This window comes from Paenibacillus turpanensis (assembly GCF_011421635.1).
In the GTDB taxonomy this organism is placed as follows: Bacteria; Bacillota; Bacilli; order Paenibacillales; family YIM-B00363; genus Paenibacillus_AK; species Paenibacillus_AK turpanensis.
Genome location: NZ_WTLI01000017.1, coordinates 57,672 through 115,342 on the forward strand (window position 1 = coordinate 57,672; position 57,671 = coordinate 115,342).

Sequence of the window (57,671 nt, forward strand, 5' to 3'; positions counted from 1 at the left end):
TGGGACTTATGGAATTACTCCTTAAGAAACGGTCACAAAACGAAGCCGATTTCGCTTGTATTGGATGAGGCACAAAATTTGGATCACAGCGAAAATTCGCCTTCAACAAAAATTTTAACCGAGGGAAGGAAATTTGGATGGTCAGGTTGGTTTGCGACACAGTTCTTAAAGGCTCAACTGGGTAATGATGAATTAGCTAGGTTACAGAACTCCAGTCAAAAGCTGTACTTTGCGCAACCTGAACAAGAAACGCCATATGTTGCCGGGAACTTGTCGAGTGATCAGTCAGATAAAAAGAAGATGGAACAAAAATTATCCAATCTGAAAAAGGGGCAGTGCATCTTCAACGGGCCGATCCTGAAGGAAGATGGGACACTATCCTCGCCGCTTGTAACGGTGGTTAATATTACTCCGATTAGAGAGCGGTTATAGTCAAAAAAGTGCCTCGAAGGAGGCACTTTTTTGTTGCAAGGATGACTACTGCAGCATCTTGATGCGAAAATCTTCAAGGGAGGTTTGTTCTTCCGTTACTTTCTGAAGTGCACGAAGACCAGCTTCAATATACGCTAAGACATAGTCACTCACTGTCTCTTCATCTAAGCTTTTCTGCTGCTCTTGGATAATAAGATGTTTAAATAACAAGTATTCCCGATCTTTTATGAGACCATCAGGAATTGTCCATTTTGGCTTGTCGTCTTTCGGTGGTTCAAGTTCGTAACGGCCAAGAGCGATACCTTTGGCTAAGGCTATTTTTAAAGCGACGGGGCGTTCCACTTCTGCTCTGACACATAAGGAATCTAATAATTCTTTACCGGTCCCTGACAAATTACGTTTACGGTTCGACATCGACTCACACCTTTACAAAGTTGAAGTAACCATCGCGGATGACTGTGTATTTTTTCTTCTGGTCGTAATCCAACATGTATTGTTTATAGGAATGCTGTTTCATCAGCGAGACATATTCTTCGGTGACTTCCGTATCGGTGGACAGAATTATCACTTGTTCACTCAGATTTTTGTAATAATGGTGAATCAGGTGATTCCGATGCTGGCTGTCTAACCGTCCGAGCGGCGTATCGATTATCATTGGAAGGGAAAGGTCGGATGCTTTTGTAAGCGCCCATATTAACGATGAAGCGATCATTTGCATTTCGCCTGCCGAGCGATCCTGGATACTTATTTCTTGTTGACGTTCATTATACAATCGAATTGTGTAAGTAGTAACGTCAAATTCGATGCGACCGAACTCATCTTGTTTTCGGAGAAGGGTCGTGAGCATTTTGGCGAATTCTTCTCTTATAAATTCGGTTTTTAGTTGTGTCATTTCTTGAATATATTGCTGCATGCCATTTTCGAGCTTGGTAATGTTATGTAGGCGTTGAGTCAACTTTTCACTGTCGCCCACATTGGTAGAGGTCCTGGACAGTTTTCCTAACTCCTGAGTTTTTTCTTCCTTTAGGTTTTTCAATTTAACATTTGCAGTCCTTAATTTAACATCTAGAACGCCTAACTTCTTTGTAAGTAAGTCGATTTGCTCATTCTCTCCGGCAACGTCGATGGATTCTGGTGCGTTACGCAGCTCTACTTCGGTTGCGGCGAGTTCTTGCTGACAGGCTTCAATCACGTTAATGAAATGTATGACAGTTTGACGATTAGCCTTCTGGAGCGAAACTAGATAATTATAGTCGTTGGGAGTAAGATCGTGTAAATCAGTTGGTTGCTCCCGCGGCTGCTCATTAATGTTATTTTCTCTCTTCCACAACTGTTCGCCCGCCTCCCTGAGTTGAAGTAGTTGCTCATTCGAAAGCGGAGGCGTAATCGGTTCCTGAATAAGTTGGTTGAAGAAGGTATAATATGGTGTCATTTTGGCATCAAGAATAAGCCGCCGCTGACGCTGGTCATATTCTTGCCTTAATGTGTTTTGTAACAGTTGAATCTTCTCGCTAAGAATAATTTCAATGGCTTTCCTCTGAATCATGTCGTTCAAACTAGCTATAGAAGACTGCAATTTTTGTGTAAGTTGCCCTTGTTTGTTGACGATAGTTTCTCGGGAACGGGAATTGCTGAGTAAGATGTCGTTTCGTTTCTTTTTCGCATCCTCTAATAGTGATAAGATTTGCTTCCATTCTTTAGCTAACGAATCGCGTTTCTGCTCTTGTGCAGCAATATCGGATTCGAGTTCCGCTACTTTCCTAGCATGACCTGAGACAACTGCTTGATTTTTGGCCTTGGCCAGTTCTCGGGCTACCGAGTTCTTGAGACCTTGTAAGTCCTTAATTAGGGATTTGTAAGCATCAATTCCGCTGATCTTATGAATAGCCTCCTTCATCTCTTGGCTGTTCTGACGAAGTATTATTTCCTTAATTTCTTCACCATCGAAGATAAAGAATGGAGCTGCATGATAAGGAATAATTCGATCGATATAACGATAGTACGCTGCGATATTTTCAACGTTTGCTTTTTTTCCACCCATCATTCCGGGCTTCCGAACCGTTAATTCTCGGTTTTCTTGGACAAGTACCTTGTTGTGATTAAATGTCCATTTAACAACCAAATCCCATTCCTCTCCAGCGTCTAATTCCAACGTTAAGCGGATCCAGCACTCTCTTCCCCCTTCCTCGAAGAAAGTGTTGTTTAATACGTTTGAAAATTGACGCTTATGTTCTTCCTTAGTCATACCTCGTTCGCCAAACAAAGCGTAATGGATTGCTTTGAGGATGGTCGTTTTACCGGCTCCATTCAAACCGCCGACGAGAATGATATTTTGTTTGCCTTCCTCTCGTATATCTTTTGGAATATAGAAGTTTAGGTCTTGTTGACCGTAATAGGTTTTGTAGTTCTTAAGCGAAAGTTTCTTAATGATCATTGAGAGTCACCCTTGCCCTTGCCATAGTAATCAATAAGGTCGCTGTAGTCTTTTAATCTGGCAGATTCAGCGGTATTCTCATAAGAGAACTTAGTTGCGGATTTTAATAATTCCGCAACCAGTTTCATGGGGAGGTCATGTTCTCTACAGACCTTGGAAAGTAGTTGAATTTCTTTTTCCTTCATATTTCGCATGTTGTATTGCCCTTTCTAAATTATCCACGAAGAATCGCGATGAATTGATCAATTTCTTCGATGGTATTGAACTTTGAGAGAGATATTCGAATTGATGAACGTACTTCGTCAAGACTGCATCCGATGCTTTGCAATACATGCGACGGTTTACTGCTGCTGCATGCAGAACCGCTCGAGAGTGCTACATAAGGAGAAAGTTTCTTAATTAGCAACTCGTTATGAATACCCTTAAAGCGTATATTAATGATACCCGGGAGCTTTTCTCCTGAGGGAGAATTAAACGAGACAATACTTGAGAAATGCTCTTTGATCTTGTGAGTTGCGTAAGATTCAAGTGCAAGAATCTGTCGCTGAGTGGACTCTAAGTCACGCTTTGCAATTTCCGCTGCTTTACCGAAACCTACAATTCCGGGGACGTTTAGGGTTCCGCTGCGTAAATTGAACTCTTGCCCTCCCCCATGAATCAACGGAGTCAATGGCGGGCGTATGCCCAATTCGTCTTTACGTAAAACCGCTGCCCCAATCCCTTTGGGGCCATGAATCTTATGTGAGGACAATGACAAGTATTGAACCGGTAGGTCCTTAAGATGGATCGGGACTTTTCCGACGACTTGGGTTGCATCTGTATGAAAAGGAATATTGCGCTGTTTGCAAAGATTCCCTAATGGAATAATGTCGTTTAGTGTCGCGATCTCGTTGTTGCCCCACATAAGGCTCACGAGGAACGTGTCTTTAGCGTTCCGGTCAAGCGTGGCGCTTAGCAACTCTGGTGGCACAACACCTTTGTTATCCACTTTAAGCAGGTCAACTTGAAGGCCTTTCGTTGTCAAATATGATGCAACCTCCAAGACCGAGGAGTGTTCCATGGAGCTTGTAATGAAGCGTTTCCCAGTACCCCAGTGGGTGTCAGCGACACCTTTGATGATCATGTTGTTGCTTTCCGTCGAGCCGCTTGTAAAAATAACCTCTTCCGGTTCGCACCCTAATAAATCGGCTACGCTACTCCGTGCGACTTGAACGGCTTCTTTTGCTTCTTCAGCGGCAGTGTAATACTTACTGGATGGGTTACCATAATGATGTAGGAAAGGAAGCATTGCTTCCTTAACTTCCGGGTCCAGTGGAGTCGTAGCGGCGTTATCGAAATAAATCATGCTGTACCGATCTCCGTTTTCCCTAGGAGGTTAAAGATGAGTTTCTCGTAGTTACCTGCGTACAGATACTCGTTCTCCAAGAGTTTTACACCGCGTTCAAGGTGTGCAAGGAACAAATTCGGAAAATATTCCTCATCGCTTACCTCGCGACCTTCGTATTGGGTGATGAGTGCTTTGAATACATAATCATAAGTGCCGGTAAGCGTATTACGATTAAACTCTAGACCGCCCTGATCCTTTACTTCCGTAATATTAATTTTATTTGATTCACGAAGCGAAAGCGATACCGATATTCTGCAAAGAATATTCGGAGTTAGACCGGTTGAATTTTGTAAAGTTTTTAGTCGATCGGCGGTTGCTTTAGACGTGCGTAGACGAAACTGCATAAGAATCGATACCTTCTTTAGCGCGAGAATTGGAAATACTGGTCGTGGACATGTACAGTAGAGTCTGACGTGCTGTAGTCCAGTAAGTAGTTCTTTGCTACGATCGGAAGTATGAGCTGATAATGTTCTTCATCAACTTCGGAATCCGTAGAAAGAATGATTACCTGTTCACCACACTTCGGAATGAAGTGTTGAATAATACTCTTTTTGTGCGTCTGATCTAATCGTCCCAGTAATGTATCGAAAACAAAAGGAAGTCTGCGGTTCGAGCTTTTCGCCATTGCCCACATAGTGGAAAGAAGAAGAATCTGTTTTTCCCCAGCCGATAAGCTATCTTTAAGGATTTCTTCGTTAAGAGAGTCGTACAATCGTAACTGGAAAGTTTCCGGATGAATCCATACACGGACGACAAACAATTCTTTACGAAACAGTTGGCGGAGCATTTTAACAGCTTCCATTTCTACTTCTTGAAGTTTCTTGGTCAACTGTATTTTTCGGAATTGTTTACTCACATCAACAACTCGGGATGAAATTGCAAATATATTCTCGTTTTTCTTGTTTCGAATCTGCTTCTCCTTAGCAGCGGCGAGTTTCTGAGCGACTTCCGTAATTTCCCTTTCAAGGTCCAACTGGATGATTTTTTTCTGAGCAAGGTTATGGTCAATCATCGTAATGGAACTTTGAGCGGTGGAAATATTTTGAAGAAGTTCGTGCAATTCGCTTGTCTCATCATTATCCGACAGTTTTTTCCGGATTTTTTGGCTCCGCTTGATCAGCTCCGTGTTTCGCTTAAAGTTTTCCTTTAACGATTTAGCGTCGAAATCCATAAGCTGAACAAGCATCGATTGGATCTCGGTTCGTTGTTCAAAAGACGCCCTATGAATCGGAGCGGGAAGTTGGTCAGAAAGAAACGAAACCAGTTCATCACGAAGTTGGGTAACGGCATTAGAGTCATTTAGCGAGATACTCCCTTTTTCCTGCAACTGGTTAATGATGTACTGAAATCCGTCGGGCTTAAAGAGTTCATCAACATTTTCCACAAGTTCATTTTTTATTTCGTTTTGCATTTGCTTCTGGATTTCAAGTAATTGGCTGTTTACGAGAGCAAAAGGGAGCAGCGAAGAGAGGGTTTCCCTCGTCGACTCCATCATGGTTTTGCGGTTAAGCTCCAACTCGTTAAGTTCACGTAGCAATGCTTCTCGTTGTTCCTTTAATAAACCGCCATATGTTTCGTAATTTTTAATTAACTCTTTGTGTAAGGCCTGGTTGTTCTCCAGTTCCTGCTCTAACTGGTGAATTTCACTTAAATACTTGTCTTTACGGGTTTGCAGAGATTCATGACGGGATGAAAGGTCCACTATCTCTTGCTGGTCTGTGGTCAACGTATTTTGGATGTTTTCCTGCTTTAGGTAAGACTGCAGATCAAGCTCCAGATTTTCAAAGAGGTCTAAATTAAACATGACCTTTGCGCTTTCCCTGAGGTAATCCGATAACACCTCGTCGGAGATTACTTGACTAATTTTTTCCCCATCGAAAAGACAAAGATCCATCAGTTGTGGGGGTGTATTTTCTCGTAGCTTGTTCTGAAAGTATTCGCGCTCTAAGTTCGAAAGTTCTACGCGGTTTCGGAGTACGGTGAAATCTTCCTTAAGGCTGGACTTAGTCGGGGACCAGCTTCGCAACAGCGTATAGTAGTTTTTCTGAAAATCTTCAATAATCTCTAGGTCCAAAATGATTTGAAATCGTTGTTCCTGATGTTTCTTGGCTATTTTATTCAGTTTACTGTGGATCTTATCGAAGTAGGGGACAGATTCGGATTTGTAACCATATGCGAGCGGACCGAATAGAGCGAGCTTAACGCTCTCAAGGATCGTCGTTTTACCCGCTCCGTTTTTCCCCCCGAATAGAACCACGTTTTGTTGGTTTGAATCCGTGCGTAGATCGAAATCGTAACTCCCATGATATGCGCCTATGTTAGTTAACCGAAGTCTAATGAATTTCATTGTTTGTAACCATCCACTTTTCCAAAATGAACTTTGTCCTGATTTAACACTCGATTAAAGTCTTGTAATAACCCGCGTCTCACCTTAAAGCCCAAATAGTTTTTTTCTATGCCGACCAGTTTCTTTAAGAGATCAAAATCTACGTCATGTTGATTGCATAGCAACTCCAAATCCGTAATCTGATCTTGCTCAAACATTGGGCGGTCATCATCATATTCCCAATCTAAGTCCTCACTGAATACCTTCCGATAAATGGTTGGAAGCGAGTCATCCCAATCTCCGTCTTCAAGCCAGTATTTTCGAATCATCCGAAGTTCGTCTTCTTGAATGAGCTTATAATCAGGATCATAGGGATTTTGTGTGTTCTTTTGGGTAACGAGTAATTCCTCTAAGATCATCTTCCTTGCTTCTAGAGTAAATGGCCCCAAACCTAGTTCCCGTTCCTCGCCTTCACCGATGAAATAAACGGATCCATTCATGCGGTGCTTTTCACGGTAGTCACGTTCATCCCTAATATTGGAGAGCCAGTTGCGGAATCCAAGCAAAGGTTTCATCCAGGCTTCTCCGCTTTCAATAAACCCGATTAAAGCCTTGTCTTCTTTAACGACAGTACAAGTCCAACAGCCGAACCGACTGTTGCCGCACGAACCGGCACTTTCTTTGATGTCCTTATCGACGATTAGAGGGCACTCTCCGCCAGATGAGTTTTGGTAAAGTGCGTGAAGTTCATTGTTATCCGTACCCCAGGGGGTCAAGCCTTGATTGCTTAGGAGGTAATTCCACACGTCGTCTAAGGAAAAATCTCGAATTGGAGCGTAAACGTAAGCATTTGTAAGCGTAGAGTGCCGCATAAGTGTTTTGCCGCTGATGGTATGGGATTCCATAACCTGGGCCCGTGTAGCACTCTCCGAGTCACGAACACCAAGTACCATGATAACTTCGCCAAATTGCGATACTTTATCCAAAATGAACTTGTTGGCAGGATCGATTTTCATTCGGTCCGTACACCAACGAAATTTTTGCCTTGGGGATGGATAGCCTTTCCCAATAAGGGATGACCAAAAGGTCTTGTCCGCCGTTGGTTTTACTTTGTGCGTTTCAATAGGGATTCCTGTCTCTAACGCTAGGTTTTGAATCTGAAGTAACGTTTTATTGATTGAAGAGATGATTAACGGAGTCTCCACAAGTGTATCCGAAGAAATGATAAATACTTTCTTATGGAGTTGCTCAGGTTTTAAACCACGAAGTGCTTCAAAAACGAGTTGGACAACGACAGTAGAGTCTTTTCCTCCGCTATATCCTACTACCCAAGGGCGCTCGTCAGCTAAGAACACGTCCTGAATATCTTTGATTTTATTTTCAATCATGCGGGAAGAACCTAACAATCCGTTTAACATATAAGATCACCCGTTTCTCATCTTTTCTTCAAGCAAGCGTTCATGCTCAGTCAAGGGCAAGCCAATGCTGATTTTTATCTTGTTTGCGGTAAGTTGTATGGTTTCGTTGTTTTTATTAATTCTGCCAGTAGTTCCGTAGGCTCTCCCGAGCCATACTTTGTTACTTCGATTCCAATCCACCTTTGAAAGGCGGTGCATGTATTCTCTCCAGTCCGTAGGTTGGTAAGTAAAAAGGTAGTTTCCTACGATGCCGATTGCTTCAAGAAAGACCCCATGCGTATTAATATAATTAGAGCGCAACTCGGCCGGAGAAAGCTCTTTCTTCATAACGAGCTGCCATTCTAGCATGGATTCGCATAATTCATTCCAGAAGTCTTCTAAAAACTGTTCCTCCGCTTCGGATACGAACTCTCCACGATTCTTTTTCAATAATCGGCTATTGGTTTGGAATAAATTACTCAAGGCAAACAGCTTTGGCGATAGCTTTGACAAAGACTGTTTCTCCCTATCAGTATAACGTTCTAAGAGAGGGACTTTAGACAGAATGCTCTTTGTAATATTTGCGAGTTGGTCGCGATGCTCGTAAAGGATACCTAAAGATGATGTTGTGTTGACGGCATGACGATTTAAGTCTGCAAAGAGCTGCTGGCTTTTTACTAGACCAGTGTCTTTGAAAAACACGACTGAAATAGTCTCGGTCCCCAACTCTGGTGAGATTTTTAGTGCTTCTTCAATCGCGGCCCTGCGGTGTTGTCCATCATTAATTAAGAATCTAGCTTCAAGCGAAATGGATAGCCTACCAATGTCTTTTACATGAGATTCATCCGAAAAGGGGTTAAACTCCATCTCGCCGTCAACTGAAGCCGTAAGGGAAGAAAACGCGTAATCTTTCGGGTTATTTAGTATGTAGTTGCAGATTTCTGGTACCCGTGATTTGTTAAGTGAGCGTTGTGCACGGTGCTCAGGCGGAATCTCTTCTTCATCAAACAAGAAGATCCTGGGAATTAGCTTAAGAGGACACATCGCAACGTAATATTCGTTCCCCGCTTGGATTCCCCGAATTGCGGGGAAATTGTAACTAAAGGTTTGTTCCATAACGACCCCCGATTACGTACGTAATATGTGGTTATTATATCATCTATTAATGCCGTAAGTATACCCTCAAAGGGAAGATTCTGATATAACGTTGAGGTTATATACCGCCTCGCGCTTTTCAGAAGATTGTTTGAAGAAATTACGCGTGCCTAGCGAAATGGGAACTTGCTGCGTTGACGGGATATAAGTATTTAGTTCAATCCCACACTTACGTGCGTCAGCCTTTAAAGACGAAGGGGAAACAAAAAGGTTCTCTGTCTAGGAACTAACCCCGCGCTTTAAGACGGGATTAAAACATCCTAAGCTATCTAAACAGCAAGTCATCAGAAATCAACCTTTGGTTGATACATATTGGCTGCACTATAATTGTGTTACATCAGTGAGCCGAAATAAGCAAGAACCCGATTGATCCAAAATCATTCGGGTTCTTTTGTGTTATAATTAAGTGAAAATGCCGATACTTCTAGCTATCGGGAAGGTGATACTCATGAATAAGATAAAAGATCTTCAAAAGCTTATTAAGCTTACTGGCGATCGCGCTAAGCTAGATGCTAAGGCGAACGAAACATATATTGTGTACAAGATTGAAGATGGCCAGATCAATAAGGAATATAATAATGGTCAGATTGTCCTAGTAACTCGACAGGACTCCCCTCATGCATGAATTGTCTCCGATTATGTGCATTTTGCCGAAAATAATGAAACCCAGGACTGTGTTAAGATGAAGAAAAAACTAGGCTTGGCAATATTTTATCTAGCAATCGGATGCTTGCTTTATCTTTACGGAGAAGCCATTTTAGGTTGGTTCCGAGATGCCGATAACGTTATCCTAGTCATTGTCATGGCGACGGTTATGGCGTTATTTCCCGTGATCCCTTACCCGATCGTCGGAGGAGTGATCGGAGCGGCATATGGACCTGCGCTGGGCGGGATCATGACATGGACAGGTTCGACAATCGCTTCGATCCTCATGTTTTTATTTGTTCGTTACGGGTATCAGGATTGGGGAAAGAAGGTACTGCATAAGTATAAGAATATCGAACGAACAACGGTGCTTTTTGAAAAAAATGCTTTTTTGTTCATCTTGTTTGCCCGGATGATTCCATTCATTCCGTCGATCATTGTGAATGTCTACGCTGCGTTGAGCCGCGTATCATTCGGTATGTATGCCATCCCTTCTTCGTTGGGGAAGATTCCCGCGATGCTGTTATTCGCCCTTGTAGGCGACAGCTTGTTAACCGAACCGAGGAATGTGGTCATAACGATTGCAGTATACGGTTTCTTTCTAGCATTGACGCTCTATATTTATCAGCAGTGGAGGAAGAAACACGAACAAGGTTGAAAAGTCATATGATGATGCCGTGTTAGCTTTGGTGAGCTGAGACGTTCGATTGAGCCTTTCCCACATGATTTTGGGATAAGGTTCTTTTTTTGTTATTATATCTCTATGTTAATATGTAACTATTCTATAAAAAGAAGTGATCGCTATGGTGTTTTCAGATGAACAATTGCAGCAGATCATCCAAGGTGAACTTGTTGGAGATTTCTTTCCTTACTTCGGAGGGACCAATAAACAAGTCATTTTCTACTTAAAAGAGTTAGTAGGAAGATTGGAAAGATCAAGGTTACTTACATTCGAAGCAGATTTCCGATCATATGGCAGTGGGTATGCTTCCTATGTAGATGTTTTTTGTTACAAGAAGGATGGGAGTTCTACTAAAAATGTAAACGGGACACTTTGGATAGACGGTATTTCCATATATTTATGCAAGCACGCCCCTGTTGCGATATTTGGCCCTAATGAAAAGACGAAAGGTAGCGGACATGGGAGCTATGGTATTCTGAGCGCATCTGATGTAGGTGAAATTCCATCAGGAAGCTGGGATGTAGAATTGAAATTTATTAAGGAGAAGCTGGCAGAATACAAAATTGAGTTTTTGACGAAGAGGGTCATTAAGAAACAGTTGCCCTTCGAAACTAAAATTAGAACTGTATTAAACGAGGATGGGTATAAAGTATTCGATGCGTTATTCTACTGGGAAGATTAATACGTTGGAAGCGAATTGGTAGAAACAGCAAAGAGGGGCGGAAACGCCTCTTTTTTTATACAAACATTTTGGAGTGAAGCCCCTCCATACAGGAAAAATCTATTCCTCATAGAATTACTTAGAAAAATAGAATGATGGAGTGAGTTTCATGCGATTGGCGAAAGTGAAAAAACATCTGCTCATCAGTGCCTCCTGCGCAGCTTTGTTTCTTGGCGTGCAGACCGGAACCGTTCAAGCGGCAGATTTTCAAGATTTGAAGGGGCATTGGGCGCAGCAGCTTGTTGACCGCTGGACAGAGCAGGGGGCGGCAAAGGGCTATGAAGACGCTTCTTTTCGGCCGGACGCCCCGATCAGTCGAGCGGAGTTTGTGGCGTTAACCAATCGTATGTTAGGTTTTACGGCAACACAGCCGATTGATTTCGTTGATATAAGCAAAAGCGATTGGTTTTACGAGGAGCTTCAGAAAGCGGTCGAAGCGGGATATATCCAGGGTTATGAGGATGCGACCATACGTCCCACTCAACAAATTTCTCGCGCCGAGGCAGCGGTTATTGCAGCTCGACTTATGCAGCTGTCCCCTGTGGAAAGCTCAAACGTAAATACGGCGTTTAGTGATGAGGAGATGCTGGGCTGGAGCAAAGGCTGGGTTAAGGCGGTAGTGGATCAGGGCATTATGTCCGGTTATACCGAGGATCGCGCCTTCCGGCCGCAGCAGCCGATCACCCGTGCGGAGGCGCTTGTCACCTTGGATCGGGTCGCGCAGCAGGTTTTAGATGGAGTCCCATCATTGGAAAACGTTACTTATACACAATCCGGCGTTTATGGTCCGAAGGGGAACGAACCCCAAACCATTCGCGGAAATGTAGTCGTGTCGGCGGGTCAGGTTACGCTGCAGAATATGATCATTGAAGGGGATTTAACGATTACCAAGGCCGTTGGTGAAGAGGACGTCCGGTTAAAGCATGTCACTGTGGCAGGAACGACCCGGATTCAAGGGGGCGGCGAGAACAGCATCCATATCACAGACTCGGAGCTGGGTGACATGGAGGTATCCAAGCCAAACGGCAGCGTCCGTATTGTGTCGGAAGGCTCGTCCAGCATCCAAAATGCGACGTTGGCCACCCCAGCGAAGCTGGAGGAGTTGAACGGATCGCAAGGTGAAGGCTTCCAAACGGTGAGCGTGGAGGTGCCATCCGCTAATTCTACCGCATCCGTGCTGGCGGGGGACTTCACGAGTGTAAATATCGTTACGCCGAAAGCGCAGGTGGAGTTCACCAAGGGGAATGTGGAGGAAATGAAGGTCGACGGCCGTGCAGTAGAGGCGTCCATTCATGTCGCCAGCGGAGCGCGGATCAAGCTGTTGACGCTTGACGCCAAGACTACGGTGACCGGTACAGGTCCAGTGGACAAGGTTGTGGCGACTAAGAACGCGGACGGGTCCGTCATCCAGCAGCAGGTTGTGGTGGAGCTGCCTTCCGGTGTGCAGATCCGCACGGGCGTTGCTTCGGGTTATGCATCCTCAGGCTCAGGCACCCGTTCAGACTCGGGCTCGGACGATTCCGATGATTCTGACGATGGTTCAAGTGAGGCATTACGTGAATTGGCGGCGAAAAAATACATTGTCCCCGATGTTTTTACCATTTATGAATTTACGGGTAAGGTCTCGGGTGCTGTGGAGGAAGTCACGATTACGGCCGGCTTCAAAAAGAAGCGTCTGACTGTCGAAAATGGCGTTTTTAAATGGCAGTTTGCTGAAAAGGTTGATTTCTCGTCAGCCGTTATTACTGCGTATCACGCCGATGGCAGCGTCTTGCAATCAACGGAATTAACCATCGTCAGAGCGAAATGAACCGGGATAAAGGAGCCAGTTTGATGAAAAAAAGAAATGCATGGATCAAGGTATTATTGGCAGCAAGTATGGCCTCGACTGTATTGCCTGCAGCAGCCCTTGCTGCACCTCGGGGCGGCATATATGTTGGCGGGGATGTAGATAAATTTTATAGTATAGACGCATTTCTTTCCGATCACAATTTTAATCAAGCTTTAGATGAAATGCTTGCCGCTCCCGAGTCTGCCCTATATGTGGATTCAGACGGATATGCTGCCCATATTCACGACTTATTGACGGCTGAAACGGTTAACGATGTGCTGAACTTTGCGGATGAAGCAGATTTCGACGCGATCGGTGCTTGGGACGGATTCCAATCGATTTCGGTAGATGGCGAGGAGGGGGAGAGGTATACTCCTGCTGCTGACTTGGAGCCAGCCGCGGGACCGACGGAAGTTTTGCTTGCTGAAGGCTCGGTAGGGAAGGCTGTCCATGAGGCGATCCTCAACTTGATCCAAGGGAAACGGTATCTCGTTACGGTAGACAGCCGCACCTATGGAGTAAAGTCGAACGGGATGTTTGGGGCAGAGGGATCGGCTCCCGAGCCATTGGCTGAGACGGCTATTCGCGGATTGACCAACGGAACGTTGTACATGGTGAAGGAAGACCCTTCCGCCGTGGTGCCTTCCGGGGAGCATTCCGGCTTGTCGTCCGTCGTTCCCGGTGTGCAGGGAAGCCGTGAGGTCACCTTAGCGTTGACTGTGAAAAATAAGTATGGGGAAGTCCTTACCGGCCTGAAAGCCGAGCAATTCCAAATTCGGATTAATGGAGCGGAACCGGTTTCGTTTGCTAATGAGCAATTCGGTCCGTTTGCAGAAGTAGGCAGTGGACAATATTCCGTTAAGCTGAAGGGGACAGCGGATTCGGCTGTGTACGAGCTGACGAATCTTACTGCGGCCGATGTCCTCATTCATGAAAACGAAACCGTCACGATGCCCGCTGCAGATCCCGTTCCTGCAGATGCATCGTCGGCAGTAACCGGCGTCACCTATGGAGCATCCGGCTCCAAACAGGTCGTGATTCAGTTGACCGTAAAAAATTCCAATAACGCTGCGGTAACAGGTTTACAAGGCAGCGATATCTGGGTACAAGTCAATGAGGCGGAGCCGACAAGCTTAACGGGTGGAGGGTTCAGTTCTTTCGCCCAGCTTGGGGAGGGCATGTATAGCGTAACCTTTACCGGTGATGCGGATAACGCTTTATACGAGATGACCAACTGGACCGCAAAGGGAGTCCGATTCCATGACTCGGTAACGGTCAAGCTGCCGGGACCTGCTGCACAAGTGCCGGCGCCTGTTAACTCGCGTATTCTTGAAGTTGTACAGGGTGACAGGGGAAGTAAGCAGGTGAAGGTGACGATGGAAGTGCGTGATGAGAAGGGGGCTATCATTACGGGGCTTACGGCATCGGATTTTACCGTCCAAGTGGAGCACGCGGCGCCTGTCAGCCTGAACGAAGGAGCCTTCAGCGGATTTGCGGAAATTGAACCGGGCTATTACTCGGTTACATTCACCGGGTCTGAACACGCAGCAGCTTATACGCTGTCGAATTTATCGGTTAAACATGTAGTGATCTCCGAGACTCAATCGGTGATGACCCCTTCGGCAGAAAGAGAGCTCTTTTCAGATGCGGTCTGGCAGGATGGTTATGTCTTTGCGGCAGGGTCAACCGTCACGATCCAGCCCTCATTGCTCCTACATGCCACACCGGATGAATCCGTGGTTACGGTCGATTTAGGCGGAGTCTTCAGCGCCGAGAGATTGGTCGATACGTACGACATTGTACCGTTAAATGGGGGAGAGCACGGAGCAATTCCTCTTCATGAAAGCCATATCACGAATAGCGGCCAGCAGGTGCAGCTGGTTTTGCCGAGTGCGGAAGAGAGCGTTATTACGTTCGTGTTCAACGATAAAGTTGTACCGATAACTCCCGGAACGTATACCTTCACCTTTACGGTGAATGGGGCATCCATTGAGGTGCCGGTAACCGTTGTAGGGGTCCAGTAGTCGGATAGAACGAAAGACAAGCAAGGGAATGGATTCTTGCGACGATAGGAAGCACTGATGCCTAGGAAGCTAGGCTCAGTGCTTTTTTAAAGTTTAAGAAGCGGCCAAAAGAAGCAGTTGCAGTTTACAGAGGAGTGAGAACCTATTAAAGTAAGAATAGAGGTGAGGAAAATTGTTCTTTTCCGTAAATAAAAACAATAATGCTTTACATGTTTATGAAGAAACAGATTTTAAAAGTAACAACGTTCTTGAAAGAAACCATATTGAAGATTGGGTGATCAAAAAGCCCGAGATTCTGGGTGAGGAACTCTATATTCTAACAAATGAATATGACAAATTCGATAAAACGTCTGAGCGGCTTGATGTTCTGGCACTCGATAAACAGGGGAACTTAGTTATTATAGAGCTGAAGAGGGATGATAGTGGGAAAGACGTTGAATTACAGGCGGTAAAGTATGCTGCCTATTGTTCAACTTTAACAGTAGAAGAGATTTTGACATTACACCGTGAATATTTGAAAAAAGAGAATGTTGAATTATCGATAGAGGATGTAAAAACAAAGATTGAGGATTTTCTTGGTGCCCCACTTGATAAGATTTCAGACCGGCCACGGATTATTTTAGTTTCGCGCGAATATAGGCCTGAAGTAACCGCAACCGTACTCTGGCTTAGAAAATTCGGGATAGACATTACTTGCGTAAAATTTACGGTCTATAAACTTAACGATTCGGAAATTGGTGTCTTCTCTAATATATTGATTCCTTTACCAGAGGCTGAGGAATATATTATTCGGGCTGAAAAGAAAGAGCATAATGAAAATGAGATGACAAGTCAGGATAGGCTTAAAATCGATTTTCTAAATAAATTAAAAACAGCAACGGTTTCAAAATTAAAAATCGATGATAATTTAATTAAAGTCAATCACAACTATAAATATTTACAAATTAAAACAACGCATTCAAGCATACATTTTGAATTCTGTTTTAGAGGCAGAAATTCTCTGGAGATCGGATTGCATTTTGAAAAAAGCAACGATGACTGTAATAATCAGAAGGTAAGGGAACTTAAGTCCAGATTCGAATCAGAATTAATTAATGTTTTTAATCAAGAAGTTGTTTTTGAAGAAGATTGGACTAGCAGAAAATGGGCGAGAATTTCGATCGTAAATTCTACAGGCTCCATTGATGAAAGCTTATTTAACTGGGCAATTGACAATATGAAAGCTTTTTATGAAAAACTCATAAATGAGCTATAGAGACGATAACCGGTAAATCCCGCATTTTAGCGGGATTTTCTTTGTACTGTCATAGGAGCGTATATCACATCGTATATATAAAAATGTTGCATCGAGCGTGTTTCGGATGAAAATAGTATAAATAAGGAATGAATAGTAAAGTTTAAAAAGGAGAGGAGGAGTAAGGGTGAGTAAAATTGTATTTTTTTCAATCCCCGCATATGGTCATACCAATCCGACACTTCCGGTAGTTTCAGAGTTAGTAAGCAGTGGACATCAAGTATGGTATTATTCGTTTCATGAATTTCAAGAAAAAATTGAGAGCACAGGGACTACATTTATTTCATGCGACGAGTTTTTACCTCCGATCTCGGAAGAGGAGTTAAATCGTAAGGTAGGAAAAGATTTCGCTGCTTTGATTGAAATGGTTGCAGACACTACCATTGCATTGGATGAAAAGGTGTGTACAGAGCTAAGAGCGTTCCAACCGGATTGTATTGTCTCTGATTCCTTATGTTTTTGGGGAAAACTATTTGCCAAAAAACTAGAGATCCCGTACATCTGCTCAACAACTTCTTTTGCGTTTAATAAGCATACGGCAAAGCTAATGAAAAGAAGTATAAACGAGATTTTCAAGATGATTGTTGCAATGCCGAGAATTAATAAAAAAATGGAGATGCTCCGGTCCCATGGGTATGAAGTGGAGAGCTTCATATCGATTGTTCAAAATGATAACGAAACGGATACGATTGTTTATACCTCTGAAAAATTCCAGCCCATGGCCGAAACCTTTTCGAATCGATATGCTTTTGTTGGCCCTTCCATTTGGTCGTCCTCTGAAATATTCCTCGAGGAGAAAAACGGAAAAGTCATCTACATCTCATTAGGAACTGTACTGAATCAGAATAAAGATTTTTATCAAAATTGTATCGAAGCATTTGCCGACAGCGAATATGTCGTTGTGATGTCTGTAGGTGAAAAAACAGACATTACCTTACTCGGTCAGATACCGAAAAATTTCATAGTAAAAAACAGAGTGGACCAGATGGCCGTATTAAAGCAGACAGATGCATTTATTACCCATTGTGGAATGAATAGTGTGAATGAAAGTTTGTACTATGGTGTTCCCATGGTACTATTCCCGTTACATAGTGAACAAAGGGTAGTAGCAAACCGCGTTGCTGAACTCAAAGCGGGTGTATTACTAAAACGAAGCACCCCGAAAAATTTGAAAAAAGCCGTTGCTGATGTGATAGGGGATCGAAAATATCGCGAGAATGCGCAGCAGCTCACTGAAAATTTACGAGGTGCTGGGGGCGCTGTTAGAGCAGCAAAGGTAATTTTGCAAGTGATCGGAGAAAGGTGAAAGCAAACAGCAACCTAAATCACAACCCCAATATTGCTCCGAAACTCATTCGGCGTAATGCCATACTCCTTTTTAAACGCACGATAAAACGAGCGCAAGCTGTTGAACCCCGCATCAAACGCAATTTCCGTAACCGGCTTCGTGGTCGATTGCAGCAGCATTTGCGCAAGGGCGGCCCGCCGGCCGTTAATATAATCGCGGAACGAGGTGTGGAGCTGGTCGGAAAAGATCCGCGAGATCAGAAATTTGCTGATGCCGAGCTCTTTGGAAAGCATCTCCAGGGTCAATGGCTCTAGAAAATGAAGATCCACATAGGCAAGAATCCGCTGGATGGTGTCGAGGTCTTGAGTGTAGTCGATCTTTTTCAGGGATAGGGATGGCAATAGATAACCTAGAATGACGGATGTGTAGGCTTTCAGCAGACGGTTATCCCTCTGTTCGGTGTACAGCTTGTGCAGTGTGCTAAGGCTGCTCGGGATCGGCTCGGGCAACTCGGTGGTTGGAAGCATTGGGTACTCCGGAATATATTTTGTCAGCTCCCCCGTATAATCCCCCGGAAAGGCAGCATCGAAAAACACGAGCAGGATACGGCTGTTCTCCGTCGTTTTGTAGCTGTGCGGCTGATTGGGAAAGATGACGATGAGGTCGCCTTCGGACAGGAGGTATTCCTTCTCGTTGATGGTAATCTGGATGCTGCCGCTTAGGACTATGGTGATCTCCACGGTTTTATGCAAATGAAGAGGATACGTATTATCAATGGATATAAAGCTGTGAAATGGCTGATGGCGATGCTGATATTGGATCTTCACTAGTTAGCCCCCATACCGATCATCTGGTCTCCACGTTTGCTGTGAAGTGATGCCCTTCCTTTTTCCATATTGAAACGCTTACCTCTATACTACTACACCATGGCAAAGGCACAAGATTTGGCGCAAAAAATAAATTTTTTGGCACGTGTACGAAGGTTGAAAGCGTTACAATAAGAAAGCAAGCAACTTCGTGAAGTCATTAAACAAAGTGGCAGCCGAAAGCTTTAACAGGCAGCAGCACACTTTATGATTCTGGAGGCTTGCAGCTTACTTATGGTGAGAGGAGGATGTATAACAGGAGGGCCGAGAAGGTAGTAATGGCACGGCAGGCACCATCCATGTTATACAAACAACAAATGAAGAGTAAGGGTAAACGTTTAAACAAATCGATGGCTGTTCTTCTGAGTATTTCGACAGCGCTTTCATTGGGCTGGACACTGCCGGGGGCAGCGGTTTCGGCGCAAACGGACGGGGACCAATTCACCGGCGCATCCATTGTGGCGTTTCCGGGAGCCGAAGGCGGCGGAGCGTATACCAGCGGCGGCCGCGGCGGAGACGTGTACATTGTAACGAGCCTTAAGGATTACGGCGAAAATGAAGAGCCGATTGAAGGCTCCCTTCGTTATGGGGTTACCTCAACACCGAAAGAGGGCCGGACCATTGTTTTCCACGTATCGGGCACGATTGAGCTGAAGGGTTCCTTGCGCTTTTCCGGTATTAAAAACCTAACGATTGCCGGTCAAACCGCCCCGGGCAACGGCATTACGATCGCGGGCTGGGACACGAATATTAGCGATTCGGAAAATATTATCATCCGATACCTCACCTTCCGTCCGGGAGCCAAAAATGTGTTCAACGGCAGTGACTCGATGGATGCGCTGTGGGGACGCGACAACAATTATTTTATCCTCGATCACTGTTCCTTCAGCTGGAATACGGATGAGACGCTTTCTACATACAGGGGTGAAAACGGTACGATCCAATGGTCGCTGATTTCCGAGAGCTTGACGCTTTCCGGGCATTCGAAGGGCAGACATGGCTACGGCGGGATCGCCGGCGGAGATAACACGACCTTTCATCACAATTTATACGTGAGCCATACCTCTCGTAATCCAAGACTCGGCGGGGGGTATGCCGGTGCGGCAGATGCGGAGCATGTAGCGGTGCTGCAATTTTCCAACAATGTGGTCTACAACTGGGGCTTTAATGGGGTTTACGGCGGCGGTTACACGTTTACGAATTTCATGAACAATGTGGGGATTGCCGGACCGGGTACCAGAGACAATGTGGAAAATAGGGTCATTGACGCAGGGGAATCCGGAAAGCTCGGCGGCTTCTATATTTCAGGGAATCGGATTAACGGCAAGGGAACAGGCCTGCTGGACGGTTCGTCGGAATATGTGAAAAACTCCGGCGATAGCAGCGGCGACAAAATGACCACGTATGCGACGAAGCCGTATCTTTCCGCGGACAGCACCGGCGTCAATAAAGGAATAACGAATAAAGCGTTTGACGACTATGTTCAGAACGGGGTAAAAGAGGCCAACGAGCAACTGCTGACGGACATTTTGGAGCAGGCGGGCGCAACTTATCCTCGACGTGATGCCATCGATGCCAGAATCGTGGCGGAAGTGGAGCAGGGTCTCGGCCGATATATCAACACGGAGCATGAGGTTGGCGGATATGTTTCGGAATTCGGTGTCATCGAAGAGCAGCGCGCCGCTGACTTTGACACGAATCGGAACGGGATGGCCGACACTTGGGAGAAGGAAAAGGGCATTTGGGAAGCCAAGGACGCCTATAAAACGATCACAGACAGCGGCTATACGTGGCTGGAGCAATATATCAACGGTCTCGTTGATATGGAGCACGCAGCGGAAAATCCGGAGGCAAAGCTGGCCGCGCCGGCGAACAATGCGCAGTATGCCTTGGGTGAAGCGGTGAGCGTAGAGGTTCAGGCTTCCTCCGACTTCGGGCATAATATTGCGAAGGTTGCCGTCTACAATGGCTCGAAGTACCTTGGCGACGCGGTAGCCAAAGGCAGCAAATACGTATATACCATCGAAGGTCTGGAGGATGCCTCGCACTACATTTCGGCAAGAGTTACCGACTCCGAAGGCAATGCTACGCAAACGACTGCCGCTCACATTCACATCAATTCGGATGGCGGAGCGTTGGCGAAGCAGGGCTGGACGTCGGCGGATATCGGCAAGCCGGACGTTCAAGGTACGGCAAGCATCACAGACCAGGTTCTTACGGTAAAAGGAAACGGGAAGCTTGGCATGAGCGAAGGCAGCACGGAGAAATCGAAGGAAGCCGATGCCGCCAAAGACGACTTCCACTTTGTTTATAAAGAAGTAACAGGAGATATGGAGATCACTGCGAAGCTGGAGGAGATCGGATCGGCTGACAATCACGCATTCACAGGTGTGATGGTTCGCGATGATCTCAAGGACGACAGCGCAACCGCAGCGCTGGGACTATCTTGGGTGAAAATTTCCAACGCGTACCCTTGGTCGGCTTACTTGGCAGGACGGGAAACGGCGGGCGGAGATTTCGATAAGTTGACGGAAACGCTCGACAGCGCTACGGCGGCGGAAAAGGCCGGGTTCCAGCTTCTTCCGGACATCGCGTTCAAAATGAACGGTGTCGAGCAGGGCTACTGGCTTAAGCTGGGCCGCAAGGGTGACACCTTCTACGCATACGGTTCCGCGGACGGGAAAGAGTGGACGCCAATCGGTGAAAAAACGGTAGCGATGAAGGATTCGGTGTACGTCGGTTTTGCCGTAGACAGCAATGATGTGGCGAATGATTTGGAGCAGCTGAACTACGCGAAGTTCTCGAACATTCGTGTAAAGGATCATTTTAAGCCGATCAGCGAAGAGGTTGAAATGGGGCCGCTGGTCACGGTTGACGGCCTTCAGGAGGTTGACCCGGCAAACCTGCTAGACGTTTCCCATGCAAACAACAAGATGGTTCTTACGCAATCTGCAGCCGAAGGCCGGATGACGAAGTCGACGGCAAATCTGGCTTCTAATGTAAGCTACCTTGTGTTTCCGAAGAGCAACCGGAATGCATCAATGGAAATGGACGTAACGATTACTTCGAAGACAACGAATAGCAATGACATGGGGCTTTTTGTAGGAGCGTTCCAGGTTGGAGATAGTCAGGAGCTGTTTAGTTCCCTTGGGTTTCGGAGTGGCAACAGCCAGACCTTAACTGGAATTTGGAGCAAGCTGGGCAAGGAAAATTCTGCAGCTGGAAACGGCAGCAGCGCGGCGAACAACGGCAGTAAGAATACGAAGCCATCGTATGTGCTGAACGAAACGTATCATGTTGTATTTGAGAAAAATGATGACGGATATGTTGTGCACTACAAAGGCGTGGATGAAAACGGCGAAGCCATCGATGCGACGAAGCTGTTTAAGGCGACGGAAGCAGTGCTCTCTTCCCCGGACTACTTGGATCAGGACGTGCAGCTTGGCTTTGCGCTTACGGGGGTGACCGCTGAAATCGAAAATCTTGTATTAAAAGATGAATTCGGTCGCGTGATGTACTCTCAGAAGGAGCGCGGCGGGAATGCGGCAAGCCCTGCCGATCAAGCCGCAGCGAACGGAACCAGCGGCGGTACTGCTCCAAACGCGCAGCAGCCTCAGCAAAATGAGAGCACGCAAAACCCTTCAAAGGATCAGGCCGCTCAAACAGAGCCGACCATCTATGTGGTTCAAAAAGGAGACTCCCTGAGCGCTATTGCGAAGAAGTTTTACGGGAGCGCGAATATGTACCCGGTTATTTTCGAGGCCAATAAGGAAGTAATTGCGAATCCGCATTTGATCTTCATTGGTCAAAAGCTGGTGATTCCGAACCGCTAACCATACGAGATTGCCTTACACGGACAATACGAACGATCAAGCTGGTCATTGAAAAGGCTGCAAAAAACGGTTGCTCTCCGCAACCGTTTTTTTGCTGTGTATATATCTCCACATCCCCTTGGCTTTGGTCACGTCTAATCGGGCGCAGGCTTGATCTCTAAATCAGAACTTCTTGAAAAATTTGGGTATTATCTATAGTTTGTACAGTTGTTAATGAATACGCTTTCAACCTATAATTTTACTCAAAAGGAGGTGATCTTGAACACTCGCAGCTCAGAACCTACATGAAGTGTACTGCAAAAATGAACCATGCAGTAGGCACCAGAGTGGAGGCAAGTGGCGGCAAATTCATTTTATCAAGGAGGCGGCTTATGTTTACGTTTAAGAAGAAAATGGTGACGGCATTACTTACTGCTTCAATGGGTTTAAGCTTGCTCGCGGCAGCTTCAAGCTCAGCGGCAACGGATTATTGGCAAAATTGGACCGACGGCGGCGGCACAGTGAATGCGGTTAATGGCTCCGGCGGAAATTACAGTGTCAACTGGACGAATACCGGGAATTTTGTTGTCGGCAAAGGCTGGAACATTGGTTCGCCGAACCGGGTTATTAATTATAATGCCGGTCTTTGGGCGCCGTCCGGCAACGCGTATTTGACGCTTTACGGTTGGACAAGAAATTCGCTCATTGAATATTATGTCGTTGACAGCTGGGGGACGTATCGACCGACGGGAACGTACAAAGGCACGGTATCGAGCGACGGCGGTACATATGACATTTATACGACGATGCGGTACAATGCGCCTTCCATTGACGGTACCCAAACCTTCACTCAGTACTGGAGTGTCCGTCAGTCCAAGAGACCGACAGGCAACAATGTGTCGATCACGTTCAGCAACCACGTCAATGCGTGGAGAAGCAAAGGCATGAATTTGGGCAGCAGCTGGTCGTATCAGGTGCTGGCGACAGAGGGATATCAAAGCAGCGGCAGCTCGAACGTGACCGTGTGGTAATAGCGCCGTTCGGACGCGAATAAGGAGTTTCCAAAGGCCTGCCGGATTCAAAGCCGGCGGCCTTCTTTTACATACTAAGCCGTGAAGGCTAACCGATCCGATTTGTTGAAAGGAGCTGAAAGGATGGGAAGTCGAATCATTCTCTTTATCCTGGCAGTGGCGGCGGTCCTTGGCGCTTGCTCGCAGGCCGTTATTGAACAGAGTGCCAAAACCGGCTTGAAGCCTCGTATGGTCCTCGTCAAAGGCGGGACGTTTGTGAACACGAATTCTAACTATTATGGGAAAAATGTGACCATCCCGGACTTTTATATCAGCCAATACGAGATCATGCAAAAAGAATGGATGGAGGTCATGGGAACGAATCCATCCCAATTTAAGAGCGACAATGCGCCGGTAGAGGGAGTCAGCTGGTATGATGCCGTTGAATACTGCAATAAGCGAAGCATCAAAGAGGGGTTAGCCCCGTTTTACAGCATCGAGAAGAACAAAATCGACCCGAATAATAAAAGTGAATTCGACTCTGTCAAATGGACCGTAACCGCCAATGAGGGAGCGAATGGGTACCGCTTGCCGACCGAAGCGGAATGGGAATATGCTGCAGGCGGAGGGCAGGATAGCAAAAGCTATCTTTACAGCGGTAGCAGTCATGCGGACGATGTGTCCTGGTATTGGAGAAATTCGGGGGATCAATACTTGAAGGGCAACTGGAACTGGCCTTTGATCCAGAACAACCACAACACGACAAAACCGGTCGGCGGGAAAAAGCCGAACGAGCTCGGGTTATACGATATGTCAGGGAATGTAAGAGAATGGTGCTGGAACTGGTATGAAGATGAGGCTGGCGCTGGCGGCTCTTACCGGATCGTAAAAGGGGGCGGATGGATGGGAGATGTCGGCAGCCACGAGGTCGCGTATCGCGGCAAGTTTGAGCCGAACGGCTTCGGGCCCGACCAAGGCTTCCGCGTGGTTCGTGGCGAGTAGGCGGGGGGCCGAAAAAAATGCCCTTCCGGCTTCCCTGCTAGGAAGGAAACGGAAGGGCTTACGATTTTTTTTGCGAAGAATTGGTGCTATATTAGTTCAAACTTTGCAACGCTTCTTTAATCGTTGGGCTTAGACTATACGTGTTGATGATCGTTTGGATGGATTCGGCTCGTGTTGCTCCTCCATTCGGATCAAAGGCTTGTGTTGTCTTTCCAGTAAAAATGCCAAGAACAGTTGCTTTTTTAATTGCGTCTGCACCGAAGGCTTGATCCAAGTCGGTAAATTGGACGTTGGATGTATCTTTGTTCAGAATGTACGCGTTCAATACTCGAGTGATCATGATCGCCATTTCTTGGCGGGTAATCGTTTTTTCGGGTCGAATCGTACCGTCCTCATATCCCGTCAGTACGCCAACCGCGACAAGCTTTTTAAGATTATTGGTTGCCCAATGATCATTGATGTCATGGAACGCTGCAAGCTCTTCTTCGTTAAGCGTGACGTTTCTTGATGCCATATCAACAAAACCGCGGTCAATCATTGCCGCAAATTCAGCGCGTGTGATCTGTTCATCCGGTTCAAATCCACCTTCAGGATAACCGTTTAGAACGCCGAGCTTGGTTAGTTTTTCAACGGAAGGAAGCGACCAATGCTGATCAACGTCATCATATTGGATCGGAGGCTTAACCATTCCGTTCCGGAGAATTTCTGTCGTTCTGTTCTGTACACCTGAGATTACATTGCTGTCCGCGTTAACAACCCGGCTTCTAAAAATATCGTTAGGGTCCTGATATTCTTCCATTCTCTCAGGTACAGCCGGAGTTGATGGCGTAGTCGGTTGTTCCGGCGCAGCCGGTGTGGCTGGTGTGGCCGGTACGTAAGGTACAGACGGCGCTGATGGCGCAGGAGGCTCCTCATCTTCATCCGAATCTCGACCGGGGCTGCTAGGTGGAGTTGGCTGAGTAGCGGATGCTTCCGTCACCATTTGCTCGAGCTTCGCCGACGAGCTGACATTGAATTGACTGTCACCGCTGTAATCGACGGTGATCAATTGTAATCCAATAGGTAATTGGTTAGTTTGATATGTTGCCGTCCCTACGGTTAAATCAACGGTACCCAAGATAGTATTGCCATTTTTAAAGGTCACGCTACCGGTTGGCGTACCGTCTGTTCCGGAAACGATTGCGGTAAACATAACGTTTTGACCTGCTGTAGATGGATTCTGGTTACTAAGCACAGTCGTTGCTGTAGGTTTTTTCGGCGCTGATGATATATCATTTACCGTTTGGCTTACAGTTGTGGATGTGCTTGGGCTAAAGGTCCCGTCGCCGTTATAAACAGCGGTAATCTGGTGTGTGCCTAAGCTTAAACTATTTGTAGAATACGTAGCTTCACCAACAGTTAATGAAGCAGTACCTAGTGTGGTGTTTCCAGCCTTAAACGTTACTGTACCTGTTGGCGTTCCAGGTAAGGTATTCGTTACCGTAGCGGTAAAGGTCACCTGTTGACCCTCGATTGAAGGGTTAACACTGCTCGCTACTGTAGTGGTTGTCGCAGCCTTACTTACTACCGTGACTTTAGCGACTCTCGAAGGACTTGTCGTTGTATTCATCCCTGTTTTTGTCGGATCATAATGTGTAATGAGAACAAAATAATATTTTTCGCCTAATTCGGAAGTATCCACGACAATGGAATTGCTAGTCTGTCCTTGAAGAAGAATATCTCCTGCAGTTCGATTCAAGTCCGACGCTTGGTACCATTCATAGCTCAGCGTACCGCTGCCGGTCGCGTAGACACTCATTGTCACAGAATCATTGAGACCAACGATGTAGTCTGCCGGTTGCGTAGTAATCAGCGCCGGGGATATGTGCGTCAGTTCCTCCCATTTTGCATAGAGTTTAAAATGGCCGGCCCCGATTGTAAAGGTGTCCCCTTCTTGATAGGTAGTACCCGTCCCATCCGCCTTCGTGTTCCACCCTGCAAATGCATAATTGTTGCGCTTAAGCTCTCCCGTATTGCCTAATACGGTAACGGAGCTGCCTTCCGGATAGGGATTGCTATCCGTAGGCGGTTGTCCTATCGTGCGATTGTTTCCGTCATAGGTGACACTATATTTTCGAATGTATGGGCGGAGTTTCGGGTATTCCTGCCCTTCTTTAATAGACCAGATCGTATCGAAATCCCAATTGATGAAGGTACTCATGGTTTGCATTTCAATCGTTGTCTTGGGTGTGCCTTTACCCGTGTCACTCTTTTCAGAAACCTCTGTATCGTAGTACGTGCTTGTCATGTCGCCAGCAAAGCTGGAGAAACCTCCAACGCTGTCTCCCGGCCCTACGACCTTGCCTGCTGAATATGCATTGACAATGGGTCCCGAGCTGCTTGGGACAAAACCAGCCAGAAAAGTGCTTGTTGCAGGACCTTCATACATGACACTGCCTGTGGCGTAACTATTATCTATTCTTCCTGTACTTTGCCGACCAATAAATCCTCCGGCGATCACATAGCTGCCGTCTTTCACGGAGACATTGCCAGTGGCATAACTTTTCGATACCGTACCAATGTCATTTTGCCCGATCAATCCGCCAATACCCGCCCCGCGTCCATGAACGTCCCCGGATGCGTATGTGTACTCAATCGGACCTGCACCGTTATAACCGATCAGCCCGCCGACATCGATTCCGCCTGTTACAACACCGGTGGCATAACTGTCATGAACGCCTCCATTACCCTCGAGCCACCCGATCAGCCCGCCGACATTGCTTTCGCCTAACACGTTGCCAGTGGCGTAATTGGCATCCATCGAAGTGAAGCTGCCATAGCGTCCGATCAATCCGCCAATATGTAACAGCCCTTCGACGTTGACGTTAGCGGAACTGCCTGTTATCGTAGCGTTTCTCTCCAGAAACCCGACCAGACCGCCAACCTGGTCTTCACCCTTCACGACGCCGCTCGCGTGGACATTTTGGATCACGCTTTTCATCGTATACCCTACCAAGCTGCCGGTGTCATCCTTGCCTGCTACGTTTACATCTGTCAAATTGACATTACGTATGTAACCGTCTGTAACATAACCAAACAATCCGACATGGTTGTATTGAGCCCGGCTGATGGTTAATCCTGTGATCGTATAACCGTTACCATCAAAGCCGCCTTTAAATGGGTAGTTACTATTGCCTAGTGGTACCCAGGTTACGTATTTTAAGTCAATATTGCGTCCGAGCTTAAAGTAGCCGCTCAGGTTATTCGCGATACTTTTTAGTTGATCCGCAGTTGTGATGATAAATGGCTCCGCTTCGGTGCCCTTTCCACCGGAAAAGGCGTTTGCTTTACCCGGAAATGCGGAAAACGATGACATCACAATACTCAAGATAAGCAAAAATGCAGTTAACATGGAAACAGTGCGTTTTATTTTTTCATTCACTTTACGTAGGGCTCCTCATTTGTTGTGAAATAGATCTTGCTGTGACCATCATTGGCTTTTGTTTTGAGCTTTGTTGAACACGAACCTGTACAATGATTCAACCTGTATTGCGCATGTCTTGTACTAGGCTGTGAAATGGTAGACTTCAACTTCAAAGTGTATTCCAGTCGTTCTTTTCCCCCCAGAATAGAATAATTAAATGACAAATTTTTATCTATTTCGACAAATATAATATCATAGTTTCGGGGCAATTAACCATGATTTAATAAAAGAAGCTTACTATTCGGGTGCCGGTTATTTCATTGAAAATGTTCATTCCGATGCGCAAAGAGATTTGATCCTTATCGAAAAAAAGCTCGATTTGGCTTCTGGAAAAAGAGTTGACGGCAGGACGGGCCTTACCATATCGTAGAATAGCAGGCACGTTACAAGGTAAGGGGTGTCAAGGTGGGAGCCAGCATTAAAGACGTCGCACAAAGAGCCGGAGTATCGGTCACCAGCGTCTCCAGGGTGTTGAACGGCGAGAAATACATCAGCAAAGAACTGCTCGAGAAGGTCAATCGGGCGATTGAAGAATTAAACTACTCACCGAGCCACATCGCACGCAGCTTGAAGGCGCAGAAGACCAACATTATTGGCATCATCGTACCGGATTTGACGAATCATTTTTGCTCAACCATCTTAAGCAGCATCGAAGAAACTGCAAGCGCCAAGGGGTATAATCTGCTGGTTGGCAATATCGCGGAAAATATGGAGAAAGAGCTGAAGTACCTGCATATTTTCCAAACAATGCGGGTTGATGGGATCATTGTCATGCACCAGAAGTTTGATGAGCGTATCCTGGCGTTTTTCGAGAACGCGGCGATGCCGATCTTATTCTCCAGCATTAAAGCTCCGTCATCTGCACATCTATCGGTCATGGTCGACGATTACCAAGCTGCATTCGACGCGACGGAGCATCTGATCCGATCGGGACATACGAAGATCGCCTTTTTCGGCGGAGATCTGCAGGACATTACTTCCGGTCTGAACCGTTATCGCGGGTATCTCGAGGCAATGAAGCAGCATCGGATCGTGCCGGATGAGCGTTTCGTCAAGTTTGGCGATTATAAGCTTCCATCGGGACGCAGGCTGATGGATGAGATTTTGCAGCTGGACGAATGGCCGACGGTGGTCTTCGCGGCTAGCGACGATATGGCCGTTGGGGCGCTTAACTGCGCTCTGGATCGAGGGGTGCGGGTTCCCGAGGAGATTTCGATTATCGGTTTTGACGGGAGCGCGATTACGGAGGTCGTCCGTCCGTCAATTACATCGATGGAGCAGCCGGTGGAGGAGCTTGGCCGGAAGTCGATTGAATATTTGCATCAGCTGATTGTAAATCCGGAGTTCACGTTTGATGGGGATATCGTACTGGGGCATCGACTCGTCGAACGCGAGAGCAGCCGAGCAAGAAGGTAGTTCGATCATAGTATAGACGCGTAAAAAAGATACAAGGACAGGCTTATTCGAATTCGAAAAGCCTGTTTTTTTATGGAATCAGACGTTTACGTGTAGTGGAGAAGGCTGCTGTTGCCAAATTTACAGATTTTCAAAAAAAATCGTCAATAGATTTTACAAAAGTGATCTACGATAGACGAAGCATCACTTCTGGTAACGATACCATACATAATCATACTAAAGGTGGATCGAACCTATGGACGAGCTGTTGACCGTGGAGGGAACGTTAACTCCGCTTAGCTCCAAGACGCATATTACGTACCAGTTTCATATCGACGAGCCTTCCGCTTCTCTTGTGATCGACTTCAAGTACAGTCCTAAGGTGCTTGAAGATCGAGAAGCCGCGCGCCCGCTCATTGTGGAAGCGATCGAGAAGTACGTCGAACCGTCAGTAGCGGAGCTGCAGAAGAAACAGTGGGAGCGCTTCGCCCCGCTGCAAAATTTGCTGACCCTGTCGATCGACGATCCTTCAGGCTTTCGCGGCTCCGCTCATCGCCATCCTCCGGAGCAGCACCATATCCTTGGCGAGGGAGAGGCATCTCCTGGTTTTATCGCTGGGCCGCTGCCGAGCGGCATCTGGAAAATTACGATCAGCGTGCATTGTGTCGTGACTCCGACTTGCACTTATCACTTAACGGTGAGGAAGGGAGGGGATGCGCATGAATTGGGTACCGTTTGAGCTGCATACGCATACACCCCACAGCGATGGAAGGCATTCGCTGCTGGAGATGTGCAGGGAGGCGAAGAAGCTCGGCCTCGGAGGCATCGCGCTTACCGACCACAATACGGTGTCCGGATTGGCGGAAGCGAAAGCTGCTCTGGAGGAAACCGGTGTGGCGGTTATCCCGGGCATGGAATGGACAACGTTCTACGGACACATGTTGACGCTTGGAGCGCCTTACTGTGAATGGAGGGATCTCGGACCGAGAGACATCCATAAGGGGATCGGGCGAGTGCATGAGGCCGGGGGCATTGTTGGCATCGCCCATCCGTACAGCTTGGGCAGTCCGATCTGTACGGGTTGTCATTGGGAGTACGAAATCAAAGACTGGAACGATATCGATTACATTGAGGTTTGGCATGAAATGATGCCGCCCTATAAAAATCATAATGTCCCGGCGCTTCAGCAGTGGACGGCGCTGTTGAACGAAGGGTACCGGATCGCGGCGACGGCCGGACGCGATTGGCATCACTCCGACCATGTCGAGGGATGGTCCGCTTTTACGTATGTCGGCTTGGCGGACGAAAAGGACCGCTTTTCCGCGGAATCGGTCGTGAAGGCGATTCAGAGCGGACGCTGTATCGTAAGCATGGGACCGCTGCTGCATGTGGAGGCCAGCGTCGGCGCGGCGAGCTACGGCATAGGTGACGACATTGATGCGGCGGACGTCGGGGAAAGCAGGGAAGGCAAGGACGGGGAGACTTCAATGTCGCTCCGCATTCACGTGGAGCCGTCTGCCGAACCCGGCCGGTTCGGGGATGAGGTGCAGGTCACGAAGCTCATCATCGAATCCAATGTGGGAGAGCTGGCTGTCTTGCCTTGGACGGACCAGCAATCGGCTGCGGAGCACCACCTACAGACGGAGGGACTCCGATGGCTGCGAGTGAAGGCCATGGGCGTGCTCTATGGCGGATTCACCACAATTGCGTTTACGAACCCAATCTATTTTGTAAGTAGATAGTAGTGATCATTTGCAGAAGGAGAAATGGATGATGAAGCATTATCAGGTGATTGCACATACAGGCTGTGAGGGTACCCCTTATAACTCGGTAGAGTCTTGTGAAGCCGGCTTCGAAGCTGGTGCCGATGTACTCGAAGTGGACGTTCGATCGTCCAAAGACGGCGTAGCCGTGCTCTTCCATGACGACGAGCCGAATTCCTCGCTTTTTACCTGCGAGGAGTGGAGGGCTGCCGGACATGATCCGGTCGAAAAGCTGGAAACCGTACTGCGGTTGTTTCTCGGGAAGCCGGTAGCTTTTAATCTCGATTTGAAAACGGTAGAGGCTTATGAAGCTGCAGCGGCGGTCGTGGATGCATTGGGGGCTTGGAGCCAAGTATACTTTACGGGCGTCACGGACCATCTCGCCCAGGGCCCACGGGCCAAGCATGTCGTCTGGAATGTACCGCACATCCCAGAGGACATGCCCGATGAGGCCTATGAAGCGGATGTGCGGCGCTATTGCGAGCAGGCGAAGCAGGCGGGTTTCGCCGGTTTGAACGCTCATTACAACTCGTGCCGTTCGACTTTAGTCGAGCATGCCAAGCGGCATGGCTTGCTCGTTTGGATCTACACGCTGCCCGCGAATGAAGCATTATTCCGCAGCTATGTCGAGATGGGGGTCGACGGACTGTCCGTAGTTGATCCGTCTTTCTTTACGGGGATGCCGAAAGATGGGGCGTCTGAGGTTGTTCATGTCCGATAATCATCATCGATCTGCGCCGAGCAGCCTTCAGCAGGACGGGGACGCGAAACGGCTCACGCTGTTCCGCTTAGCGTGGCCCATTCTGCTGAGCCAGTTCGTACAGACCTTGATCGCTTCGATCGATACGTTGATGCTGAGCGGGTACTCCGATCAAGCCGTCGCGGCAGTAGGAGTCGTCTCGCAGCTTATGGCCGCCGTTCATATGCTGTTCGGCTTTATCATCGTCGGTTCGGCCATTTTGATCGCTCAGCTTTCAGGAGCGGGAAGAGGGCAGGATGCGACGCGCATCGCTTCGGTTGCCCTCGGAACGAACGTTGTGTTCGGTATGGTGCTTGGTCTTGCCCTATTTGCTTTCGCAGAACCGGTGCTGAGGATGTTCCAGCTGCCGCCGGAGCTGATGGACGAGGGGAGAACGTACTTGTCGATCATCGGGATCGGGGCGTACGCGACGGCCTTCGTGCAGACGTCCGAAATGGTTCTACGGATGAACGGAATGGTCAAGCGGATGCTGCTTTTATCCGTAATCATGGTAACGGCAAACACGATCGGCAACTATGTCGTGCTGTACGGTCCATGGGGATTTCCAACGCTCGGCATAACCGGCGTAGCGTGGGCGACCCATGCGAGCCGCCTGCTCGGGGCGGTTGTTGCTGCGGTCTTGCTGGTTCGAGGCCTGCGCGCGTCCCTCTCTCTATCGGGAATGCTCCGCCAATATGGGAAGGATCTGAAGCAAATTTTCAGGCTCGGCATCCCCTCGGCAGGGGAGCATCTATCGTACACTGCCTCTCAGGTCGTCGTTACGATGATGATCGCGCTGCTCGGAACGACCGCCTTAACGGCCAAGGTGTACACCCAGACCATTACGGGGTACGTATTCCTCCTCTCGGCGGCGATCGGGCAAGCCACGGCTATTCTCATTGGGCACTGCATCGGAGCGAGGGAGCATGATCACGCCGAACGGATGGGCATGCGGTACACGGTGCTGATGATTGCGGCAGCTACCGCCTGCGGCGGGGCCTTAAGTGTTATCGCGAAACCGCTGCTTGGCTTATTCACGACAGATCCGGAGGTCCTTCGCATCGGGCAGGCGCTGATTTTCATCAGCGTACTTCAGGAAGCGGGCAGAGCGTGTAATGTCGTCATGATTAACGCACTAAATGCAACCGGGGAAGTTCGCTATCCCGTCATCGTCGGTCTTGTGATCATGTGGGGGATCAGCATTCCACTAACGTACGCGCTGGCGATCGGCCTCGAATGGGGCATTTACGGGGTATGGATCGCGTTCGTGGCCGACGAGTGGATTCGAGGTATATTTATGCTGGCTCGGTGGAAATCCGGGAAGTGGCGTCGGATTGAGCTTACAGCAGGAGAAGGCAATATAAGTGCAAATTAACAAATTCTCTATCTTGATTTAACGATAAGCTAACAAGCGTTAACGCTCGTTTCACAATCGAAAGGTACAATGGCATGGAAAATGGATCAAGTTGATTTTGCTTTGGCAAATGTGGTATCGATACCACACGCGTCAAACCTAATGGATTGGAGGGAGGACAGCCCGGGTGCTGTCCGAAATACATGTCGCTGGTGAAAGCAAGAAGACCGCAGACCGTAGTGTTTGGAAAATGGAGGGTGGCCGCGAGGCGGGAGTCACATGCCGTATGGTATGTGTTCCTGCTCCCGACGCTTCTCGGTATTCTGGTCTTTACCCTGTACCCTTTGATCGAGTCGCTGCGCCTTAGCTTTACGCGAGGGGTCGAGGAACGGTTCGTCGGGGTTCAAAACTACACAGACGTGCTTACGTCGGAGACCTTCTGGTATGCGGTATACAACACGATCTACATTACGATCTTTCAGCTTCTGATCGCGATTCCGATCGGCTTCCTCATCGCCTGTTTGATCAACAGCCTGCGCCGATCCTCTAATTTTTTTAAGGTACTGTTTTACATTCCGAATGCAACCTCCATGGTCGCGGCGGCAACTGTTTTTCTCGCCATCTTACACCCGGACGGTCCGCTCAATTATGTTGTGGAGCTGCTGGGCTTCGAGAAGGTCGTGTGGCTGTCTCAACCCGTCTCGGCAAAATGGGGCGCGGTCATCTTATCCGTGTGGCATTGGCTCGGTTTCGTCATCATCATTAATCTCGCGAATTTGCAGGCAATCCCGATTGAATATTATGAAGCATCGTCGATTGACGGAGCCACGCCTCTGCAACAGTGGTGGCTGATCACGTTGCCGAACATGGTCGGCAGCCTGACGATTCTCTTCGTCCTCGGCTGGATCGGTGGACTGCAGCGTTTCGCTGACGCCTACATGCTGGGCGGATTGCAGGGCAGCCCGGCTCGCTCACTGCATACGGTGGTTGGTTTTATCTTCGAGCGCGGCTTTGGCGGCAACGAGTATGGGATCGCCTCGGCCGGAGCGTACATTTTATTCGTGTTTATTTTACTCTTCACGTATTTCAATACGAAGCTATTGCGCATGAAAATCTAGGTGGGATGGGGGATCGCATATGCTTAGCTTGCAAAATAGACGAAAAGCGATGGATGGCGTGATCATCGTCCTGCTGGCAGTGATCGGTTGTACGATGATTTACCCGTTCATCTGGATGATCAGCGTCAGTCTGGAGCGAACGGCCAATGTGGCAATGCCTTTTCCGCCGCGGCTTATTCCCGAAAACTTCGCATGGTTTAACTATCGGCTCGTGTTCGAAAATAACGCCCTGCTCCTAGCCTATTGGAACTCGATCGTCATTGCATTTTTCAGCGTCCTATTGAGCGTCGGCTCAGCGCTGCTTGGGGGATATGCCTTTTCCAGAGGCAGCTTTAAAGGAAAACGCCTCTTATTTTTCGTCGTGCTGGCCACGATGATGATTCCTTTTGAGGCAAAGCTCATTCCGATGTTTACGATGTTCAATGATCTGGGTCTTATTAATACGAAGTACCCGCTTATTTTACCATCGGTCATTAACGCGCTTGGTCTCGTACTTGCAAAGCAGTATTTCGATCAGCTCCCCGAAGGGCTGAGGGAATCTGCAAAGATGGACGGCGCCGGCGAATTTAAAACGTTTTTCTATATCTTCGTTCCGCTGACCGGTCCGATTACGGCAACGCTCGCTATATTGGCCTTCCAAGACAGCTGGAATTCGTTCCTTTGGCCGCTTGTCGTCATCAACGATCAGCATTTGAAGACCGTGCCATTATTTTTGTCGAGCTTCTCCGCGGAAAACGGAGGCCGGCTCGCCGGGGTCACGATGGCGCTGGCGACGATGAGCATTTTACCCATTCTTCTGGTGTTTCTGTTTTTCCAAAAATATATTATTCGCAGTGTCGCTTTGAGCGGCTTGAAGGGAGAGTGAGCGGATCGGGAGTGGACAATGGGGCATTGCGTAGAGAGAAAACAGGCTTCGCAGGAGTAGTCCGAAATTCGGATCGGCAGGTACTTAGGAAGGTTACTAATTATTGTTATGGAGGGATATCCATGTTTAAAGCAAATTCCAAGTCTATCGCTATGATCTTGATCTTGTTATTTACGATGGTGCTCAGCGCATGCAGCAGCGGTGGGACAAGCTCTACCGGTGAGGCTAGTAAACCCGAGACCGGTTCAAGCACAGGCGAGAAGTCTGCCGAGAGCAAGGCGGCATCGACGGAACTGGCTTCATCGAAGTCACTGTCGGGGACGCTGAAGGTACAGCTGATCGGCGATTTCGCGTTTGAGAATAAAACCGACGCGGTGACGGGCAAAACAGCCAAAGGCGTGAAGGTGCTGAAGGAAGAGTTCGAGAAGCGCTATCCGAATGCGAAGGTAGAGTTCGTGCTGATGGGTTGGGACAATTACAACGAGAAAACCCAGACGATGCTCCAATCCGGCGCGGCGGACGTTTATCAGGTGCCGGGAATTGCTACATTTGCGGAGCAAGGCTTGCTGGAGCCGCTTCAGCCCTATATCGAAAAGGACAAGTTCGATCTGGGGATTTATTTGAACGGCCAAGTGGACGGCTGGAGAGCGATGGGCCCGAAGGATCAAAAACCGGAGATTTACAGCTTGCCGTTCATCGGCGATGCGCGTTTAATCGTGTATGACAAGCAGCTCTTCGATGAATGGGGCGTCGAGCACTTATCCGAATCGCCGACTATTGATGAAATCATGCAGAAAGCTGCGAAGATGACGGGTAAAAACCCGAAAACCGGCGCGCAAAACTACGGCTTGACGTTCAACGGAAATGATGCCGCAGACACGGTTATGAACATTAACGAAGCGATGGGCGGCCAATGGGGAACCGGGTTTTTGTGGAAGGACATGAAGCTGGAGTTCGATTCGGAAACGATGACCAAGGCGGCGGAGTGGCTGAAGGAAGCCAAGAAATACGCACCGGAAGGCGTGCTTGTGAACCAAGGCTCGGAAAACTTCTATAAGGATAACAACAACGTCGCGATCCACCTGCGCTCTGCGCCGGGGTTCATTAACAGCCTGGAAACGTTCGGAACGCAGGACCGTTATCAAGCGGCGCTCCTCTTCAAGCATCCTAAGCAGGCCATGGGCGGCATGTTCGCGGGAAGCCCGTTTGCGATTGGCACGACAAGCAAAAACAAGGAGCTTGCTTGGGAATGGCTCAAGTTCAGCGGAAGCGAGTTCTTCCAAGAGTATATGTGGAAGGAGCAGCGCTCGCAGAGTATGCCTGTTATTAAAGCAGCGGCGGATTGGGACAGTGTGAAGGCAACGCCGCAGATGGATATTATTCTCAAGCAGATGAGCCAGCTGTGGGCGCCGCGTTATCCGTACCGTTCCGGTCAGCCGCGCTACATTCTGTCCGAGAATGTGGAGCGCATCTTGCTAGGCGAAGCTTCTGCCGCAGAGGCCATGAAGAAAGCCCAAGAAGAAGCGACAAAATGGCTGGAAGGCCAGAAATAAGCGCCACGCTCGTTTGAAAGAGGCGGGGTCCCGTACATGGGGCCCTGTTTTCTTTTGGTCGGGGAATCGGATTGTTAAGGAGGATAAATATGTTAAACATTGAATCTCTATACATAAGGTGTATGAAGAAGGGTGATTGCTAGCGATGGAATAGGGTGTTCTACACCTTTTGAAAATGTGATAGGAGGAACAACGATGCACGAAGAAGCAAATGAAGAAGCAAAAACATATGGTTGGGACGCAATTGAACTGGCGATGGGTAAGCTTTACGGTGAGCAAGAGCCGAAGCATTACGGTACCCTGATTTCTTATATGCTGGGCGGACCCGATCCGCTTGAGGGCATTAGTGCATACAAGGCGGAGGAGCCTGTTCCTCATTGGCATTTCGTAACGTTTGGGTTTTCCGAGCTGTATGAAAAGGAATCGGACGATGCCGAGCACAGCGGCTACGGATTTGAGCTGACCTTTCGGCTTAAGCGGGAGGAAAACGAAGAGGAACCCCCTGGCTGGGCGCTGAACCTGCTGCAAAATATGGGGAGATATGTTTTTAACAGCGGCAACATTTTCCGGCCGGGTGATTACTTGGATGCCAATGGCCCGATCTGCTTGGGAGAAGATACGGAGCTGACGGCGCTGGCCTTTGTCGAGGACCCCGAGCTTCCGGAAGCGGATACGCCGAACGGTCGGGTGCAGTTTTTGCAAATGGTGGGGATTACAAGATGCGAGCTTGAAGCGATGCAGATTTGGAATACGCGGGGCTTGCTGAAGACCTGCGAGGAATATATGCCGCGGTACCTTACGGATTTGGCACGCGATTCCTTCATGCGGATGCCCGAAGTCGCTGACGCGGTGCAGCAAGGGATGGAACGGGACGGTTCCAGCACCGGATTTTTATATGTCGATCAGTTGGGCTGGGAGCCGGCCAAGAAGCGGCTGTTCGGCCGGATTCCGGCATCGCTCCGTATTGGAGCCAAGCAGGCGGAGATCGTTGGGAAGCTGCTGGCGGGCCGTATTTTGAAAGAAAAATCGCTGTATATGACTGGGCCGGATATTCAGGTCGTATTCGAACCGGGAGAGAAAGCGGGCTTTGAAGAAGGCGAGGACGAGGTTCGCATCCGGCTCGACAAGACGAGCGCTGCCGAGCTGTCCCGGGTACTGCAGCCGAAGGAAGGGGCGGTGTCGCTATCTTCTTTTAAGGGCTTGACGGTTCAAATTGTCAAAACGTATATCAAGGACCAGGACGGAAATGTCGTGACGACAATCGGCTAGCTTAGCCGATGATCTATGCAAAGGAGAAAAATATGAGTCAATATCCTGCCGTTATTGAAGATTTTCACGAAACCATACGTCAGTTAAAAGGCATTACGGGAATGGAAAGCGGAGTGGAGAACCTGGAGCCGATCGATACGGAAGTGCTGGGGTACAGCGCGTGCGCTCATCTTCCCCACGCTGCCCTCCTTCGGACCGGCGGCGGGCTGGAGCAGGAGGTGCTGATCCAGTTTGAGATCACCTTCGATTATTCGCCGGAAAGCCTGCAATCCATCGAATTTTTGGCTTGGTTTGTGAGGGACTGTGCGCGGGGCGGAACGAAAGTGCAGCTCCGGCCGTTCGCGCTGCCGCCGGAAACCCCCATGGGAAGGCAGCTTGGAACGACGCTGAAGTGGCATATGGACCTTTTTGTCGATGGTATCGACGAGAGCTTAGAGCCTGCCTTTGAAACGGTTCGCCAGCTTCATCAATCGCTGCAAACGGCGATCCGGCTTTATGATATTCCGCTGAAATGAGCTGCCTGCTTGCCTGAGTTAAGAGGGAAAGGATCGACCACCTTAGATGAATTGGACGGAGATCAGCAAGACGAAAGATGTGGAAGCGGTTCGTAAAGCGGCAACCGAGCTCGATGTTAATGAGAGGGATGTATGCGGTAGAACGCCGCTTCTGCTGTTTGTGACGAACCGTATGCCGGTTGAGGCGATCGATCTGCTTATTGAGCGGGGGGCCGACCTGGAGGCGGAGGATAAACTTGGTGATACGGCTTTGAAGAAGGCCGTAAAATTCAAGCAAAAAGACGTGATCGTAAAGCTGCTTGAGGCAGGCGCCAAGCTTGATTCGCCGCGTGGGATTTTGGCTAGCGCCTGGAATTTTGCCCGCGGGGGCAGAAAGGAGATCGCTGACCTCCTGCTAGGCACGACCGGTGCCGTGCGGATGACACTAACAGCGGAAGAACGGGCCGCCCAGGATCATATTTTATATGAAGAATCGATACCTACGATGTGCAGTAAAATTAGCCGGGTGGACTGCTCTGTTCTGCTGTATGCTGTCGTGAACCATTACAATTGGGATAGCGGGCCGGAGCCGATGCTTGCTGCATTTTCCAATCCGGCTTGTCTGGAAATCACGCTGCTGGATATGTACGAGCTATTGGACGGGGATTATTGGCTGGAGCAGGACGAGACGGAGCTTGCCGCGTCTGGAGAGGATGCGCGCTGGAGGGAGCTGGCCGAAGGGTTGCAGAAAAGGTTACATCGGACCCGGGAGGAGCGGTGAGGGAATGCAGATCGGCTCCGCAATGAAGGAACAGCTGCGGCAATTGAAGCTGGAATGTGATCGTGTGTCTGAATATATTGATATCTGCATCCATTCTCCGGAGGAGCTGGAACCCGAACAGCTCGGCTACTGCGTGGACCCGGAGGGTAATTGCTTGGCCACTTTATTACATGGCTTTTTCTCTACAATTCATCACCACCTAGAGCCTAATGGTTGGGGAAGTAAATATCCATGTTTAATGAATCATTTATACCAGGGGGAAATAGAGAATACTTTACTGCCGAATTTATTGCAGGAAGTGAAGGGAATCCATTCCTTATTACAAAATTACAGTCCAGATAAAGTAATTTGGGATGCAGAAGATCTATCCCAGCAGCCGCCATGGGGGAAAAACATTAGTGAGCATATAACGAGTTTAGGTAATTATTTTGTAACAAGTGAAGGAGAAGACTTATTTCTTTAGGGCCGGTTCTTCGAATCCGCCCTTTCCCTTTTGTGAAGGGACAGACTACGACGACATTTCTTCGCCCGTCGTAATCGCGCCGTAACGCTCCAGCGCCTTCGTTGATGCCTCGAGCATCCGCCTTTTTAAATAATCGCCCTCAACGACCTTCACCCGCTTACCTAGAAAACGAAGCTTGGAAAGCAAATACTCAAATTCATCCCCAAGCAGCGAGATTTTCACCTGGTACGAATCGTCTCTCGAATTATACTCAACTTCCTTTTCAAAACTGGAAAAGGCATATAAGATGCGGGACAATTCCGCGTTATAGTTACGAACAATTTCAACGATCACTTCACTTTTGCGGGAATCCAGAACCCGCTCGATCTTCTTCACAATGCTTTCCGCGGATGCGGGCTCGATCGGCTCGGCCGTTACAGAATGGATGTGTTTCAGCCTCGTGCTCATGAAGGCATGATGCCTTGTGTGATACCATAGCAAATACCATTCCCGCTTCACCATGGAATACTCCAGCTTGTACGGAAAGCCTGAGTGGTCGTGATTAATACGTCCGCCTTTAATTTCATAGGATAGTCGAATTCCGGTTTTATTCATGATATGACGGCGTAAAGGACGGATGAGCGGGTGATAGGCTTGTCTTTCCGTACTGCGCGCCTTTTCGATCATGTGACGGGAGATGTCCATCACTTGATCCGCTTCGAGGATCGAGCGAAGCTTGTCCCGTGTGTCTGCAGTAAACGCTTCGGCCGCAGCAGGATGCTCCAGCATGGTTTTCAGCCAGGCCCGCTCATGTGCGGTGACCATGAAGGTACCCGAATCCTCCAGCCGGGAGATGATTTGGTGGTTGAATATCTTCTCAAACGGATTCATAGTAGGCTTGAATCTCCTTCCATTCGGCGATCATTTCCCGGCGGAATCGAACGGGCTCCAGCACTTCACAGCTGGAACCGAAGCTGCGCAGCCACGGCTTAATTTCGGTCGTCCCGTTAACGATGATTTCATAGATAAAGGAGTCCGCATCCTCAAACACAATTTGTCCCCACTGTCCCTGCAGGAGGACCCGTTCCTTGACGAAGTTCGGTTCGGAGCCCTCCGGATGATAAAATCGGGCGCGAACCGTCACAGGACGTCCGGTATCGACCAGCCAGCTGTACTTGATTTTCTCGGCAAGCTCGATCTGCTTTTCCTCAAACACCGCTTCGTCCACGGATTCGTCCTCTTCGATTTGCGTTATTCCTTCCATGCGGTATTTGCGAATCCCTTCCCTGCCGTAGGAGAGCAAGTACCAGCGGCCATATTGATGATCGTAGACGATCTTCAGCGGAAGCGTTTTTTCGGCTTTGCCCTTGGAGTCCCGCTCAAATAGAGGATTCGTGTTTTTGGCAGCGTAGCTTTTTTCAGACTTTGGCGAGAAGTAGAGAAAACAAACCTTGCGGCGGTGCCGGATGGCATGAAGCAAGCTGAACAGATGCGCCTCGTCCAAAATGCGCGAGTAATAATGATATTTATATAGAAACGGTTCGATTGCATGCTGCTCGACCTGGTTGCGCAGAAGCTGCTTTTTCAGCCCGTCGCGCAGCAGGTAGCCTTGAACCGAAGGGATCTGCGTGTTCGCCATGACATCGACAAAATCGAAAACATCAAGAAGCTCCTCATCCGTTAATGTTCGAATCAAGTCGTCTTGAATGCGAAAGCGGTAAGGACGCGGCCCCGGCTCTCTTTTGATGACTCCGACTTCCTCCAAGTATTTCAGATCAGAACGAATGGTTTTCTCATCAGGCAGCGGGAAATCGGAAGGCAGGCTTTCGCAGCAAAGACCCAAGAGCTCCATTGCGGATAATGCCTGCTGGTTCATCGCGCCCAACAGCAGTGAAATTCGTTGACTTTCGGTTTCCTTGACGGATTTGGCGCGAAATAGAAACAGCAGCAACGGATCCGTAGAGTCATAATAGCTGAAGCGGATCGTTTCGGAAAATTCCTTGCTCTGTTCTTCGGGCAGATGCTGATGCAGGGAGCTTACCACTTCCTTGAGCTTCCGGATGGTTTTATCGAAGGTATGGACGGAAATGCCCAAACGCTCTGCAAACTGCTGTCTGTTGAATGCGCCGCTTGTCAGCACGAGCATGCGCAGGAATTGGACTTCTTTATCAAAGCTTTCCTTAGCCAAAAGGAATCCTCCGTTCCAAAAAAACATCTTCTACCATTGTAACAGGGGAGGGAATTGGGTGAAATGGTAAAGTTTTTCTTTCGTTCACCATACGCTCATTTCCTTGAGTCTCTTATTTGGAAGTATAATGGTAGAAATCGAAAACGTTTCTACAAGGGGATGTAAAGATGACTCATGATTATATTGAACGTGTGAATCGGGTGATCCACTACATCAAAGAACACCGGGACCGCAAGCTGACGCTTGACGAACTGGCCGCCTACTCCAACTTTTCAAAGTTCCATTTTAGCCGAATATTTAGTTCGATTGTCGGAAAAACCCCCATGGCGTATGTTAATGAGCTGCGTTTGCAGTATTCCATTGACCTATTAATCAACACGAGCAAAAGCATTTTAGACATTTCACAATGCTGTGGGTTCGAATCGGTGGCAACATTTAATGCGGCTTTTAAGAAGCATTTTCAGAAAACGCCGAGCGAGATCAGAGCGGATTATAAACATAGCAATATCTCATTACTTCCTAGCAATATGCAAGCAGAATTATCCAATCCTCTCCGTTACTATAAGAAAAACGAAAGTAACTTTCTAAGGAGGATTTGGGCGATGAATATGACAATCAAGGAGCTTCCGGCGTACGAGGTGGCGTTTGCCAGACATATCGGCAGTTATTTAGACACTCATCATGCATGGGGGAAGCTGGGAGAATGGGCCGGTAAGCATGGGCTCACGCCGCTTAACCACTATTTTATCGGAATCTCTTTGGACGATCCGAATGCCGTGGATGAATTCGCCTGCCGTTACGATGCCTGTGTGACATTGCCGGAAGGCTTTGAAAAGAAAGAGGAGGGGGACATTCGGTTTAAAACGCTCCCCGGCGGAGAATATGCTCTCTTCCAATTTTACGACACAATCGACAAGCTCGGCATCACTTATCAAAGCATATTTGGTCAGTGGCTTCCGAACAGCAACTACGAAGCTGACGACCGACCATGCCTTGAATTTTGTATGAATGATCCCTCAATGGACGAGGAAGGGAAATGCAAGGTCGATTTATATGTACCGATCAAACCGAAAAATGCTGCGTAGAAAGGGATTTATATGGATACTAATGTACTGTTTACTGCGTTTCCTATAATCGAGTCTGACCGGCTGGTATTAAAAAAGATGGATACGAGCCATCTTGAAGACGTATTCGACATCTATAGTAATGATAAGGTGTTCGAGTACTGCGGAATCATCCCGAAACATAATAAAGAGACGGTTAAATCGATGATTGGGCATTTTGAGAGGGATTATCTGAAAAAGTCACGGGTGAAATGGGGAATCTTCGAGGCCGCCGATGATCAAAAGCTGGTAGGGATTATGGAAGTATTCGATTTGAACCAGAAGGTGAATATGGTGACGATCGGTTACTTTTTGGCGGAAGCCTATTGGGGAAAAGGCATTGCGACTCATGCGGTCAAAGTATTGATGCGATATCTGTTTCAGGATGTCGGCGTTAACCGAATTCAGGCGGAAGTGATGCCTCCGAATGAGAGCTCGAAGAAGGTGCTGCTTAAGAATGGTTTCAGCAAGGAAGGTACGCTGCGGCAAGCGTCATTATGGTCGGGGAAAGGCATTGTGGATCTGGAGATTTATGGTATTTTAAAAAACGACTATCCACTTGATGCGTAAATGGACGGCGGGCTTCTACTCGAACAGGGTAGGAGCTTGTTTTTTTGGGCTTGATTCGATGCTGGCAGAACAGCCGCAGTCGGTCCTGCTAGTTGAATGTATTGAATATAACCTCCTCTTAAACCAACCGCTTTCGCTCGTCCAAATCATCCGAAGGCTTCCGCCCAGTGATGCCTCGAAAAATCCGATGAAAGTACGATACATCGCTGTACCCCAAATATTCCGAAATTTCCCCCACCGTCAGCTGAGACTCGGTCAACAAATATTCAGCTGTTCGGATCCGCTGCGCATGCACAAATTCGCTGATCGTTTGTCCTGTAACAGCTTTAAACAGCGAGGCTGCATGGTTCGGGCTGCGTTCGATGACGTCGCCGAGTACCTCTTTTGTGATTTTGCTGCGGTAATTTTGCTGAATATACAGTTTCATCGCCTCAACGTGCTTGATTTTTTCGGGTGAGGCCGCGCCCCGATCCAGCTCCCGATTCCAAAGGGTCATGATTTCCGTGAAAAGGGCAGCGGCGTAAATGTCATAATAGGACGGCTTGTCAAGCCATTGGGTGTTTACCCTTTTCATCCGTTCAAGGACCAGCTCGTAGCAGCCGATTTTGGAATGAACAGCCTGCCTGGAAGCAAGCACAGGAAGTAATGGTAAAACGCCTTTGCAATCAAATTCAACGATATATTTTGAATGCATAACCGTCGGCACCGTTTTCCAATAATAAGGAAATCCTGAGGGGATAAGAAGGGCATCGCCTTTTTCCAAAATGACTTTCTTTCCCTGAACCCAGTACACACAGGTACCGTAAGTCACCAAAACAAAGCTGATCTGATCGGGGCTGCATTTTTCCTCAAAGCCATTCATCCCATGGTCCTGCCGCACATGCTGGATCGAAAGCATTCGTATCACCGCTTCATACTATTTTACAAGCATCATACTATAATTCATGGTTTTTGGGAGGCCTTTTCCCTACACTGAAGAAAATAACGATGGGAGCTGATCGGTTTGAGAAAGACGAAAATCGTTTGCACGCTGGGGCCTTCTTGTGATTCGGGGCATATTTTACGTGAGATGATTCGGGCTGGTATGAATATTGCAAGATTAAACATGGCGCATGGGGAGCTGGATGAGCATCGGGAACGCATTCGCAAGGTGAGAGAGGCCGCGGAGAACGAGCAGGCCTATGTTCCCGTGCTGATGGATATTAAAGGTCCTGAAGTGAGAATTGGAAAGCTGAAGGAGGATTTTGTCGAGTTAGTCAGCGGCGCGGACATCATCCTAACCACGGAGCAAATTCTCGGCGATTCCACAAAGATTCCGGTGAATTATGAAGAGATGCCGAAAGTAGTCAAGCCCAACTCACGAATTTTAATCGATGACGGTCTCATTGAGCTAAAAGTGAAGTCCACTTCGGATCATGAAATTTTGTGCTCCGTTGTTAATGGCGGGAAGCTGAAACCGCGTAAAGGGGTCAATCTTCCGGGGGTTCATACGACACTGCCAGGCGTGACGGAGCGGGATGTGAAGCATGTTCTTTTTGGGATTGAGAACGGAATTGAGATCATAGCGATGTCTTTTGTGAGAAAAGCGGAGGATATTCTAGAGCTGCGGGAGATTTTGAAGGAAAACCACGGGGAGCACATTCAGATTATATCGAAAATCGAAAACGATGAGGGCGTAGCGAATCTGGATGCGATTATCGAGGCTTCCGATGGGATTATGGTAGCGCGTGGAGATCTCGGTGTCGAGATTCCGGTCGAAGAGGTGCCGCTCGTCCAGAAAGAGATCGTGGAAAAATGCAATGCGGCAGGAAAGCCGGTTATTGTGGCCACGCATATGCTCGATTCCATGCAGGTGAACCCGCGGCCGACCCGGGCGGAGGTAAGCGATGTGTCCGCCGCCGTATTGCAAGGAGCGGACCTCGTTATGCTGTCAGGGGAAAGCGCAGCCGGCAAATATCCGGTGGAATCTGTGCGCATGATGGCAACCATCGCTGAAAAAGCGGAGTCCGTCATGGACTACACCGAGCAGTTCAACAAACGGCAGGCGCAGCACGGGCCGAGCATTACCGAGGTGATCAGCCAAGCAGCGGTTCGTTCAACATTCGAGCTGGATGCCAAAGCGATTCTTACACCGACGGAGAGCGGATTTACGGCTCGGATGGTTTCGAAGTATCGCCCCAAAGCGCCAATCATTGCGATCACACAGCACCCGGAGGTGATCCGGAAGCTTTGCCTTCTGTGGGGTGTGATTCCGGTACTCGGGGAGCCGGTTGCCTCAACAGACGAAATGCTGGATTCCGCGATGAAAAACAGCTTGGCCACAGGCATCGTTCGTCAGGGTGATTATGTTGTGATGTCCGCAGGGGTGCCGATCGGTAGAGCGGGGACGACGAATTTGATTCGCATCGAACAAGTATAGGGAGGCATAGCAAGCTTCCATTCTCAGATATAGATGCTGTTTGTGAGAGGAAGGAAAACTATTGCTAGGAATTAGGGGTGCCAATGAGGCACCTTTTTTTATAGTTAAAATAGATCCATCTCTCCTAAAGATATGGAACTTTTTGTATGGTAAAATAAGGATGTGTAGTAGGTTTATTTTGTTAATTGTGTACAAGTTCTCATGGATTATATAGAAAATAACAGAGGAGAGGTAGCTTTCATGCTCCACATGCAACCAAACGAGCATCGTTCATTGAAGCACCAAATTCAACGTACACCCCGGCTGGTACCCTCCTATCCGGAAGGAGAGCTGAAGCTGGAGGACCCGGCCCGTCCGACAACGAAGCCGACGATCTCTTGGCTGTCGATACTTCTTCCACCGCTAGTAATGCTTACGATCACAATATTTGTGTCGACCTTTACACGATCGGTCTACATTTTGGTGATGACAATGGGAATGACGTTGGTTTCTGTATTGGTCTCCGTTTTGAACTATAGCAGTAATGTGAAAAATCATCACCAGAAAAACAAAAAGCTAACGCGAAAATATACCGATTACTTATTCCAGGTCCGCAACGAGCTCGTTGAGGCCTCTAATCAGCAGCGTAATGCGATGAGCTTCATTCATCCTTCTGTTGAGGGCTGCTATGATATTGCGCGTCATCAGCGTAAGCAGTTGTGGGAGCGAACCGCAATTGAAAACGATTTTTTGGAAATACGGATTGGGATTGGCGAGAGGGGGATGGGCAGGGTCCCTCAGTATACTCCGAAAAGTCGTGCCGTGGATGAGGAAAATCCGGCGGAGCGTATTGCTGTACAGATATGCGAGGAATGGCAAAGGGTCAGGGATGTACCTTTCAGCTTGCCGCTTACGGATATCAGTACGCTAGGGTTCTTCGGAAAGCGGAGCGAAGTTCGATCGTTTGTTTATGCATTTATTACCCAAGTGACTACCCACCATGGTTATGATGACATTCGTTTGATCGGACTGATCCGGCCCGGAGAGCTGGAAGAGTGGGACTGGATTCGCTGGCTTCCTCATACATGGGGAAAAGACCGCAAAGTACGGTTCTTGGCAGCCTCACCGAATGAGGCGATAGAGCTGGCAGATCTCCTGCTGCCGGTTCTGCGCACACGTGAGCAAAGTAAGAACGTGAATATGATTAGTAGAAAAACGCGTCTTCCGCATCTTGTTGTACTTATGCTCGCGCCTGAATTTTGGGAGCAATCGGAGATCATGAAATATGTGCTTGCGAACGATATGAATTTGGCGATGACAAGTGTGTTTATTTCGGAAAAAATAGACTACGAACTTCCACTCAATTGTCAGGTTATCGTCGAGGTTAAGGATGGCACAGGCTGTATCCGCAAGGATGTTCATCATAGGCTGGATGAGGCCGGAAAAACTTTTCGTGCTGATTTGGCCGGCTTGGAGGCTTCCGACGCGTATGCAAGATCATTGGCTCCCATACGGCTGAAGGATTTGGATGACCACGGTCACATTCCGACGATGGTTACGTTCCTAGATAGCTTTGACGTTAAAAGTGTCGAAGAGCTTCGTCTAACGGAACGCTGGGAGCAGCATAAAGCGAATCGTTCCTTAGCAGTGCCTTTGGGCCGGGGACAGGCGGGGAAAATGCTAATTTTTGATTTGCATGAGAAGGCTTATGGGCCGCATGGCCTAGTGGCCGGTACAACTGGTTCAGGGAAAAGTGAGCTGCTTCAATCGCTCTTACTGGCACTTGCGGTGAATTACCACCCCCATGAAGTAGCATTCGTACTTATCGATTATAAAGGGGGAGGAATGGCTAACGCATTTACCGGCATTCCCCATCTCGTCGGAACGATTACGAATTTAAGCGGGAACCAAATTCTCCGTGCACTTGCCTCTATTAAAAGTGAACTTCAGCGCAGGCAGCGATTATTTAGTGAAGTGGATGTTACGAATATTGATGATTATATTGTCATGGCCCGAAAAGATTCCCTGCTTGAGCCATTACCACATTTGCTTATGGTTGTTGACGAGTTTGCCGAGCTAAAATCGGATCAGCCCGAATTCATGAAGGAGCTGGTGAGTGCCGCACGGGTTGGCCGGAGCTTAGGTATTCATTTGATTCTAGCTACACAGAAGCCGTCCGGAGTCGTAGACGACCAGATTTGGAGTAATTCCCGATTTAAGCTGTGCTTAAAAGTGCAAACGACGGCAGACAGCCAGGAAATGCTGAAGCGTCCTGAAGCAGCAGAAATTACTGAGAAAGGACGCGGGTATCTCCAAGTAGGCAATAATGAAGTGTTTACGTTGTTCCAATCCTCTTGGAGCGGTGCTCCTTATGAAGAAAAGGGATCAACGAAGACTACAGGTGGTCAAGCCTACGTTGTAGGTCTTCAGGGCTCAAGAGCACCATTGGTGTGGAGCCAGCCTAAGGAACAAAGCGAGAAGAAGCCTACACAGCTGCAGGTTGTTGTAAATCAAATTGTGAAACAATCTGAGCTACACGGTGTGCAACGTGCGTTTCAACTGTGGCAACCTCCACTCCCAACTAAGGTTCACTTAAATCAATTGATTGAGAAGGAGCAGAATTGGAACGGTCGAGAATGGGAGACGGCAACGGATTACTTGGTTATCCCTATTGGCATCGTAGACCATCCAATGCGCCAAGTACAATTCCCACTAAAGATTGATTTTAGCCGAAACGGTCACCTGTTGATTTATGGTCTACCCGGAACGGGTAAAACCATGCTATTGAAAACGATAATGATGGCATTGGCCTTAAAGTACAGTCCAGATGATATTCACATGTATATTTTGGATTTTGGAACACGAACATTAGGGGTGTTTCGAAACCTTCCTCACGTAGGAGAAGTGGTATATCCCGAGGATGAGGAGAAGCTTGAAAAGCTGTTAAGCTGGATGCTTGGGGAATTGGAGATTCGCAAACGGAAATTCGCAGAACGCGGAATTAGCAACCTCGTATCGTATAGGACTGCTACGGGTGAGCAGGTTCCTGCAATTCTGATCGTTCTCGACAACTATACGAATTTTCAAGAAGCCAGTATCGATCGGGTGACGGACATTGTGAAGCTTGTGAGAGAAGGCGGCAATTATGGGTTTTATTTCGTTTCTGCGGCAAATGCCGTCAATTCCTTTCCTTATCGCATCACGCAGAATGTCACCCAAATGCTCGTATTCCAATTGTCGGAGAGATCGGAATATACAGCAATTGTAGGAAGAACGAATGGGCTGGAGCCGGAGAAAACACCTGGAAGAGGCTTAGCTAAGGATTCAACCCCATTGGAATTCCAAGCAGCATTACCTGCCGAGGGCTTGTCGGATGATCAAGTTTCGGAGAGCATCCGTATGCAGTGTGATGCAATGAAAGCAGTGTTCCATAAACCGGTTGCCCAGTCTATATCGGTTGCCGAATCCGTAACGATTCAAGAATTGCTGTTTAAGACAAAGGAGTCTTTAACAACGGAACAACTTCAGACCGCGTTCCCCATTGGATTGAACATGGAGAATATACAGCCGGTGATTGTAGACCTTCGACGGACAGCTGTTTGTGCCATATCGTATGTAAATGCCGCAGAAGCATCATCACAACTGGAGTGCCTTGTTCGAACACTTGCAGCTTCTTTTCAAAAGGTCAAATTCGGTATTGTAGCTTCTGAAGGCATGAAATCTCTTAATGGGGAAACGGGTTCCTCATGGGAGGAAAAGCGTTTAAGCACCGGGATAGAGCTGCTAGCTTATACATCAGCGGTCATATCAGAGCTTCAGGAACGAAAAAATGATTCCAGGCAGGCAGCCGTTTGTGCCGTCGAACATGACGAAGCGGATTATATTGCGTCACGGTACCCACTGATCGTGATCGTCATCCCGAACCTAAAATCGGCAATCCATTGGATGGATGATGAATCGCTAGGCCATGTAGAGCGTATTGCCCGGTATGGCTCGGGGTTAGGAGTGCTGCTGTTGGTTGGGTCAACTGCCGAGGAATGGCTTCAATTGAAAATGACTGTCTTCGTGAAGCTGCTGATGGATCAGAGACACACCTTGTTAAGCGGGGGACTGCTAAAGGAGCATGGGGCTTTTATTGACGATTTAAAAGACAACGGGCTGGAAATCAACAAACGAATCGGAGAAGGAGAAGCTTACTTTTTATTGGAAGACATGCATTATCGGGTGAAGCTGCCAATCTCGATGGACAAGATATAGTGGGAAAAGAGGGTTTCGGCGTATGATCGTAACGGTAAGTCTTGAAGATGAGCATACGAAGCAGTTGGATGTTGAGCTTCCTTCGGAGCTGCCTGTTCAAGCATTTCTTGACCTTCTGGTACAAGCGTATTGGTTGACAGAGCCGGCGGGTAGCAACCATGGTTACTACATAGAAATTAGAGTGTCCGATCGGGAATGGATCCTATTCCCCGGGGATGGTATGCTCACAAGTGAAAATTGTGCCGATGGTGCGCGTATCGTAATCCGCAGAACAGAAGCGGCATCATGAACCGAGTGGGGGCCAAACGATGAAGATACGATCGTTGCTGTTTGGATCACGTTCCGTTAAAAAAATTCACCTAGTATGCTCTCCTGATTTAAGCATGTTGCTGTCTTATTTTCTAGAGAATGAGGGGTTTGCTGTTACGGGGAATCATCATTCCTACGCGGATTTTTTGACTGATCTAAAGAGTCGGGAAATCGATGGATCCTCTATCGTGTTCATAGAAGGATCGGTGGGGCTGCAGCATCCTGTGCAGTCGAGCTCCATTCTAAAGCACATGGCGGATATAAGGAAGTACGGCAAGTCACTGCGAATCATAGTACAGCTGCCAGACGAGCTTCAACAGGAAATTGAATTTATCCGTCAAATGGTTCATCTTCGTATTCATGATCTGCAATTTTTTACTAGTTATCAGGGCGACGACATTCTAAATTGGATCCGTGAGAAAAAAACAACGCGCGATTATTATGCCGTTATAGGAAAACCCAAACGAGGTCTATTCGGCTGGTTAAGCGGTAAGAAGGCAAATATCGATAGCATAACAGTGGAGGCGGCCTTCCCTGAGCAGGAGACGAGTTTAAAGAAGGATGAAGCAGTCCATCCTTCTTTAAAGGTACGCCCTGTATTAGGTGAGCTTTCGTCGGAGGAGATGAAGAGAATAACGTCAGCAGAGGAGGAGGCAGCACCTGTGCTTGACCATACTTCTCCTTTTTTCAAGGAAGCACCGCTTGCTGGTATGCCCCTAGTCATTAGTATATGCGGAGCGAGGGGGGACGAAGATGTCGGTGCCGCTGCCTTTTTGCTTGCTGCAGGGCTTGCCAAGCTTGGCTGGAAGCCGCTTGTTTGCGGCGATGACCGCCAGGAAATTAGCTCGCTCGAAGAACTGGCCTTTCAAGGTGAACGGGAAGATCGAAGCTCAAAGATGTTTGAGTATGAAGGTATAACCTTCTACCGCAGAGAGCATCGCTGGGATATTTCAGAGCTTATGCTAAGCGGATACTCACATATCATATTATGGATTGATATGTTTAAAGAGAGGCCCGGGCTGAATGGTCTCGAGCTTTGGCTGAATGCGCAAGTGCCGATCGTTGTCGGACATGGGGCAATGTGGAAATATGAGCTTTTGAAGGAAAGACTAAGTATGTATAGTCCGTATGAGAGAAGACGCTGCAGGCTGCTGCTTGAGAGCGGACAACAGCTTGTTCTTCAAAGACTAAAACAGGACTTTGATGATTTACGGACCTATTTAATTCCGGGATACGAGGACCCGCTGTATCCGGATGAGACCGCGGTAGATTGGGTATCCAAGCTGCTAGTCGTTACCAAGAAGCCTATCAAGAAGACAATCATGCTTTGGGGGGCTGTGGGAGCGGTGTTCCTGCTTACTTTGATATTAATCAGTTTGGGATTATCGTTCTCTCCTGAGAGTGCGGGATAACATTATTGTTAAGGGGGTTCCCGATGGTAAGCTCAACATATGTATACGGATTAAGTGAAAGCTGTGAGCGTTTGCTAACCAGTACAGAGGCATGCAAGAACGATATGGATGAAGCAATATACGATATCAGAGATTATTGGGTAGGAATGGGGCAAGCTGATTTTGAAGCCGATTGCAGGTTATGGATGAGAAAGACCGATCAGCTCTATCGAGCAATTCTTAATCTCCAATCCGGCCTATCACGATATGCCGATCAATTGCAGCGTGAAGAGGAAAGAGCACGCCGTGAGGAGGAAGAACGAATTCGTCGCGAACAAGCTGCGGCAGAAATGGCTAGACCAGGTTGGTCCGCTCCCTATTCCTATTTATGATAGGACATTTGGTATAAACAATTATTAATCTAATGGAACCATGTCTTAATGAAAAGTTTTTGAAAAGTCGCATAATGCGACTTTTTTTTGTGCGATTTAGGTGCGTATTCTATTTTTTAAGCAAAATGTGAGTTTCTTCCCGTATCCTGAGAACCTATTGAAACCCAAAACGGCGTGGTAATATGTGGAAGGGATGAGAAAAAACGCAACTTGGTCCCATTGATTAAAATCAGTATTGTGAAAGATGACTTATCTATTTGGTTGACGGAGGGACTTATTGTGGCTGTTCGGAAGGTGAAAAAAGTCGTTTTATATTCAACCATCTCCGGGATTTTAGTTGCTATATTAACGTCGGGTGTGTGGTTCGCTACCTATCGTTTCTATACGGCCAAGCTGTTGGAAGAGAGGCAATCTTTTGAGAAGCAGCTGGCCCAACGAAATTCGCTGCTTCAACGTTATCAGGATGAGTCGAAAAAGGCGTATGTGCTGCAGTCAGCCAAACAAGCAGGCGAGATCATCGGGGCTATGGATTTGCGGGAAGAAAAAATTCCCAGCCATGTAACCCCTGGAAATGTGGTGCTCGACCCTAAAGACCTAGTGGGTAAGCACTTAAAAATTAATGCCTTAGCGGGAACCATGCTTACTTCCGATATGGTTCGGGACGCAAGTAAGATGGATTCTACAGAACGCAAGCACGAGTCCCAATATATTCGTCTACCGCTGCGAATTCAAAAGACGGATGTTGTCGATATTCGGATCGTATTTCCGAACGGTGAAGACTACATTGTAGTCGCTAAGAAAAAGCTGTCTGATGTTCATGCCGGACAACAGCTTGCCTTTTTTAATGTAACAGAAGAAGAACTCATGATTTTGCAATCGGCACTTGTCGATAGCTACATGAGGGAAGCTGAGCTTTACGCTGTTCCATATGTAGATCCGGAGTTCCAGGAGCGGGCGGTTGTGACGTATGTCCCTACTATGGATGTACTGCGTGCGATGCAAACTGACCCTGGCATTATCGATAAAGCAAAGCTAGCGGCGATGGCGCTTCTTCGTCCGGACTTAGATAGACGAATGAATGAATTGCCTGAAGGAAGCAAGGTTCGGATCGGTGCGGATCTGCCAAGCGGCAGTGGTGTAAGTAAGCGAATCTCAGAGGGAGGGAGAGCTCCCTTAGGTCCGGAGGAAGAAGGTGTAACTGTACCACAGCCGGCGGCACCGAACCCCGGGATGCAGCCGCAAACTCAAGCTAACACTGCTCCCGTTCAAATGCCGGTCGAGCCGCCTCAGAATCAAGGGGCCCCTGCAGCCGATGGAACCCAGCCTTCTCCTTCGGCTCCAGATGTGTCAACAGGAAATAGCACAAGTCTTCTAGGAGGATAAACCTAATGCGTCTTGGCATTCTGGGCAATTGCGCAAAGCATGATTTGGTTCTAGTACTTGCAGCACTAATACAATCCCATCGCGGAGAATCGGTCTCCGTTGGAACAAAGGAAGAGAGGGTATATCCCTACTTTAACGGAGAAGTTTCCCAGATTGCGATCCATCCGCTCGATAAAGATGAAGGCAGTATCATCATTCATGACCTACACGAAATTCCGGAAGAAGCATCAATATATGAGAAGATATTCCTGGTAACGACTTTCGACCGATACTCTATCGACTTTATGGAGAGTGCAAGCCGAGTGGTGAAGTTTGACGCTGTTGTACTCATCTCAGCCCCTTGCAGCATAACACCAAAATTCATTGAGCAGCGGCTGCAGGAGCAAGAGTCTCCACGCTTCTATGTGTACGAGGAAGATGCGAAACGAAGAATAGATATGGTCTTTGACGGTCGTATCCCACTAAAGAAGCTTTCCGCTGATTTTGTAGACACAATGAATGATATTTTGATCGAGCATTTTGAAGTGCCTTCTAAGAGCATTAAGAAATTATGGAGCTATGCTGCCAAGAGGTTAGGGGGGTGAGCGTATGATTGTCGCATGCTGGGGACCAGTTCATGGCCAAGTCGGCACCACGAGTAATTTAGTGGCTATCGCTACATTATTGGCATTGGATTATCACTTGCGGATTCTGGTATGTCACTCGCATTCGGAGCCTTCTCTTCTTGAGCGAAATTATATGCGCAATCCCAAGTCGGAGCTTCTTCTGGAGGGAGGCGGCTTGGACGCAATCGGACGACTTGTGCACTGCGGACTGTTAACTCCGGAGGGGCTGAGAGATAATACAGAATCCGTGCTTAAGAACAGGCTGGATTTCTTAGCGGGTCCGGACTCGCTTCAGACTGGGAGCATCATGGAAATAATGGTCCCTCTACTTGAGGTATCAAAAAGCTACTATGATCTCACATTTGTGGATATCGTTCCGGGAGCTCAAAACCCTTTATCCGACCTTGTTCTTACTCATGCGGATCTAGTGGTGGTGAATTTGAATCAAAACGAGGGTTTGCTGGAACAGTTCTTTACGAAGACCTCATGGCCGACACATCTCGAGCAAAAACGGATTTTGTATGTATTGGGAAAATTCGAGCGTTCATCGAAATATACGATGAAGCGTCTTTCGAAGCGTTTTGCCATGTCCGAATCGTCTTTGCATGCGGTCCCTTATCAATCTAAATATATGGACGCACTCAATGAGCAGCTTGCATTAGAATATTTGATTCGTGCTTCAAATGCGAAGGCGCGTATGCTGGAGTTCAACGAAGATGCATATTTTATTGCTTCCATTCGGCGGTTCAATGAACAAATGCTTAAGATGTTAGAGCTTTCTCCGAGAGCGGAGGTCACGGTATGATTAACGCCATTCTAATCCTACTGATTACAATCGCACTTCTTGCTGGGCTGCTTATGCTCATGAGGAGAAAGCGTCAGAAGCTGAGTGATAAAGATGAGGGACGTTTTAATCTAGAGGATATTCAGGCGTTCGTCCGGGCGGCTCTGCAAGAAGCGATATCCGCATCGATTTACGAGGGCAATGTGAATGATGAGGAGTTTAACCGCAGGAAAGCCCGGAAGAATGAGCTGAGGAAAGCCTTGCGCAATTGTATGCATGGAGATATCGCCTCCAAGCGTTACGTTAAGGCATATATGAAGGACATCTTAGTCAGTGCTTACGGGTTCGATGAAGAAAATGTGAATGAGGTTATCCCTTTCGACCGACGGGATCGACTGACTCCTCAGCACATGTTTGACATTCTGCTTCATGTCTACCAGAAAAAATACGGTTTGAATGCGCTCAATGAATTGATCAGAAAGCATGGACTTGACCAACTGCGGCAGTTCGAGGATGGTGCCCGCTGTTATAAGATCACTGCTGAAGACATCAAGAAAGTGTATTTTGAAGAGATGCCTGCATTGTCCTTAAGCGATAAGCTGGATATTATCGTTCAGCGTGTGTATCAAGCCTATAAAGGACTAGGGGCAATCGATGAGATCCGAGATCAAAACATTGACGGTGTTAACGGAGGGACGAGCGGTCTTCCGCCTGATGTCTCCCAATCCCTTGACATGGGCGACTATTTAGGACAGCGAACCAAAATTCCGAGGGCTCATGACGCAATCTGGATATTCTATCGTGGAAAATCAATTCACTTATCGTTCCTTAGCTTCGAAAGTGATCTGGAATTAAAGAGGGTTTGTCAAAACATCTACACGTTCGGAAGTCCGGGTCAATTAAATGAGACGAACGGGTATATGGTTAATGATATGGCCGACGGAAGCCGTGTCGTCGTGGTACGGCCTAAGATGTCGGAGAGCTGGGCATTCTTCGTGCGAAAGTTTGATATTTCCAAAGCGGAATTGGAAGAGCTGCTTCAGGATGATAACGCGGACCTTGTGATCGACATGATTAAGTTTTTGATCAAGGGTGCTAGAATTACCGGTATTACCGGTCAGCAGGGGACGGGGAAGACGACGCTTCTCATGGCCATGGTCAAGCATATTGATGGCACGTTAAATTTAAGGATTCAAGAAATGGCGTTCGAGCTTCGTTTACGCAAAATTTATCCGACACGCAACATTTTATCATTTCGGGAAACACCCACAGTTAGCGGTCAACAAGGGCTAGATACACAGAAGAAAACGGATGGCGCTGTTAACATTCTAGGTGAAGTTGCGACACATCCAATCGCGAGCTGGATGATTCAGATGGCTCAGGTTGCTTCTTTGTTCACCTTGTTTACCCACCACGCGAAGACCTTCCCAAGCTTAATCTACTCACTGCGCAACAGCTTGCTTGCTACCGGTGTGTTCTCCAATGAAAAAATCGCAGAAAAACAAGTTGTTGATGTAATTGGTTTTAACATTCATTTAGTGAAGAATGAAGCGGGGCATCGTTACATTGAGCGCATTACCGAATGCGTTCCGCTGGACGATACGGCTTCCTACCCGTCCGCATACAAGAATATGCCGGACTTGGAAAGTAAGCTCGATGCGTTTATGGATACGATGACCGAATATTTCGCTCGCTCAACAGATCGTAAATCGTTTGATTTTCAAAACGTCGTGGAGTGGCGGGACGGAGCGTACATCGCGGGTCCCCGGCTGACCGAGCGAAATATACGCGAGATGCTGCGTCATATGAATTCCGAGGATGCAAAGCAGTTTCGGGCATTTCTGGACCGGTATTGGGGGGAAGCCTCATGAACCCGATGGTTCTTCTGCTTGTCATGGTCGTGGTCATTCTTACATTAATCCTACTTCTGCTGCTTGTTCTTGCTACAGCACAGGCACAAGGCTCCCATGATCTTAAACGGCTGAAGGCACTCTTGCCGAAGCAAAAGAAGCAGCGCTCCTTTAACGGGTTCTCTGAGCGAGTTTACCCCTATATGCGCGAACTCCCGATTGTTTCTCTATTAATGAGGCGCGCACGCTCTAGATTCACCGCGATTTATGCAGGGGATGAGCGAGTGGTACGCAGTAAGTCCGTTGAGGTTACGTTGCTTGTAATCGCGTCGGTCAGTGCAGTCGTTCTATTCTCTTTTCTTTTGACATCGGAATGGCGCATTCGCTTTGCCATTATATTCTCAGCTATCTATATCGGCAGTGTGATCAGCGATATGATGATCGGCCGCGTCGAGAAAAAGCTGCTTTACGGTCAATCAGAGTTCATGCTTGATTTGAGGCATGAATATCACCAAACGCACATGGTCGTAGAAAGCTTTGAGAGAACGGCCGAGAAGTCCAGCCGTCTAATGGCAGTACACGCAAGGCAAATTGCGGACGTTCTAAAAGCTGTTGATCCTGAGGACGAGCTTCGTAAATATTACGAGGTTGCGCCGAATCGATATATGAAGCAGCTTGCCGGGATTAGCTTTAACACAGCTGAGTATGGTGACGGTGATGAGAGTAAGGAAGGTAAGTCGCTTTTCTTAAACGGCCTTGGAAAAATTAATGAAGAAATTCGGATGGATATCATTCGGAGAGAGAAGCTGGATAATCTCCTCGGGGGAATCGTATTCGTTGCTGTCGCACCGGTCTTTATGATAGACCCGCTGCGCAAATGGGGTGAGAGTAATTTCCCA

Annotated in this window: 48 protein-coding genes and 1 pseudogene (2 of these 49 cut by a window edge); 36 read left to right on the top strand and 13 right to left on the bottom strand. The window is 47.8% G+C overall.

Annotation, left to right across the window (positions count from 1 at the left end):
• A protein-coding gene (dptH, locus tag GQS10_RS23245) for a DNA phosphorothioation-dependent restriction protein DptH (protein WP_243735211.1) crosses the window boundary here: on the top strand, positions 1 to 432 show its 3' portion. 4,878 nt of this gene lie to the left of the window's left edge; the window shows 432 of its 5,310 coding nt (coding positions 4,879–5,310); its start codon lies off the left edge, out of view; the stop codon is at positions 430 to 432.
• Between the two features lie 45 nt (positions 433 to 477).
• Here dptH and GQS10_RS16095 read toward each other — a convergent pair whose 3' ends face one another.
• The 8 genes from GQS10_RS16095 to dndB are packed head-to-tail and all read right to left on the bottom strand — an operon-like array spanning position 478 to position 9,092.
• The gene (locus GQS10_RS16095) at positions 478 to 846 is read right to left on the bottom strand and encodes a hypothetical protein (RefSeq protein WP_166244003.1); all 369 of its coding nucleotides are present in this window, start codon (positions 844 to 846) and stop codon (positions 478 to 480) included.
• 4 nt (positions 847 to 850) lie between these two features.
• On the bottom strand, positions 851 to 2,866 hold the full coding sequence (dndD, locus tag GQS10_RS16100) for a DNA sulfur modification protein DndD (protein WP_166244005.1): 2,016 nt from the start codon (positions 2,864 to 2,866) through the stop codon (positions 851 to 853).
• Positions 2,863 to 3,060 carry a DNA modification system-associated small protein gene (locus GQS10_RS23690; RefSeq protein WP_166244007.1) on the bottom strand — a complete coding sequence of 66 codons (198 nt, stop codon included), beginning with the start codon at positions 3,058 to 3,060 and terminating at the stop codon, positions 2,863 to 2,865. The genes dndD (GQS10_RS16100) and GQS10_RS23690 overlap by 4 nt, the downstream gene beginning before the upstream one ends.
• A 20-nt stretch (positions 3,061 to 3,080) precedes the next feature.
• Positions 3,081 to 4,211, bottom strand: a complete 1,131-nt coding sequence (locus GQS10_RS16110) for a cysteine desulfurase family protein (RefSeq protein WP_166244009.1) — start codon at positions 4,209 to 4,211, stop codon at positions 3,081 to 3,083.
• Positions 4,208 to 4,597, bottom strand: coding sequence for a DNA sulfur modification protein DndE (gene dndE / locus GQS10_RS16115; RefSeq protein ID WP_166244011.1), 390 nt, complete (start codon positions 4,595 to 4,597; stop codon positions 4,208 to 4,210). Before dndE ends, GQS10_RS16110 begins: the two co-directional genes overlap by 4 nt.
• Positions 4,598 to 4,614: 17 nt before the next feature.
• A complete protein-coding gene (gene dndD, locus GQS10_RS16120) occupies positions 4,615 to 6,600 on the bottom strand; it encodes a DNA sulfur modification protein DndD (protein WP_166244013.1) in 1,986 nt (661 codons plus the stop codon).
• Entirely contained in the window at positions 6,597 to 7,997 is a 1,401-nt protein-coding gene (dndC, locus tag GQS10_RS16125; protein ID WP_166244015.1) for a DNA phosphorothioation system sulfurtransferase DndC, read from the bottom strand. Before dndC ends, dndD (GQS10_RS16120) begins: the two co-directional genes overlap by 4 nt.
• A gap of 6 nt (positions 7,998 to 8,003) precedes the next feature.
• Positions 8,004 to 9,092 carry a DNA sulfur modification protein DndB gene (gene dndB, locus GQS10_RS16130; RefSeq protein ID WP_166244017.1) on the bottom strand — a complete coding sequence of 363 codons (1,089 nt, stop codon included), beginning with the start codon at positions 9,090 to 9,092 and terminating at the stop codon, positions 8,004 to 8,006.
• Between the two features lie 487 nt (positions 9,093 to 9,579).
• Between dndB and GQS10_RS16135 the strand changes: the two genes are divergently transcribed.
• From GQS10_RS16135 to GQS10_RS16165, 7 genes are all read left to right on the top strand, one after another.
• Positions 9,580 to 9,756: a hypothetical protein gene (locus tag GQS10_RS16135; RefSeq protein WP_166244019.1), complete on the top strand. Its 177-nt coding sequence runs from the start codon at positions 9,580 to 9,582 to the stop codon at positions 9,754 to 9,756.
• A 57-nt stretch (positions 9,757 to 9,813) separates the two neighbouring features.
• Positions 9,814 to 10,434 carry a TVP38/TMEM64 family protein gene (locus GQS10_RS16140; protein ID WP_166244021.1) on the top strand — a complete coding sequence of 207 codons (621 nt, stop codon included), beginning with the start codon at positions 9,814 to 9,816 and terminating at the stop codon, positions 10,432 to 10,434.
• Between the two features lie 166 nt (positions 10,435 to 10,600).
• A complete protein-coding gene (locus tag GQS10_RS16145) occupies positions 10,601 to 11,140 on the top strand; it encodes a hypothetical protein (protein WP_166244023.1) in 540 nt (179 codons plus the stop codon).
• A 148-nt stretch (positions 11,141 to 11,288) separates the two neighbouring features.
• Positions 11,289 to 12,989 carry an S-layer homology domain-containing protein gene (locus tag GQS10_RS16150; protein ID WP_166244025.1) on the top strand — a complete coding sequence of 567 codons (1,701 nt, stop codon included), beginning with the start codon at positions 11,289 to 11,291 and terminating at the stop codon, positions 12,987 to 12,989.
• Positions 12,990 to 13,012: 23 nt separating this feature from the next.
• Positions 13,013 to 15,034 (top strand): hypothetical protein, encoded by a 2,022-nt coding sequence (locus GQS10_RS16155; protein WP_166244027.1) that lies wholly within the window; start codon positions 13,013 to 13,015, stop codon positions 15,032 to 15,034.
• Between the two features lie 172 nt (positions 15,035 to 15,206).
• Complete coding sequence (locus tag GQS10_RS16160; RefSeq protein WP_166244029.1) at positions 15,207 to 16,289, top strand: PDDEXK family nuclease; 1,083 nt, start codon at positions 15,207 to 15,209, stop codon at positions 16,287 to 16,289.
• A 166-nt stretch (positions 16,290 to 16,455) separates the two neighbouring features.
• Positions 16,456 to 17,634, top strand: coding sequence for a macrolide family glycosyltransferase (locus tag GQS10_RS16165; RefSeq protein WP_166244031.1), 1,179 nt, complete (start codon positions 16,456 to 16,458; stop codon positions 17,632 to 17,634).
• A gap of 14 nt (positions 17,635 to 17,648) precedes the next feature.
• Here GQS10_RS16165 and GQS10_RS23695 read toward each other — a convergent pair whose 3' ends face one another.
• Positions 17,649 to 18,443: a helix-turn-helix domain-containing protein gene (locus GQS10_RS23695; RefSeq protein WP_166244033.1), complete on the bottom strand. Its 795-nt coding sequence runs from the start codon at positions 18,441 to 18,443 to the stop codon at positions 17,649 to 17,651.
• Positions 18,444 to 18,781: 338 nt separating this feature from the next.
• On the opposite strand from GQS10_RS23695, the gene GQS10_RS22955 reads away from it, so the two are divergent.
• From GQS10_RS22955 to GQS10_RS16185, 3 genes are all read left to right on the top strand, one after another.
• Entirely contained in the window at positions 18,782 to 22,315 is a 3,534-nt protein-coding gene (locus GQS10_RS22955) for a LysM peptidoglycan-binding domain-containing protein (RefSeq protein ID WP_207952308.1), read from the top strand.
• A gap of 371 nt (positions 22,316 to 22,686) precedes the next feature.
• Positions 22,687 to 23,325: a glycoside hydrolase family 11 protein gene (locus tag GQS10_RS16180; RefSeq protein ID WP_166244035.1), complete on the top strand. Its 639-nt coding sequence runs from the start codon at positions 22,687 to 22,689 to the stop codon at positions 23,323 to 23,325.
• Between the two features lie 123 nt (positions 23,326 to 23,448).
• The gene (locus GQS10_RS16185; RefSeq protein WP_166244037.1) at positions 23,449 to 24,306 is read left to right on the top strand and encodes a formylglycine-generating enzyme family protein; all 858 of its coding nucleotides are present in this window, start codon (positions 23,449 to 23,451) and stop codon (positions 24,304 to 24,306) included.
• 91 nt (positions 24,307 to 24,397) lie between these two features.
• Here GQS10_RS16185 and GQS10_RS16190 read toward each other — a convergent pair whose 3' ends face one another.
• On the bottom strand, positions 24,398 to 27,727 hold the full coding sequence (locus GQS10_RS16190; RefSeq protein ID WP_166244039.1) for an Ig-like domain repeat protein: 3,330 nt from the start codon (positions 27,725 to 27,727) through the stop codon (positions 24,398 to 24,400).
• Between the two features lie 447 nt (positions 27,728 to 28,174).
• Between GQS10_RS16190 and GQS10_RS16195 the strand changes: the two genes are divergently transcribed.
• The 12 genes from GQS10_RS16195 (at position 28,175) to GQS10_RS16250 (ending at position 39,563) form a co-directional block, all read left to right on the top strand.
• Positions 28,175 to 29,185 carry a substrate-binding domain-containing protein gene (locus GQS10_RS16195; RefSeq protein WP_166244041.1) on the top strand — a complete coding sequence of 337 codons (1,011 nt, stop codon included), beginning with the start codon at positions 28,175 to 28,177 and terminating at the stop codon, positions 29,183 to 29,185.
• Between the two features lie 235 nt (positions 29,186 to 29,420).
• Positions 29,421 to 29,903: a hypothetical protein gene (locus GQS10_RS16200; RefSeq protein ID WP_166244043.1), complete on the top strand. Its 483-nt coding sequence runs from the start codon at positions 29,421 to 29,423 to the stop codon at positions 29,901 to 29,903.
• A complete protein-coding gene (locus tag GQS10_RS16205) occupies positions 29,884 to 30,906 on the top strand; it encodes a CehA/McbA family metallohydrolase (RefSeq protein WP_166244045.1) in 1,023 nt (340 codons plus the stop codon). Before GQS10_RS16200 ends, GQS10_RS16205 begins: the two co-directional genes overlap by 20 nt.
• A 31-nt stretch (positions 30,907 to 30,937) precedes the next feature.
• Positions 30,938 to 31,648, top strand: a complete 711-nt coding sequence (locus tag GQS10_RS16210; RefSeq protein ID WP_166244047.1) for a glycerophosphodiester phosphodiesterase — start codon at positions 30,938 to 30,940, stop codon at positions 31,646 to 31,648.
• Positions 31,638 to 33,041, top strand: coding sequence for an MATE family efflux transporter (locus GQS10_RS16215; RefSeq protein WP_166244048.1), 1,404 nt, complete (start codon positions 31,638 to 31,640; stop codon positions 33,039 to 33,041). Before GQS10_RS16210 ends, GQS10_RS16215 begins: the two co-directional genes overlap by 11 nt.
• A 182-nt stretch (positions 33,042 to 33,223) precedes the next feature.
• Complete coding sequence (locus tag GQS10_RS16220) at positions 33,224 to 34,138, top strand: carbohydrate ABC transporter permease (RefSeq protein ID WP_166244050.1); 915 nt, start codon at positions 33,224 to 33,226, stop codon at positions 34,136 to 34,138.
• Between the two features lie 19 nt (positions 34,139 to 34,157).
• The gene (locus GQS10_RS16225; protein WP_166244052.1) at positions 34,158 to 35,003 is read left to right on the top strand and encodes a carbohydrate ABC transporter permease; all 846 of its coding nucleotides are present in this window, start codon (positions 34,158 to 34,160) and stop codon (positions 35,001 to 35,003) included.
• Between the two features lie 122 nt (positions 35,004 to 35,125).
• Complete coding sequence (locus tag GQS10_RS16230; protein WP_166244054.1) at positions 35,126 to 36,556, top strand: extracellular solute-binding protein; 1,431 nt, start codon at positions 35,126 to 35,128, stop codon at positions 36,554 to 36,556.
• Between the two features lie 195 nt (positions 36,557 to 36,751).
• On the top strand, positions 36,752 to 37,825 hold the full coding sequence (locus GQS10_RS16235; protein ID WP_166244056.1) for a suppressor of fused domain protein: 1,074 nt from the start codon (positions 36,752 to 36,754) through the stop codon (positions 37,823 to 37,825).
• Between the two features lie 32 nt (positions 37,826 to 37,857).
• On the top strand, positions 37,858 to 38,340 hold the full coding sequence (locus GQS10_RS16240; protein WP_166244058.1) for a hypothetical protein: 483 nt from the start codon (positions 37,858 to 37,860) through the stop codon (positions 38,338 to 38,340).
• A 46-nt stretch (positions 38,341 to 38,386) separates the two neighbouring features.
• Positions 38,387 to 39,100, top strand: a complete 714-nt coding sequence (locus GQS10_RS16245; RefSeq protein WP_166244060.1) for a DUF4274 domain-containing protein — start codon at positions 38,387 to 38,389, stop codon at positions 39,098 to 39,100.
• A gap of 4 nt (positions 39,101 to 39,104) precedes the next feature.
• Positions 39,105 to 39,563, top strand: coding sequence for an Imm70 family immunity protein (locus GQS10_RS16250; RefSeq protein WP_243735212.1), 459 nt, complete (start codon positions 39,105 to 39,107; stop codon positions 39,561 to 39,563).
• Positions 39,564 to 39,608: 45 nt separating this feature from the next.
• Here GQS10_RS16250 and GQS10_RS16255 read toward each other — a convergent pair whose 3' ends face one another.
• Together GQS10_RS16255 and GQS10_RS16260 are read right to left on the bottom strand one after the other, a co-directional pair.
• A complete protein-coding gene (locus tag GQS10_RS16255) occupies positions 39,609 to 40,433 on the bottom strand; it encodes a WYL domain-containing protein (RefSeq protein WP_166244062.1) in 825 nt (274 codons plus the stop codon).
• A complete protein-coding gene (locus GQS10_RS16260) occupies positions 40,420 to 41,730 on the bottom strand; it encodes a helix-turn-helix transcriptional regulator (RefSeq protein WP_166244064.1) in 1,311 nt (436 codons plus the stop codon). Before GQS10_RS16260 ends, GQS10_RS16255 begins: the two co-directional genes overlap by 14 nt.
• Before the next feature lie 167 nt (positions 41,731 to 41,897).
• Here GQS10_RS16260 and GQS10_RS23255 point away from each other — a divergent pair.
• The 3 genes and pseudogenes from GQS10_RS23255 to GQS10_RS16270 form a co-directional block, all read left to right on the top strand.
• A pseudogene (locus GQS10_RS23255) lies at positions 41,898 to 42,206 on the top strand (helix-turn-helix transcriptional regulator); the annotation flags it as partial.
• Positions 42,207 to 42,332: 126 nt separating this feature from the next.
• Entirely contained in the window at positions 42,333 to 42,815 is a 483-nt protein-coding gene (locus tag GQS10_RS23260; protein ID WP_243735218.1) for an AraC family transcriptional regulator, read from the top strand.
• A 12-nt stretch (positions 42,816 to 42,827) separates the two neighbouring features.
• Positions 42,828 to 43,403: a GNAT family N-acetyltransferase gene (locus tag GQS10_RS16270; RefSeq protein WP_166244068.1), complete on the top strand. Its 576-nt coding sequence runs from the start codon at positions 42,828 to 42,830 to the stop codon at positions 43,401 to 43,403.
• A gap of 118 nt (positions 43,404 to 43,521) precedes the next feature.
• On the opposite strand, the gene GQS10_RS16275 is transcribed toward GQS10_RS16270, so the two are convergent.
• Entirely contained in the window at positions 43,522 to 44,301 is a 780-nt protein-coding gene (locus tag GQS10_RS16275; RefSeq protein ID WP_166244125.1) for a helix-turn-helix domain-containing protein, read from the bottom strand.
• 105 nt (positions 44,302 to 44,406) lie between these two features.
• Here GQS10_RS16275 and pyk point away from each other — a divergent pair, with 105 nt between their 5' ends.
• The 10 genes from pyk to GQS10_RS16325 form a co-directional block, all read left to right on the top strand.
• Positions 44,407 to 45,822 (top strand): pyruvate kinase, encoded by a 1,416-nt coding sequence (pyk, locus tag GQS10_RS16280; protein ID WP_166244070.1) that lies wholly within the window; start codon positions 44,407 to 44,409, stop codon positions 45,820 to 45,822.
• 240 nt (positions 45,823 to 46,062) lie between these two features.
• Positions 46,063 to 50,058, top strand: coding sequence for a type VII secretion protein EssC (gene essC / locus GQS10_RS16285; protein WP_166244072.1), 3,996 nt, complete (start codon positions 46,063 to 46,065; stop codon positions 50,056 to 50,058).
• Positions 50,059 to 50,080: 22 nt separating this feature from the next.
• Entirely contained in the window at positions 50,081 to 50,347 is a 267-nt protein-coding gene (locus GQS10_RS16290; RefSeq protein ID WP_166244074.1) for an EsaB/YukD family protein, read from the top strand.
• 19 nt (positions 50,348 to 50,366) lie between these two features.
• Complete coding sequence (locus tag GQS10_RS16295) at positions 50,367 to 51,779, top strand: hypothetical protein (RefSeq protein ID WP_166244076.1); 1,413 nt, start codon at positions 50,367 to 50,369, stop codon at positions 51,777 to 51,779.
• 23 nt (positions 51,780 to 51,802) lie between these two features.
• The gene (locus GQS10_RS16300; protein WP_166244078.1) at positions 51,803 to 52,150 is read left to right on the top strand and encodes a hypothetical protein; all 348 of its coding nucleotides are present in this window, start codon (positions 51,803 to 51,805) and stop codon (positions 52,148 to 52,150) included.
• Between the two features lie 279 nt (positions 52,151 to 52,429).
• On the top strand, positions 52,430 to 53,533 hold the full coding sequence (locus GQS10_RS16305; RefSeq protein WP_166244080.1) for an SAF domain-containing protein: 1,104 nt from the start codon (positions 52,430 to 52,432) through the stop codon (positions 53,531 to 53,533).
• Between the two features lie 5 nt (positions 53,534 to 53,538).
• The gene (locus GQS10_RS16310; RefSeq protein WP_166244082.1) at positions 53,539 to 54,117 is read left to right on the top strand and encodes a hypothetical protein; all 579 of its coding nucleotides are present in this window, start codon (positions 53,539 to 53,541) and stop codon (positions 54,115 to 54,117) included.
• A 4-nt stretch (positions 54,118 to 54,121) separates the two neighbouring features.
• Positions 54,122 to 54,943, top strand: a complete 822-nt coding sequence (locus GQS10_RS16315; RefSeq protein ID WP_166244084.1) for a hypothetical protein — start codon at positions 54,122 to 54,124, stop codon at positions 54,941 to 54,943.
• The gene (locus GQS10_RS16320) at positions 54,940 to 56,793 is read left to right on the top strand and encodes an ATPase, T2SS/T4P/T4SS family (RefSeq protein ID WP_207952309.1); all 1,854 of its coding nucleotides are present in this window, start codon (positions 54,940 to 54,942) and stop codon (positions 56,791 to 56,793) included. Before GQS10_RS16315 ends, GQS10_RS16320 begins: the two co-directional genes overlap by 4 nt.
• A protein-coding gene (locus GQS10_RS16325) for a hypothetical protein (protein ID WP_166244086.1) crosses the window boundary here: on the top strand, positions 56,790 to 57,671 show its start. Its footprint extends 1,188 nt past the window's final position; 882 of the gene's 2,070 nt are visible here — the first part of the coding sequence; its start codon is at positions 56,790 to 56,792; its stop codon lies off the right edge, out of view. The genes GQS10_RS16320 and GQS10_RS16325 overlap by 4 nt, the downstream gene beginning before the upstream one ends.

Excerpts from the sequence above, each read along its gene's own strand:
- GQS10_RS16245 (WP_166244060.1), top strand. The coding sequence starts at position 38,387 with ATGAATTGGACGGAGATCAGCAAGACGAAAGATGTGGAAGCGGTTCGT.
- GQS10_RS16230 (WP_166244054.1), top strand. The coding sequence starts at position 35,126 with ATGTTTAAAGCAAATTCCAAGTCTATCGCTATGATCTTGATCTTGTTA.
- GQS10_RS16240 (WP_166244058.1), top strand. The coding sequence starts at position 37,858 with ATGAGTCAATATCCTGCCGTTATTGAAGATTTTCACGAAACCATACGT.
- GQS10_RS16225 (WP_166244052.1), top strand. The coding sequence starts at position 34,158 with ATGCTTAGCTTGCAAAATAGACGAAAAGCGATGGATGGCGTGATCATC.
- GQS10_RS16215 (WP_166244048.1), top strand. The coding sequence starts at position 31,638 with ATGTCCGATAATCATCATCGATCTGCGCCGAGCAGCCTTCAGCAGGAC.
- dndE (WP_166244011.1), bottom strand. The coding sequence starts at position 4,597 with ATGCAGTTTCGTCTACGCACGTCTAAAGCAACCGCCGATCGACTAAAA.
- GQS10_RS16180 (WP_166244035.1), top strand. The coding sequence starts at position 22,687 with ATGTTTACGTTTAAGAAGAAAATGGTGACGGCATTACTTACTGCTTCA.
- GQS10_RS16135 (WP_166244019.1), top strand. The coding sequence starts at position 9,580 with ATGAATAAGATAAAAGATCTTCAAAAGCTTATTAAGCTTACTGGCGAT.
- dndD (WP_166244005.1), bottom strand. The coding sequence starts at position 2,866 with ATGATCATTAAGAAACTTTCGCTTAAGAACTACAAAACCTATTACGGT.
- GQS10_RS16300 (WP_166244078.1), top strand. The coding sequence starts at position 51,803 with ATGGTAAGCTCAACATATGTATACGGATTAAGTGAAAGCTGTGAGCGT.
- GQS10_RS16110 (WP_166244009.1), bottom strand. The coding sequence starts at position 4,211 with ATGATTTATTTCGATAACGCCGCTACGACTCCACTGGACCCGGAAGTT.
- GQS10_RS16095 (WP_166244003.1), bottom strand. The coding sequence starts at position 846 with ATGTCGAACCGTAAACGTAATTTGTCAGGGACCGGTAAAGAATTATTA.
- essC (WP_166244072.1), top strand. The coding sequence starts at position 46,063 with ATGCTCCACATGCAACCAAACGAGCATCGTTCATTGAAGCACCAAATT.
- GQS10_RS16315 (WP_166244084.1), top strand. The coding sequence starts at position 54,122 with ATGATTGTCGCATGCTGGGGACCAGTTCATGGCCAAGTCGGCACCACG.
- dndD (WP_166244013.1), bottom strand. The coding sequence starts at position 6,600 with ATGAAATTCATTAGACTTCGGTTAACTAACATAGGCGCATATCATGGG.
- dndB (WP_166244017.1), bottom strand. The coding sequence starts at position 9,092 with ATGGAACAAACCTTTAGTTACAATTTCCCCGCAATTCGGGGAATCCAA.
- GQS10_RS16255 (WP_166244062.1), bottom strand. The coding sequence starts at position 40,433 with ATGAATCCGTTTGAGAAGATATTCAACCACCAAATCATCTCCCGGCTG.
- GQS10_RS16275 (WP_166244125.1), bottom strand. The coding sequence starts at position 44,301 with ATGCTTTCGATCCAGCATGTGCGGCAGGACCATGGGATGAATGGCTTT.
- GQS10_RS16320 (WP_207952309.1), top strand. The coding sequence starts at position 54,940 with ATGATTAACGCCATTCTAATCCTACTGATTACAATCGCACTTCTTGCT.
- GQS10_RS16270 (WP_166244068.1), top strand. The coding sequence starts at position 42,828 with ATGGATACTAATGTACTGTTTACTGCGTTTCCTATAATCGAGTCTGAC.
- GQS10_RS16235 (WP_166244056.1), top strand. The coding sequence starts at position 36,752 with ATGCACGAAGAAGCAAATGAAGAAGCAAAAACATATGGTTGGGACGCA.
- GQS10_RS16290 (WP_166244074.1), top strand. The coding sequence starts at position 50,081 with ATGATCGTAACGGTAAGTCTTGAAGATGAGCATACGAAGCAGTTGGAT.
- dndC (WP_166244015.1), bottom strand. The coding sequence starts at position 7,997 with ATGTTAAACGGATTGTTAGGTTCTTCCCGCATGATTGAAAATAAAATC.
- GQS10_RS16200 (WP_166244043.1), top strand. The coding sequence starts at position 29,421 with ATGGACGAGCTGTTGACCGTGGAGGGAACGTTAACTCCGCTTAGCTCC.
- GQS10_RS16205 (WP_166244045.1), top strand. The coding sequence starts at position 29,884 with ATGAATTGGGTACCGTTTGAGCTGCATACGCATACACCCCACAGCGAT.
- GQS10_RS16310 (WP_166244082.1), top strand. The coding sequence starts at position 53,539 with ATGCGTCTTGGCATTCTGGGCAATTGCGCAAAGCATGATTTGGTTCTA.
- GQS10_RS16250 (WP_243735212.1), top strand. The coding sequence starts at position 39,105 with ATGCAGATCGGCTCCGCAATGAAGGAACAGCTGCGGCAATTGAAGCTG.
- GQS10_RS16185 (WP_166244037.1), top strand. The coding sequence starts at position 23,449 with ATGGGAAGTCGAATCATTCTCTTTATCCTGGCAGTGGCGGCGGTCCTT.
- GQS10_RS16295 (WP_166244076.1), top strand. The coding sequence starts at position 50,367 with ATGAAGATACGATCGTTGCTGTTTGGATCACGTTCCGTTAAAAAAATT.
- GQS10_RS23690 (WP_166244007.1), bottom strand. The coding sequence starts at position 3,060 with ATGCGAAATATGAAGGAAAAAGAAATTCAACTACTTTCCAAGGTCTGT.
- GQS10_RS16210 (WP_166244047.1), top strand. The coding sequence starts at position 30,938 with ATGAAGCATTATCAGGTGATTGCACATACAGGCTGTGAGGGTACCCCT.
- GQS10_RS16150 (WP_166244025.1), top strand. The coding sequence starts at position 11,289 with ATGCGATTGGCGAAAGTGAAAAAACATCTGCTCATCAGTGCCTCCTGC.
- GQS10_RS16220 (WP_166244050.1), top strand. The coding sequence starts at position 33,224 with ATGTCGCTGGTGAAAGCAAGAAGACCGCAGACCGTAGTGTTTGGAAAA.
- GQS10_RS23260 (WP_243735218.1), top strand. The coding sequence starts at position 42,333 with ATGAATATGACAATCAAGGAGCTTCCGGCGTACGAGGTGGCGTTTGCC.
- GQS10_RS22955 (WP_207952308.1), top strand. The coding sequence starts at position 18,782 with ATGTTATACAAACAACAAATGAAGAGTAAGGGTAAACGTTTAAACAAA.
- GQS10_RS16155 (WP_166244027.1), top strand. The coding sequence starts at position 13,013 with ATGAAAAAAAGAAATGCATGGATCAAGGTATTATTGGCAGCAAGTATG.
- GQS10_RS16140 (WP_166244021.1), top strand. The coding sequence starts at position 9,814 with ATGAAGAAAAAACTAGGCTTGGCAATATTTTATCTAGCAATCGGATGC.